This window comes from Janthinobacterium sp. TB1-E2 (assembly GCF_036885605.1).
Taxonomy (GTDB): Bacteria; Pseudomonadota; Gammaproteobacteria; order Burkholderiales; family Burkholderiaceae_D; genus Janthinobacterium; species Janthinobacterium aestuarii.
The window spans coordinates 6,058,947-6,116,617 of record NZ_CP142523.1 but is presented as its reverse complement, the minus strand read 5'-3'; the positions used below and the strand labels follow the sequence as shown (position 1 = coordinate 6,116,617).

General features: G+C 55.6%; 49 protein-coding genes, 1 tRNA gene and 1 pseudogene (2 of these 51 cut by a window edge). 26 read left to right on the top strand and 25 right to left on the bottom strand.

What is annotated here, in order from left to right; genetic code table 11:
- The 16 genes and pseudogenes from OPV09_RS27530 to OPV09_RS27455 all read left to right on the top strand — a co-directional run.
- Positions 1-900, top strand: the final stretch of a protein-coding gene (locus tag OPV09_RS27530; RefSeq protein WP_338679984.1) for an HDOD domain-containing protein. It extends 1,263 nt beyond the left edge of the window; only the last 900 of its 2,163 coding nucleotides appear in the window; the start codon falls outside the window, past its left edge; its stop codon occupies positions 898-900.
- A 5-nt stretch (positions 901-905) separates the two neighbouring features.
- Complete coding sequence (locus OPV09_RS27525; protein ID WP_338679983.1) at positions 906-3,110, top strand: EAL domain-containing response regulator; 2,205 nt, start codon at positions 906-908, stop codon at positions 3,108-3,110.
- 2 nt (positions 3,111-3,112) lie between these two features.
- Positions 3,113-4,702 (top strand): tetratricopeptide repeat protein, encoded by a 1,590-nt coding sequence (locus OPV09_RS27520; RefSeq protein WP_338679982.1) that lies wholly within the window; start codon positions 3,113-3,115, stop codon positions 4,700-4,702.
- Between the two features lie 181 nt (positions 4,703-4,883).
- Complete coding sequence (locus OPV09_RS27515) at positions 4,884-5,588, top strand: DUF4197 domain-containing protein (protein ID WP_072457214.1); 705 nt, start codon at positions 4,884-4,886, stop codon at positions 5,586-5,588.
- Positions 5,589-6,013: 425 nt separating this feature from the next.
- Complete coding sequence (locus tag OPV09_RS27510; protein ID WP_425324014.1) at positions 6,014-8,899, top strand: YjbH domain-containing protein; 2,886 nt, start codon at positions 6,014-6,016, stop codon at positions 8,897-8,899.
- A complete protein-coding gene (locus OPV09_RS27505; RefSeq protein WP_338679979.1) occupies positions 8,809-10,872 on the top strand; it encodes an SLBB domain-containing protein in 2,064 nt (687 codons plus the stop codon). Before OPV09_RS27510 ends, OPV09_RS27505 begins: the two co-directional genes overlap by 91 nt.
- A gap of 100 nt (positions 10,873-10,972) precedes the next feature.
- Positions 10,973-12,187 (top strand): GumC family protein, encoded by a 1,215-nt coding sequence (locus OPV09_RS27500; protein ID WP_175560569.1) that lies wholly within the window; start codon positions 10,973-10,975, stop codon positions 12,185-12,187.
- Positions 12,188-12,246: 59 nt separating this feature from the next.
- Complete coding sequence (gene rfbF, locus OPV09_RS27495; RefSeq protein ID WP_072457207.1) at positions 12,247-13,017, top strand: glucose-1-phosphate cytidylyltransferase; 771 nt, start codon at positions 12,247-12,249, stop codon at positions 13,015-13,017.
- Positions 13,017-14,084, top strand: coding sequence for a CDP-glucose 4,6-dehydratase (rfbG, locus tag OPV09_RS27490; RefSeq protein ID WP_072455201.1), 1,068 nt, complete (start codon positions 13,017-13,019; stop codon positions 14,082-14,084). The genes rfbF and rfbG overlap by 1 nt, the downstream gene beginning before the upstream one ends.
- Before the next feature lie 18 nt (positions 14,085-14,102).
- A complete protein-coding gene (gene rfbH / locus OPV09_RS27485) occupies positions 14,103-15,428 on the top strand; it encodes a lipopolysaccharide biosynthesis protein RfbH (protein ID WP_338679977.1) in 1,326 nt (441 codons plus the stop codon).
- Between the two features lie 513 nt (positions 15,429-15,941).
- Positions 15,942-17,003: a glycosyltransferase family 2 protein gene (locus tag OPV09_RS27480; protein ID WP_072457789.1), complete on the top strand. Its 1,062-nt coding sequence runs from the start codon at positions 15,942-15,944 to the stop codon at positions 17,001-17,003.
- Between the two features lie 280 nt (positions 17,004-17,283).
- Positions 17,284-18,564 carry an O-antigen polymerase gene (locus OPV09_RS27475; protein WP_338679976.1) on the top strand — a complete coding sequence of 427 codons (1,281 nt, stop codon included), beginning with the start codon at positions 17,284-17,286 and terminating at the stop codon, positions 18,562-18,564.
- Positions 18,561-19,769 (top strand): glycosyltransferase, encoded by a 1,209-nt coding sequence (locus OPV09_RS27470; RefSeq protein WP_081368417.1) that lies wholly within the window; start codon positions 18,561-18,563, stop codon positions 19,767-19,769. Before OPV09_RS27475 ends, OPV09_RS27470 begins: the two co-directional genes overlap by 4 nt.
- A 25-nt stretch (positions 19,770-19,794) precedes the next feature.
- Complete coding sequence (locus tag OPV09_RS27465) at positions 19,795-20,523, top strand: glycosyltransferase (protein WP_072457795.1); 729 nt, start codon at positions 19,795-19,797, stop codon at positions 20,521-20,523.
- A gap of 97 nt (positions 20,524-20,620) precedes the next feature.
- Positions 20,621-21,604 (top strand): glycosyltransferase, encoded by a 984-nt coding sequence (locus tag OPV09_RS27460; RefSeq protein ID WP_175560576.1) that lies wholly within the window; start codon positions 20,621-20,623, stop codon positions 21,602-21,604.
- A 177-nt stretch (positions 21,605-21,781) separates the two neighbouring features.
- Positions 21,782-22,722, top strand: a pseudogene (locus tag OPV09_RS27455) (IS1595 family transposase).
- A gap of 59 nt (positions 22,723-22,781) precedes the next feature.
- Here OPV09_RS27455 and rfbC read toward each other — a convergent pair.
- The 7 genes from rfbC to OPV09_RS27420 form a co-directional block, all read right to left on the bottom strand.
- The gene (rfbC, locus tag OPV09_RS27450; protein ID WP_139248403.1) at positions 22,782-23,327 is read right to left on the bottom strand and encodes a dTDP-4-dehydrorhamnose 3,5-epimerase; all 546 of its coding nucleotides are present in this window, start codon (positions 23,325-23,327) and stop codon (positions 22,782-22,784) included.
- A 9-nt stretch (positions 23,328-23,336) separates the two neighbouring features.
- Positions 23,337-24,230, bottom strand: coding sequence for a glucose-1-phosphate thymidylyltransferase RfbA (rfbA, locus tag OPV09_RS27445; RefSeq protein WP_072454890.1), 894 nt, complete (start codon positions 24,228-24,230; stop codon positions 23,337-23,339).
- Positions 24,230-25,309, bottom strand: coding sequence for a dTDP-glucose 4,6-dehydratase (gene rfbB, locus OPV09_RS27440; RefSeq protein ID WP_072454891.1), 1,080 nt, complete (start codon positions 25,307-25,309; stop codon positions 24,230-24,232). Before rfbB ends, rfbA begins: the two co-directional genes overlap by 1 nt.
- 54 nt (positions 25,310-25,363) lie before the next feature.
- Positions 25,364-26,827, bottom strand: a complete 1,464-nt coding sequence (gene wbaP / locus OPV09_RS27435; RefSeq protein WP_081368237.1) for an undecaprenyl-phosphate galactose phosphotransferase WbaP — start codon at positions 26,825-26,827, stop codon at positions 25,364-25,366.
- Between the two features lie 79 nt (positions 26,828-26,906).
- Complete coding sequence (locus tag OPV09_RS27430; RefSeq protein WP_072454892.1) at positions 26,907-28,325, bottom strand: mannose-1-phosphate guanylyltransferase/mannose-6-phosphate isomerase; 1,419 nt, start codon at positions 28,323-28,325, stop codon at positions 26,907-26,909.
- Positions 28,326-28,559: 234 nt separating this feature from the next.
- A complete protein-coding gene (locus OPV09_RS27425; RefSeq protein ID WP_338679973.1) occupies positions 28,560-28,919 on the bottom strand; it encodes a diacylglycerol kinase in 360 nt (119 codons plus the stop codon).
- Positions 28,920-29,220: 301 nt separating this feature from the next.
- Complete coding sequence (locus tag OPV09_RS27420) at positions 29,221-29,460, bottom strand: hypothetical protein (protein ID WP_139143361.1); 240 nt, start codon at positions 29,458-29,460, stop codon at positions 29,221-29,223.
- A 298-nt stretch (positions 29,461-29,758) separates the two neighbouring features.
- Here OPV09_RS27420 and OPV09_RS27415 point away from each other — a divergent pair.
- Together OPV09_RS27415 and OPV09_RS27410 are read left to right on the top strand one after the other, a co-directional pair.
- Positions 29,759-29,832: transfer RNA gene (locus OPV09_RS27415), tRNA-Gly, on the top strand.
- 298 nt (positions 29,833-30,130) lie between these two features.
- Positions 30,131-30,922, top strand: a complete 792-nt coding sequence (locus tag OPV09_RS27410; RefSeq protein ID WP_338679972.1) for a S1 family peptidase — start codon at positions 30,131-30,133, stop codon at positions 30,920-30,922.
- A 91-nt stretch (positions 30,923-31,013) separates the two neighbouring features.
- Here the strand turns inward: OPV09_RS27410 and OPV09_RS27405 are convergent, their stop codons facing one another.
- Genes OPV09_RS27405 through OPV09_RS27390 form a run of 4 tightly spaced genes read right to left on the bottom strand, consistent with a single transcriptional unit; the run spans position 31,014 to position 32,636 of the window.
- On the bottom strand, positions 31,014-32,003 hold the full coding sequence (locus OPV09_RS27405; RefSeq protein WP_338679971.1) for a tyrosine-type recombinase/integrase: 990 nt from the start codon (positions 32,001-32,003) through the stop codon (positions 31,014-31,016).
- A gap of 19 nt (positions 32,004-32,022) precedes the next feature.
- A complete protein-coding gene (locus tag OPV09_RS27400; RefSeq protein WP_128089133.1) occupies positions 32,023-32,268 on the bottom strand; it encodes a DUF4224 domain-containing protein in 246 nt (81 codons plus the stop codon).
- A gap of 9 nt (positions 32,269-32,277) precedes the next feature.
- Positions 32,278-32,490, bottom strand: a complete 213-nt coding sequence (locus OPV09_RS27395; RefSeq protein ID WP_338679968.1) for a hypothetical protein — start codon at positions 32,488-32,490, stop codon at positions 32,278-32,280.
- Positions 32,484-32,636: a hypothetical protein gene (locus tag OPV09_RS27390; protein WP_175445091.1), complete on the bottom strand. Its 153-nt coding sequence runs from the start codon at positions 32,634-32,636 to the stop codon at positions 32,484-32,486. Before OPV09_RS27390 ends, OPV09_RS27395 begins: the two co-directional genes overlap by 7 nt.
- A 94-nt stretch (positions 32,637-32,730) precedes the next feature.
- Between OPV09_RS27390 and OPV09_RS27385 the strand changes: the two genes are divergently transcribed.
- From OPV09_RS27385 to OPV09_RS27370, 4 genes are all read left to right on the top strand, one after another.
- Positions 32,731-34,449: a terminase large subunit domain-containing protein gene (locus OPV09_RS27385; protein WP_338679967.1), complete on the top strand. Its 1,719-nt coding sequence runs from the start codon at positions 32,731-32,733 to the stop codon at positions 34,447-34,449.
- A gap of 14 nt (positions 34,450-34,463) precedes the next feature.
- Positions 34,464-35,510, top strand: coding sequence for a phage portal protein (locus OPV09_RS27380; protein WP_338682392.1), 1,047 nt, complete (start codon positions 34,464-34,466; stop codon positions 35,508-35,510).
- Positions 35,507-35,722, top strand: a complete 216-nt coding sequence (locus tag OPV09_RS27375; RefSeq protein ID WP_128140258.1) for a hypothetical protein — start codon at positions 35,507-35,509, stop codon at positions 35,720-35,722. The genes OPV09_RS27380 and OPV09_RS27375 overlap by 4 nt, the downstream gene beginning before the upstream one ends.
- Positions 35,723-36,194: 472 nt before the next feature.
- Positions 36,195-36,581, top strand: a complete 387-nt coding sequence (locus OPV09_RS27370) for a hypothetical protein (protein WP_338679966.1) — start codon at positions 36,195-36,197, stop codon at positions 36,579-36,581.
- Positions 36,582-37,016: 435 nt separating this feature from the next.
- On the opposite strand, the gene OPV09_RS27365 is transcribed toward OPV09_RS27370, so the two are convergent.
- Complete coding sequence (locus tag OPV09_RS27365) at positions 37,017-39,413, bottom strand: S8 family peptidase (protein WP_338679965.1); 2,397 nt, start codon at positions 39,411-39,413, stop codon at positions 37,017-37,019.
- A gap of 19 nt (positions 39,414-39,432) precedes the next feature.
- Positions 39,433-40,407 (bottom strand): AAA family ATPase, encoded by a 975-nt coding sequence (locus OPV09_RS27360; RefSeq protein WP_338679964.1) that lies wholly within the window; start codon positions 40,405-40,407, stop codon positions 39,433-39,435.
- Positions 40,408-40,975: 568 nt separating this feature from the next.
- Between OPV09_RS27360 and trmB the strand changes: the two genes are divergently transcribed.
- Complete coding sequence (gene trmB, locus OPV09_RS27355; protein WP_338679963.1) at positions 40,976-41,656, top strand: tRNA (guanosine(46)-N7)-methyltransferase TrmB; 681 nt, start codon at positions 40,976-40,978, stop codon at positions 41,654-41,656.
- A 148-nt stretch (positions 41,657-41,804) separates the two neighbouring features.
- Complete coding sequence (galE, locus tag OPV09_RS27350; protein WP_338679962.1) at positions 41,805-42,824, top strand: UDP-glucose 4-epimerase GalE; 1,020 nt, start codon at positions 41,805-41,807, stop codon at positions 42,822-42,824.
- A gap of 16 nt (positions 42,825-42,840) precedes the next feature.
- Here galE and rfbD read toward each other — a convergent pair whose 3' ends face one another.
- The 12 genes from rfbD to OPV09_RS27290 all read right to left on the bottom strand — a co-directional run bounded on the left by rfbD (position 42,841) and on the right by OPV09_RS27290 (position 55,505).
- The gene (gene rfbD / locus OPV09_RS27345) at positions 42,841-43,713 is read right to left on the bottom strand and encodes a dTDP-4-dehydrorhamnose reductase (RefSeq protein ID WP_338679960.1); all 873 of its coding nucleotides are present in this window, start codon (positions 43,711-43,713) and stop codon (positions 42,841-42,843) included.
- A gap of 177 nt (positions 43,714-43,890) precedes the next feature.
- Entirely contained in the window at positions 43,891-45,177 is a 1,287-nt protein-coding gene (locus tag OPV09_RS27340) for a Glu/Leu/Phe/Val family dehydrogenase (RefSeq protein WP_034745922.1), read from the bottom strand.
- Positions 45,178-45,328: 151 nt separating this feature from the next.
- On the bottom strand, positions 45,329-46,309 hold the full coding sequence (locus tag OPV09_RS27335) for a LysR family transcriptional regulator (protein ID WP_338679958.1): 981 nt from the start codon (positions 46,307-46,309) through the stop codon (positions 45,329-45,331).
- Positions 46,310-46,353: 44 nt separating this feature from the next.
- A complete protein-coding gene (locus OPV09_RS27330; protein ID WP_319990536.1) occupies positions 46,354-46,836 on the bottom strand; it encodes a hypothetical protein in 483 nt (160 codons plus the stop codon).
- Entirely contained in the window at positions 46,836-48,659 is a 1,824-nt protein-coding gene (recQ, locus tag OPV09_RS27325) for a DNA helicase RecQ (RefSeq protein WP_034745931.1), read from the bottom strand. Before recQ ends, OPV09_RS27330 begins: the two co-directional genes overlap by 1 nt.
- A 6-nt stretch (positions 48,660-48,665) precedes the next feature.
- Positions 48,666-49,511, bottom strand: coding sequence for an undecaprenyl-diphosphate phosphatase (locus OPV09_RS27320; protein ID WP_070302901.1), 846 nt, complete (start codon positions 49,509-49,511; stop codon positions 48,666-48,668).
- Positions 49,512-49,679: 168 nt separating this feature from the next.
- A complete protein-coding gene (locus OPV09_RS27315; protein WP_338679956.1) occupies positions 49,680-50,828 on the bottom strand; it encodes an MFS transporter in 1,149 nt (382 codons plus the stop codon).
- A 32-nt stretch (positions 50,829-50,860) separates the two neighbouring features.
- The gene (locus OPV09_RS27310) at positions 50,861-51,631 is read right to left on the bottom strand and encodes a DeoR/GlpR family DNA-binding transcription regulator (RefSeq protein WP_338679955.1); all 771 of its coding nucleotides are present in this window, start codon (positions 51,629-51,631) and stop codon (positions 50,861-50,863) included.
- A gap of 90 nt (positions 51,632-51,721) precedes the next feature.
- Positions 51,722-51,994 carry a YkgJ family cysteine cluster protein gene (locus OPV09_RS27305; RefSeq protein ID WP_319990539.1) on the bottom strand — a complete coding sequence of 91 codons (273 nt, stop codon included), beginning with the start codon at positions 51,992-51,994 and terminating at the stop codon, positions 51,722-51,724.
- Between the two features lie 70 nt (positions 51,995-52,064).
- Positions 52,065-52,934: a head GIN domain-containing protein gene (locus OPV09_RS27300; RefSeq protein ID WP_338679954.1), complete on the bottom strand. Its 870-nt coding sequence runs from the start codon at positions 52,932-52,934 to the stop codon at positions 52,065-52,067.
- A 559-nt stretch (positions 52,935-53,493) separates the two neighbouring features.
- Entirely contained in the window at positions 53,494-54,630 is a 1,137-nt protein-coding gene (locus tag OPV09_RS27295; protein ID WP_338679952.1) for a DUF4238 domain-containing protein, read from the bottom strand.
- A 62-nt stretch (positions 54,631-54,692) separates the two neighbouring features.
- On the bottom strand, positions 54,693-55,505 hold the full coding sequence (locus OPV09_RS27290; RefSeq protein WP_338679951.1) for a hypothetical protein: 813 nt from the start codon (positions 55,503-55,505) through the stop codon (positions 54,693-54,695).
- A gap of 551 nt (positions 55,506-56,056) precedes the next feature.
- On the opposite strand from OPV09_RS27290, the gene OPV09_RS27280 reads away from it, so the two are divergent.
- Complete coding sequence (locus tag OPV09_RS27280) at positions 56,057-56,842, top strand: hypothetical protein (RefSeq protein ID WP_338679950.1); 786 nt, start codon at positions 56,057-56,059, stop codon at positions 56,840-56,842.
- Between the two features lie 47 nt (positions 56,843-56,889).
- Positions 56,890-57,671 carry the 5' portion of a hypothetical protein gene (locus OPV09_RS27275; RefSeq protein ID WP_338679949.1) on the top strand. 196 nt of this gene lie beyond the right edge of the window, so 782 of the gene's 978 nt are visible here — the first part of the coding sequence; its start codon is at positions 56,890-56,892; its stop codon lies off the right edge, out of view.

Below are 57,671 nucleotides of genomic sequence, written 5' to 3'. Positions count from 1 at the left end.
GTGCCGCTCGTGGCGGGCCAGCGCAGCCTCGGCGTGTTGGTTGGCGGCGTGGCAGCATGGCAGATTCCCGCTTGCCAGAAGCGCGAGGGTTTTTTGCGCGCGTATGCTAACCAGGCCGCCACGGCGCTGGAAACGGCCATCAGCGCGCGCGGCCTGGCGCGGCGCCAGCTCGATCACGTGGCCGAGGAATACCGCGCCGCGTCGCGCCGCGTCGTGCATGAAGTGAACAACCCGCTGTCCATCATCAAGAACTACCTGAGCGTGCTCGATCACAAGCTCGAGAAGCAGGAACCGGTGTCCGGCGAAATGGCGATCCTCAATGAGGAAATCGACCGGGTCGGCCAGTTGATCGGCGGCCTGGCCGATCTGCAGCCGGCAGCGGCCAGCGGCGTGACCGATTGCGCGCGCGTCGTCGACGATGTGCTGCGCCTGTTCCGCGCCACCGATTTCCTGCCGCCGAAGATCGAGGTGGTCACGCGCATGCAGGATGCGCCATGCGAGGTGGAAGCCGATGCCGACATGCTCAAGCAAATCCTGCTCAACCTGCTGAAGAACGCCGTCGAAGCCTTGCCCGATGGCGGGCGCATCGAAGTGGCGAACCGTGGCCACGTCAACCGCGACCGCCGCCTGTACCTGGAGCTGTGTGTCAGCGACAATGGCGCCGGCCTGGCGCCCGAAGTGCTGGCCAATCTGTTCTCGCCTGTGCGCAGCAGCAAGGAAGGCGCGCATCACGGCCTTGGCCTGTCCATCGTGCATGACCTGGTCACGCGCCTGCATGGCGTGATCGGCTGCCGCAGCAGCAAGTCCGGCACCTCGTTTGAAATTCTACTGCCCATTCCCTTGCCGGCGAGCGCCGCAGCCGCGCTGCCCGCGCCCGGCAATACCGCCTTGTCTTCGTAACGTCCATGAACTCCTCCGCCATTCCGTTTGACCTGGAAAACAGCCCACGCATCCTGCTGGTCGACGACGAGCCACGCCTGCTCGCCTCCCTCCACGAATTGCTGAAGGACCGCGGCTACCAGCTGCACACGGCTACCTGCGGCAGCGAGGCGCTGGCGCAGCTGTCGAAACTGCGCTTCGACCTGATCCTGCTTGACTTGCGCCTGCCCGACATGAGCGGCCATGAAATCATGGACCACATCAACCGGCGCGGCATCGAGGGCGACGTGATCGTCATGAGCGGCGACGTCGGCATCGAGGCGGCCATCGGCGCCCTGAAACGTGGCGCCTACGATTATCTGCGCAAGCCCTACAGCCGCGAGGAGCTGCTCAAGACGGTGGAGAACGCGCTGCAAAAGCGCAAGCTGGCGCTGGAGAACGAGCGCATCGCGCTGCAGCTGGAAAACTCGGAAAAGATGTACCGCTACCTGGTCGACAGCTCGCCCGACATCATCTATACCTTGAACCACGAAGGCCGCATCACCTTCATCAACGACAGGGTGCACCAGTTGCTGGGCTTTAGCCGCGAAGAGCTGATCGGCAGCCATTATTCGATTCTCGTACACGATGAAGACCAGGAGCGGGCGCGCTATGCCTTCAATGAGCGCCGCCTCGACGAGCGCGCCTCGCGCAATGTGGAACTGCGCCTGAAGTGCCATAGCGGCACTGGCAGCGACCGCACCTTCAACAACACCTTGATGACGATTCCGCTCAATTCGATCGGCATGCACAGCCACGATCACGAAGCGAAAAAGCAGGAATACTTCGGCACCTACGGCGTGGCGCGCGACATCACCGACCGCAAGCGCGCCGAGGAAGTCATCTCTTACCAGGCCTACCACGACATCCTGACGGACCTGCCGAACCGCATGCTGTTCAAGGACCGCCTGGGGCTGGCCGTGATCCAGGCGCGGCGCAAGCTGACGGAGCTGGCCGTGATGTTCATCGACCTCGATCGCTTCAAACTGGTCAACGATACCCTGGGCCACGTGAAGGGCGACGAATTGCTGCAGCAGGTGGCGCTGCGCCTGAAGGATTGTCTGCGCCGCGGCGATACGTTGGCGCGCCAGGGCGGCGATGAATTTACCATCGTGCTGCCGGAACTGCGCGACCGCCAGGATGCGCGCCTGATCGCCGACAAATTCCTCGAATGCCTGCACCAGCCCTTCGACCTCGATGGCAACCAGGTGCATATCTCGGCCTCGATCGGCATCGCCATCTATCCGGGCGACGGCGAGACCATCGACGAGCTGCTGCGCCATGCCGACATCGCCATGTACCAGGTCAAGGCGCTGGGCAAGAACGGCCACAGTTTTTATCACGAGTCCATGCTCGACGTGTCGCACCAGAAGATCGCGCTCGAGCAAAGCTTGCGCAAGGCGCTGGAGCTGAACCAGCTGGAGATGTATTACCAGCCGCAGGTGGACGTGATGACGGGCCGCATCGTCGGCGCCGAAGGCCTGATGCGCTGGAACCACCCGCAGCGGGGTTTGCTGACGGCAGGCGAATTCTTGCCGTTTGCCGAGGAAAACGGCTTGATGCTGCCGATCTCGGACTGGATGCTGGGCGCGCTGTGCCGCGACCTGGTGCAGTGGAACGCGGCCGGCGGCGACGCCGTGCGCCTGTCGCTCAATTTGTCGCCGCAATACCTGGACCGGGGCGACTTCTTCGAGAAGATGCGCGGCGCGCTGACGCGCTATGGCATCGCGCCGGAAAAGATCGAAGTGGAGATCACGGAAAACATCTGCATCCGCAACCCGCAGTATGCGATCGAGCAGTTGAACAAGCTGTGCCAGCTGGGCGTGTCGGTGGCCATCGATGATTTCGGCACCGGTTATTCTTCGCTGTCGTACCTGCACCGCTTCCCCATCCACACGATCAAGATCGACCAGTCGTTTGTGAAGGAAATCCACGACGAGCACGGACACTATCCTGTCATCCTGGCCATCATCTCGATCGCGCGCGGCCTGGGCCTGCACCTGATCGCCGAGGGCGTGGAGACGGAAGGGCAGGCGCGCTACCTGCAGGACAAGGGCTGCACCACGATGCAGGGCTACTTGTACCATCGGCCCATTTCGCTGGGCAGCTTCATCGGCGTGCTGCAGGAGCAGAACCGTCTGATCGCCGATGCGGCCCCCGCGTCGTCCCGGACGCTGACCATCGAGGCTTGACCGTGTCGCTTGCCGATCCCCGCTCCACGGCCGCTCATTACACGGCTGCTCATTACACTGCTGATTATCTGCGCCTGAAAGGTCTGGCCGAGAAGGGTAATGCGAACGCCCAGCACAGCCTGGGCTTCATGTATTTCAATGGCCAGGGCATCGAACAAAGCTATGCGCAGGCGCTGCACTGGTATGGCCTGGCTGCCGCGCAGGGGCTCGAGCATGCGCAATACAACCTGGGCGTGATGTGCCAGAAGGGCCAGGGCGTGCCACAGGATTTTGCGCAGGCGGCGCACTGGTACCAGCAGGCGGCCGAGCAAGGCTACGCGGCGGCGCAGTACAACCTGGGCTGGCTGTATGCCAAGGGCCAGGGACTCGCGCAAGATAGCGGGCAAGCCATGTTGTGGTTCAGCCGCGCGGCCGAGCAGGGCGACGCGGGCGCGCAGAATAATCTGGGCATGATGTATGACAATGGCAAGGGCGTGCCGCAGGACTTCGTGCAAGCCATCGCCTGGTACCGCAAGGCGGCCGAGCAGGGCTATGCGCGCGCGCAGTTCAACCTGGGCCTGCGCTACGACAATGGCCAGGGCGTGCGCCAGGACCGCCAGCAGGCGACGGCCTGGATGCGCAAGGCGGCCGAGCAGGGCTATGCGCCGGCCCAGTTCAACCTGGCGCTGCGCTATGAAAATGGCGACGTGCTGCCGCAAGACAGCCGGCAGGCGATCGCCTGGTACCGGCGCGCGGCCGAGCAGGGACACGCCAGTTCGCAGTTCAACCTGGGCCTGATCTACGACAATGGCCAGGGCGTGCCCTGCGATAAACAGGCGGCGCTGGAATGGTATGTCAAGGCGGCGGGACTGGGCCATGCGGCGGCACAGCACAACCTGGGCCTGCACCATGAACACGGCGCCCACGATTACGCGCAGGCGCAAGCGTTCTACCGTCAGGCGGCAGAGCAGGGTTTTCCCGCCGCCCAGTATCAGCTGGGGCTCTTGCATGAGCATGGTCAGGGCATGCCCGCCGATGCGCAGGAAGCCATCTTCTGGTACCGCAAGGCGGCCGACCAGGGGCATGTGCGGGCGCAGTTCGACCTGGGCCTGCGTTACGAACATGGCCAGGGCGTGCCGCAGGACCTGTCGCTGGCGCTGGAGTGGTACCGGCGCGCCGCGGATCAAGATTACGCGCCCGCACAATACATGCAGGGCGTCTTGCACGACCGCGACGATGGCCCTGCCCCCGACAGTCAGCAGGCCTGTGCCTGTTACTGCCGCGCCGCCGCGCAAGGCCACAGCCTGGCCCAGTTCGCGCTGGGGCTGCGCCATGACAATGGCCAGGACGTGCCGCAGGATTATGCCGCCGCCTGGGACTGGTATGCGCTGGCCGCACGCCAGGGCCATGCGCGGGCGCAGATGAATCTGGGCTTGATGGCGGCCAGCGGCCAGGGCGGCCCGCTCGATTTGCAGCAGGCGTATATCTGGCTGTCGATGGCCGTGGCGGCCGGCGTGGTGGGCGCTGAAAAATCCTTGCGCCAGACGGCGGCGCGCATGCGCGAGACGGATCTGGCGCGGGTGCGCGAACAGCTGGCGGCGATAGCAGGCTGAGCCTTGCCGCCCGCGTTAGCGTGCGCGGATACAACAGCAGGTGCTGTATAGTCCTTTCCCTTCGCCATCTGTGGCACTCCTTGTTTCCCCCAGACGCACAAAATTGCTGCGGTATTTGCAGTTTTGATGTGCTAAGGTTCCAGAAGAAGGTGGTCTGTATATTCTCTAGAAAAGGAAAACCATGCGCCTGAACCCTTTCCCTGGCCGTCCGGCCGCCATGCTGTTTGCGCTGGCGCTGCTGTCGTCCGGCGCAGGTGCCGCCGGCCCTCTCGATGCCCTCAGCAACCAGGATGCCAGCAATGGCTTGAAAGCGGCGCTGGAAGCCGGTTCCGCCGCCGCCGTATCGAAACTGGGTGTCGAGAATGGTTTCCTGAACAACGACAAGGTCAAAATCAAGCTGCCCGGCATCCTCGAGCAAGCCAAGCCCTTGCTGAAAATGACGGGCCGCGGCCAGCAGCTGGACGATCTGGTGGTGTCGATGAACCGTGCCGCCGAGTCGGCCGTGCCCATGGCCAAGCCCTTGCTGCTCGACGCGGTCAAGTCGATGAGCGTGAGCGATGCGAAAAATATCCTGTCCGGTGGCGATACTTCCGTCACGGATTTCTTCCGCCAGAAAACATCCGCTCCCCTGGCCGTCAAATTCCTGCCCATCGTGAAATCCGTCACCGACCGTTCCGGCCTGGCCAGCAAATACAACAGCACCATGAGCCAGATCGGCAAGACGGGCCTGGTGCCGCAGCAGCAATCGACGGTGGAAGGCTACGTCACGGATCGCGCGCTTGACGGCCTGTACCTGATGATCGGCGAGGAAGAAAAAGCCATCCGCAGCAATCCGCTCGCATATGGCAGCAAGATAATCGGCAAAGTATTTGGCAGTTTGAAGTGACGGTTCAAGCGTGATGCAGGGCTGCGGACAGCGTTTGTGCGGCATTGACAGGTGTGGCGCAGGGGAAACAAGTTAAGCATTTGCTACAAGAAAACAATGTTAAAATTCCGTGACATACATTCCTGAGGCATGGTTAAGCAACGATCAAACGCCCGGGAGTGCCCAGTTTTAGCGGCGAACTGATGCGTGGCATTGCAAAATGCCCGTCGGTTGGCCTTTTTTCGTTTTATTCACGTTTCCCCAAGCTCATTGATTTTCTGAATATATTGTCAGGAATTCCAGGTGCAGGATATTTTAGGTAGCCGGATTTGTTAAGCGTACTCAGAAAATCAATCAAATATACCTGGTGTGGCTGTCTGGTGCTTGGCGCCCCTTCGGTGATGGCCGCGACCCCGAATCATGGTGGTCAATCCGGCTATATCAATATGCCCAGCGCCGTGGTGGAAACGGACGGCACCTTCAGCGTCGGCTACAGCTACGACAGCCCGTATGGCCAGTTATGGGCCACGGCGAATATCCTGCCTTTCCTGCAAATGACGGGACGTTATGTGTCGATCACGGGCATTCCCGGTTTTACCAACGTGCCCGGCGAATATGGCAGCGGCTATGGCCGCTACAAGGATAAGGTCGTCGACGGTAAATTGCGCCTGTGGTCGGAAACGGAGTGGATGCCGTCCGTCGCCGTCGGCATGACGGATCTGTTCGGTACCGAGCTGGTCAAGGGGCAATATGTGGTTGCCACCAAGACTTTTGGCGCCAGCAAGAATATCGAAGCGAGTCTCGGCTATGCCCATAAGCGCCCGGACGGCGTGTTTGCCGGCGCGCGCTGGACGCCTGCCGCGCTGCCGCGCTGGTCGGTGGTGGCCGAATACGATACAACGAATTACTTGCGCGACTTCCGCGCCAGCGAAACGAATGCGGGCAAGCGCCGCAAGGGCGCTTCCGTGGGCCTGGAATACCGCTGGGGCTGGCTTGCCTTGCAAGCGGCCCGCAGCCGTGACCAGTTCAGCGTGAACGCCTTTATCAGCATTCCGTTTGGCGAACGCGAGTTCATTCCCAAGGTGTACGAGCCGCCGTATTTCGTGGACGACAAGAATCCGCCACCGCTGCCGAGCAAGGAAGAATGGCACCGCGATCCCGTATATGGCGCCGACCTGGTCAATGCTCTGGTAAAACAGGATTACAAGAATATCCGTGTCGAGCAAGAGGGCAATGTCCTGAGCCTGAGCCTGACCAACAGCCGTATTTCGAACATGGGCCGCGCCGTCGGCCGTGCCGCGCGCACGGCTGTCGCCTTCACGCCGAAGGGCGTAACGACCTTGCGCATCACGTATACCAAGCTGGACCAGCCAATCGCCACCTACGAATTCTTTGATTTGCCAAAACTGAACGACTATTTGGCAGGCAAGATCGACCGCAAGGCCTTCCTCGATGTCGTGCTGTTGCGCTATCCAGAGAAAAGCGATGTCATCCGGGATGACCAGCAAGGCTGGCTGCAGGAGTTCCTCGACAAGCCCGCTCCCGCCGTTGCCGCCGCGCCTGCACCAGCTCCAGTTCCCGCGCCGGCAATTGCCGCGGCTCCCGCGCCTGCCACCACGCCGGCTCCCGCCGTTTCCGCACTGGCTCCCGTCAAGGCTGCCAACGTCCTCAAGGACGATGGCAAGCTGGCCGTCGGTGTCGGCGTCGATGGCGACGTGGTGCAGATCAAGTCGCTGGACCGCGAGGCGAACCGTTTCAAGATCGCTCCCAAGGTTGGCTTCTTCTTCAATGACCCGAGCGGCGCCTTCCGCTATTCGATCTCGGCGGTAGCGAACTACGACCGCCGTCTGGGCGATGGGCTGTATCTGAATACTGCCGCCAGCCTGCAGTTGCTGGAAACGGTATCGGGGGTCAAGCAGCCATCGAACAGCAACTTGCCGCACGTGCGTACCGATGTGGCGGAATATTTGCGCGGCGGGCGTTTCTCGCTGAGCCGCGTGCTGCTGAATAAATACGACAATCCGGCCGAGCGCGTGTATACCCGCATGTCGGCCGGCCTGTATGAAGACATGTTCCGCGGTGTCGGCGGCCAGGTGCTGTACCTGCCGAAGGACAGCCGCTGGGCGGCCGACGTGGCCGTCGATGCCTTGCAACAGCGTGGATTCAAGGGCTTGCTCGATTCGCGCGACTACAAGACGGTGACGGCGATCGGCTCCCTGCATTACCGCTTGCCGCACGACATTACCGTGACGGCGCGCGCCGGCCGCTTCCTGGCCAAGGACACGGGCGTGCGCATGGAGTTCAAGCGCCGCTTCCAGTCCGGCATCGAAGTCGGCGCCTGGTACACGCATACGAACGGCAACGATATCACCAGCCCCGGCACGCCATCGAAGCCATACCAGGACCGTGGCATTTTTCTGTCCGTACCGTTGAACAGCATGTTGCCGATGGATACGCAATCGACGGCCGGCTTTGCCATCTCGCCATGGACGCGCGACGTGGGGCAGATGGTGGCCTCGCCGGGCGACCTGTACGACATGTTCGAGCGCCCGCGCGCCGACATGCTCAGCTACGATGGCCTGGGCAACTTTGCCGAGCGCCCGGACGAACAGCACCTGCCTGCCGTCAATCCGCCGGATCGTCCCTTTGTCAGCCCATGGCCGGCTTTCCGCGCGCGCCTGCAGCAATCCGCATCTGCTACGCCTAGCGCGCCTGAATGGCTCAAGGCGACGGCGGTGGTCGGCGGCGTGGTGGTGGCCTCCGCACTGGCCGACAAACCTGTCGACCGTTTCGTCAAGAAACATGAAGATTCCAAGGTCTACCGCAACTGGGACAAGCTGGGCAAGGCCATGCCGTATGCGCTGGTGGGCGCGGCTGGGGCGGCGTTTGCGTTTGGCGATGAGCGCTTGCAGAATGTCGGGCTCATTTCAATGCAGTCGGTGGCGGCCGCTACCGGTCTGGCAGTAGTGGGAAAATATGCGATTGGCCGTGCTCGTCCTGATGAGGAGCGGGGTGCGTGGACCAGTGTGGGCAGCGGGAAATCCCGGTCGGACTCATCGTTTCCGTCGGGACATGCGGCTATAGCATTTGCCGCCGTGACGCCATTTGCCAAGGAGTACGATGCGCCATGGCTGTACAGCGTGGCCGCCGTGGGTTCCGCCGGCCGCGTGTTTGGCCGCAAGCATTGGGTGTCCGACACGGTCGCCGGCGGCATTCTCGGTTACGCCATGGGTAGCTGGCTGTGGCACGCGCAGCGCGACCAGAGCAAATCGGGCCTGTCGATCAATCCCGGACCGAAAGAAATCAGCGTGACCTGGCAGGGCAAGTATTAAGCGCGCATGGCGCTCCCTTTACTCATACAACATCATTCATCCAGACAAAGACCAGCATGAAAAAGCAATTTCGTACTCCCCCGCCTTTCGTGAAACACGTGATTTTCTCGGCTTTCCTGCTTGGGGCCACTTCGGCCTATGCCGTAGAGCAGGAACTTGGCGCGACTGACATGCCTCGCACGGATATTTCCCGTGCACAGGCCAATGAAATGGGCGGCAGCAGCTTGCCCAGCATTCGCAGTGGTCGCGGTGAGCAACGGCAAGTCAAATCTTTGCCCGCCAACACTGCCACCAAACGCGGCGCTGCAGATGCCGACACGCCAGTCGGTGCTTTCGAAGAGTATGTCGATGGCGTGACGGGTAAAAAACTGAGCATCTTTGGCAAGGATCTGTTCAGCGATGTGCCGTCCACCTTTGCGCCGCTCGATGGTGTCCAGGTGAACCAGGAATACGCGATAGGCACGGGCGACGAGTTGCAGGTACGCGGCTGGGGCATGGTTGACATCGATGTCAGCGCCACGGTTGACCGCAGCGGTGCGATTTTCATTCCGCGCGTCGGCTCCATCAAGGTCAGCGGCGTGCAGTACAAGGATTTGCAGGGCTACCTGAAGAAAGCCATTGGCAAGATCTACACCAACTTCGACCTGACAGCGAGCATCGCGCAAACGCGTGCCGTGCAAGTGTATGTGGTTGGCCATGCGGTACGTCCTGGCACATATACCCTGAATTCCATGAGCACCCTGCTCAATGCCTTGTTTACCTCGGGCGGTCCGGACGCCACCGGCAGCATGCGCAATATCCAGCTCAAGCGCGGCAAGGATACCGTCAGCACCTTCGACCTGTATGACATGCTGGTCAAGGGCGACAAGAGCCGCGACGTCACCTTGCGTGACGGCGACGTGATCTATATTCCTGAAGTTGGCCCGCTGGTGGCTTTGACGGGAAGCGTGAAGCAACCGGCCATTTTCGAGTTGAAAGGCAATCCGACACTGGCCGATGTACTGAGCTGGGCCGGTGGTTTTGATTCGGCAGCAGAAACCAAGCAAATCATCGTCGAAAAGAATATCGACAATCAATATAAGACCGTGCTGGAACTGGTGGCTGACAAAGGTGTCTCCAGCAGCCAGTTGGCCGGGATTGCCGTCAAGCCGACCGATATCCTGCGCGTGTTTGCACCAGGCGCCGTACCCGTCCAGGCACAAATCCAGAATGAATACGTGCGCGTGGCTGGCGAAGCAAAGCAAAGCGGCATTTTCCTGTTGAAAAAAGGCGAAACCTTGCGTGAGCTGATCGCTCGTGTCGGCGGCGCCAATGAAAATGGTTACCTGTACGCAACCCAATTGAATCGCGAATCCGTACGTCGCGCCCAGCAACTTAAATTGAACCAAGTGGCCGACCGCTTCGAACGTGACCTGGAATCGAACGCCACCCAGCGCATGTCTGCCTCGGGGGACAAGGAAAATGCAGCGAAGACCGCCGCCGAAGTCGAGCAGCAGCGTCGCATTGTGCAAAAGCTGCGTACCGTCAAGGCGGAAGGACGCATCGTCCTCGATCTGCCAGGTGTCGACACGCAAGTGAAAAACCTGCCTGACCTGCCCCTGCAGGACGGCGACTCGATCCTGATCCCGCGCCGTCCGGGCACCGTGGATGTGCTGGGTTCCGTCTTCCAGCAAAACGCGTTTGTGTATCGTCCACAGCGCACGGTCAACGACTATGTGCAGCAAGCTGGGGGTATTACGGCCACGGCGGATAAATCGGAGATGTACGTGATTCGTGCCGATGGAACGGCGCAGAGCGGCCAAGGCACTGGCTGGTTCGGCGGACTCGGCGGCACAGCATTGAATCCTGGCGATACCGTGGTGGTGCCGGAGAAAATTGAACGTAGTACATTCATGCAGAGTTTGAAGGACTGGACGGCCATCTTTTATCAGTTTGGCTTGGGTGCAGCCGGTTTGAAGGTGTTGAAGGATTAATGGTATGACGGATATCGAGTTGGCTGTTATGCGTTATCCGCAAGTACAACGGTAATCGTCGACGTTTTAAATGTTATGGGTTACAACGCGAAAGAAAAAGATGTCTGAGGAAATGAAAAATAAAGAGCAGCACTCGTCGGTAAGTAATAACGGAATGGATTTCCTTGATATCTTGACGATGCTTGCTCGGCAGAAGAAAATTTTGTTCATGATGCCGCTTGTCGTCGGAAGTTTCGCAATTGCTGTCGCATTTCTTACTAAGCCAACTTTTTCATCCACAGCAGTTATTTTGCCGCCTCAGCAGCAAAGCTCCGGGATCGCGGCAATGTTGGGGCAACTTGGCGGCTTGGCCGGAGCGGCAGGTAGTATTAGTGGATTGAAAAATCCCAATGATTTGTACGTTGCAATGTTGAATAGTCGAACCATTGCGGATAATTTAATTTCTCATTTTGATCTAAGAAAGCGTTTTTCTGTAAAGACATCAGATGATGCCAGAAAAAAGCTAGATGAGTTGGTCAGTGTCAGCAGTGAAAAATCCGGGATTATTTCTGTACAGGTTGTAGACCGTGATCCGAAATTTGCTGCCGAACTAGCTAACGCCTTTGTAGGAGAATTGTCTTCACTCACAAAAAATTTAGCAGTTACAGATGCTGGGCAACGTCGTATTTTTTTTGAAAAACAGTTAATAGCTGCCAAGGATTCATTGGCGGATGCTGAGGTTGGACTGCGCAATACTCAAGAGAAAACAGGAATGTTGCAACTAGATGGTCAAGTGCAAGGCATCATCGGTAACGTTGCACAGTTAGAAGGAACGATTGCGGCCAAGGAAGTGCAATTGAATGCAATGCGTAGTTTTGCAACAAATAATAATCCTGATCTGCAGCGCCTGCAGGGAGAGATACAGGGATATAAAACGCAACTTGAAAAATTAAAATTTGGAAAAGTGAATAGCGATGGTGATTTAATGGTGCCAACAGGGAATATCCCTAAAATTGGCGTCGAATATGTACGTAGTTTGCGTAATGTCAAATATCAGGAAGCAATGTTTGAGTTGCTTTCAAAGCAATATGAATTGGCTAAAATTGAAGAGGCAAAAGATTCCTCTGTTATTCAAATCCTTGATGTTGCTGTTCCGGCGGAAAAGGAAGTAAAGCCGAAGAAATTAATGATTATACTTCTGGGTTTTATTTTTGGTGGCTTCCTAGGCTTGGCTTTTGCATATGTGCGCGGTGCTTATTTGTGCTCCATGAGAAATGACAATAATAAATATCGCTGGGATATTTTTAAAAATTCCTGGAAAAGACAAGATGTTTGATTGATGCAGTTGCCTTGAAAGTATTGGCGAGAATTTGATTTGATGATTAAGGAACGAAGATGAAGGCTGTAATTCTGGCTGGTGGACTGGGAACCCGTATTAGTGAGGAGACTTCTACAAAACCAAAACCAATGGTGGAAATCGGTGGCAAGCCAATTTTGTGGCACATCATGAAAAGTTATTCAAGCCACGGCATCAACGATTTTGTGATTTGCTGCGGCTACAAAGGCTATGTCATCAAGGAATATTTCGCCAATTATTTCCTGCACACGTCGGACGTGACGTTCGATATGGAGAATAATCAGATGGAAGTGCATGCGCGCAACGCTGAGCCCTGGAAGGTTACGCTGGTCGATACCGGCGACGAAACCATGACCGGCGGGCGCCTGAAGCGCGTTCAGCCCTACCTGGAAGGCGAAGAGGCGTTCTGCTTCACCTACGGCGATGGCGTGAGCGATGTTAATATTACCGAATCGATCGCCTTCCACAAAGCGCACGGCAAACTCGCCACCTTGACCGCGACCCAGCCGCCAGGCCGTTTTGGCGCGCTGAATCTGGATGGCAACAAGATCAACAGTTTCCAGGAAAAACCACAGGGCGATGGCGCCTGGATCAACGGCGGCTATTTCGTGCTGTCGCCGCAAGTCATCGACTATATTGCCGAGGACAGCACCGTGTGGGAAAAGCAGCCATTGGAGCGCCTCGCCCAAGAAGGCCAGCTCGATGCCTACTTCCATCACGGATTCTGGCAACCGATGGATACCTTGCGCGACAAGGTGCATCTGGAAGAGCTGTGGCAATCGGGCAAGGCGCCCTGGAAGGCGGTTTGATGAATCCCGCATTCTGGCAAGGGAAGCGCGTTTTCCTCACCGGCCATACCGGCTTCAAGGGTGGCTGGCTGAGCCTGTGGCTGCAACAGCTTGGCGCCGACGTGACCGGTTACGCGCTGGAAGCGCCCACCACGCCCAGCCTGTTTGAGGTCGCCAATGTCGCGCACGGCATGCAATCGATCATCGGCGACGTGCGCGATGGTGAAGCCGTCAAGCGCGCCATGGCGATCGCGCGCCCGGACATCGTGATTCACATGGCGGCACAGCCACTGGTGCGCTACTCGTACGTGAACCCGGTGGAAACGTATGCCACCAACGTCATGGGCGTGGTGAATGTGCTTGAAGCCGTGCGCGCCACGCCTGGCGTGCGCGCGGTGGTCAATGTCACCAGCGACAAGTGTTACGAAAACCGCGAGTGGCCCTGGGGCTACCGTGAAAACGAAGCGATGGGCGGCTACGATCCCTACAGCAACAGCAAGGGCTGCGCCGAACTCGTCACGGCTGGCTATCGCAGTTCCTTCTTCCATGCGGACAAATACGCCGAGCACGGCATTGCCCTGGGCAGCGGCCGCGCCGGCAACGTCATCGGTGGTGGCGACTGGGCGCTGGATCGATTGATTCCCGACATGCTGCGCGCCATTGGCGCCGGCGAGCCGGTGATGATCCGCAATCCTCACGCCATCCGTCCGTGGCAACACGTGCTCGAGCCGCTGAGCGGTTATCTGACGCTGGCGGAAAAACTGTACACGGAAGGCCCCGTGCATGCCGAGGGCTGGAACTTCGGCCCGCACGATACCGATGCCAAGCCCGTCGAATGGATCATCGAGCGCATGACGCAGGAGTGGGGCGCCGGCGCCTCCTGGTCGCTCGATGGCCAGGACCATCCACACGAAGCTACCTATCTGAAGCTCGATTGTTCCAAGGCGCGCGGCCAGCTGGGCTGGCATCCGCGTTGGGATATCGGCCAGACCATCGCCAACATCGTCGAATGGCATAAAGCCTGCGACCAGGGCGCCGACATGCGTGCAATGACGCTGGCGCAAATCACGACTTATCAAAATACTTAACAAATTGAAGGCTGTATCATGAGCGAACAACTGACCCAACAACAAATCCGCGAACAGATCGCTGCCCTGGTAGCGCAATACGGCGCACTGGCCAGCGTACCGAAACCATTCGAACCGGGCGTGACGGTGATTCCACCGGCCGGCAAAGTAGTCGGTGCGCCTGAAATGGGCCTGATGGTCGAAGCCTCGCTCGACGCCTGGCTAACCACCGGACGTTTCAATGACGAATTCGAACAGCGCCTGGCCAAGTTCATCGGCGTCGAATTCCTGATCACCGTCAATTCTGGCTCATCGGCCAACCTGGTGGCCTTCTCGGCGCTGACCTCGCCAAAACTGGGCGCGCGTGCCATTCAGCCAGGTGACGAAGTCATCGGTGTGGCGGCGGGCTTCCCGACCACCGTCAACCCGATCTTGCAGTTTGGCGCCGTGCCCGTCTTCGTCGACGTCGAGCTGGGCACCTATAACATCGATGCCTCGAAAATTGAAGCGGCCATCACGGACAAGACCAAGGCTATCATGCTGGCCCATACCCTGGGCAATCCGTTCAATCTGGAAGTCATCGTCGCGCTGTGCAAGAAATACAATCTGTGGCTGGTGGAAGATTGCTGCGACGCCCTGGGCGCCACCTACAACGGCCAGATGTGCGGCACCTTTGGCGATATCGGCACCATGAGTTTCTACCCTGCGCACCACATCACCATGGGCGAAGGCGGCGCGGTGTTTACCAACAATCCGGAACTGAAAGCGATTGCCGAATCGTTCCGCGACTGGGGCCGCGACTGCTATTGTGCGCCGGGCAAGGACAATACCTGCGGCCAGCGTTTCTGCTGCAAGCTCGGTACCCTGCCAGACGGCTACGACCACAAGTACACCTACAGCCACCTCGGTTACAACTTAAAAATCACGGACATGCAGGCCGCTTGTGGCCTGGCACAGATGGACCGCGCGGCCGGCTTCGTGCAGGCGCGCAAGGACAATTTCCACTACATGAAAAACGGCCTGCAAAGCTGTGCGGAATTCCTGATCTTACCGGAAGCGACGCCGAACTCGGACCCATCGTGGTTCGGTTTCCCCATCACCCTCCGTCCGGAAGCAAACGTCGACCGTGTCAGCCTGCTGACATTCCTGGACCAAAACAAGATCGGTACGCGTTTGTTGTTTGCCGGCAACTTGACGCGCCAACCGTACATGATCGGGCGTAACTACCGCGTCTCGGGCGAGCTGACGAATACCGACCGTATCATGCATGACACGTTGTGGATTGGCGTCTTCCCTGGCCTGACCAAGGAAATGATGGACTTCTCGATCAGCAAGATTGAAGAATTCTTTGGTGTGAATTTCTAATGCACAGATGGATGAAACCACGTCAAACCGCGATATTTCATTTTTATAAATTAATCTCGAGATATAAAAAATGAACGTACTCATTCTAAAAAAACATGATAAGTTTGGTTGATAGCTTAGCGAGAGTCGCTTTCATGCAATGATTCGGTAATTGCTAATAACGCTCAGATTACACACGGCAGCTCGACGGTCGACACAGCAATGGGCGGTAATCGCTGAGTAGGTGAAAACTGCTTGAAAAACAGTGCATTAGCTTGCCACCCATCATTTTTGTGGATTTGTTGAACGCTCACTGTTAGCAATCTAAGGCACGTAGTTTTCATCATGGAAGTTAACATCGAATGCGTTGATGCTGTTAATGGCGCCGATTGGTAGGGAAATGGTTATTATCGTTAGGCCGCCCAGGCTGAATGAATGCACTTCAGGCATTGTGCTTGCTATGAGCACCAGTATCTTGGATTATTTGAGATTTTCTTATAAATAGAAAAAATTCTTTAGAGTCGCGTAAAATTAATGAAAAATTATTTTTCTAACTGTGATAATTTTTCACAGCATGCCCATATAGAATCTGTTTTAAAAATTCAAAGTGCTGAAATTGAAAAAAATATTAGTCAAAAAGTTGATATTTCGATAGTAATAACCACATATAATCGGCCTCAATTGCTAAGAGAGGCAATTGAGAGTGCGATAAGCCAGAGTTCCAAGATTAAGTATGAAATTCTGATAGTAGATAATAATTTCCAAGAGGGAAAAACAGAATCTGAATTGGTGGTTGAAAGTTTTAAATCTGAAAGGTTGCGATATTTTCAAAATAAAGAAAATCTTGGAATGTTCGGCAATTGGAATAGAGGGATTTTATTGGCGCGCGGAAAGTTCGTCACTATATTGCATGACGATGATTTCTTGAAAAGTAATTATTTGGAATCGATGTTCGAATTGCTCAAGAAAAGCAATGGCAATAAATTGTTATCATGTAATATTGATATTGATGACCAACGCTTTGAAAGCGATAGTGGCAAAAAAAGCCGTTTTTTAAAAAGTGTTAAAAAATTAATTTTGAATAAAAAGAGGGTGACGGTAAAAGAAATTTCCATAAAAGATTATTTCTATCGAAACCGTCATATGGGAACTCTTGGAGTACTCTTTTCAAGAGAAAATGCAATAAAAATTGGCGGATTCGATGCTGCCGAATATCCATCTGCCGACTACTTCTTCTTCTCTAAATATGTGATGGAATTTGGCGCGCTGCATTTTTACAAAAACTTGGCAGTTTACCGGATATTCGAGAATGAAAGTATGAAAAATAACGTTATGCAACTATGGGTTGTGCAGGGTTACAAATTCAGGATTTTCCTAATCAATTCGCAGTTGACTAACTCTTCTTGGAAAAGAAGTTTGGCGAAGTTTTTAGCTGTAAATGAAGCATTTTATTTTAAAAAAGATTGGAATGGTACTTACGATGAATTTGCCCTCTTAAAAAGTATTGGTTTGGAAGGCGTTTTGTTGAATAAGTATGTAAACAAATTATTTAGAATATTTTTAAAAGTTCGTTTTTTTATAAGGCAGGATTTTTAATGAATTACTGCATTTCGCTTTTATCTTTTACGCTGTCCCCCCCCCTCGGAAACTTGATAAGTTTATATGGACAATGCAGGCGACAAGCTTAAGGAAATGCTGGTCGAGGCCGACTATAGTTCTGCTAAGTGCAAGCTGTTTTGGCGACGCCACTATTTTTTCGTGTTGTCTATTCCTTAAATAGCAATAAACGTTCACGTGGGAGTTTACCGTCCCTGTCTGTAATTTTACTTTTCTTATTCCTGGAAATGATAGTGTGTTAAATTTATTGAAAAGTAGAATGACCCTTGGCTTGCTGACCCTTATATGGGGCAGTGCTGCCTTAGTGGCATATATTTATGGTGAAAATTATCTCGTACTGATTTCTTTGGGAATTCTTGCCGGATTATTGTTGTTGCCGTGGATTGCCGATTACTTGTCGCCACAAATGGCATTCTCAATGCCATGGATTGTAATATTGTTGTTTTCCGGATTTAGTATAAGTGAAATACACCGACCAATCGGGTTTCTCGCTCATGCTGCCATTTTCTCATCCCTAGTAGTATATTTATTAGTTACCGGCATTGTCGGCGCCGTCGAACCAATAAAAATAAAAAAAATACAATTTGATCAGGAATTTTCCTCAGTCAAGAGCGGAACCATACTATTCGTCCTACTTGGCATTGCCGCCTTTAATGTGATCTATTCTGGTTATATTCCTTTAGTTAATATATTGATGGGGGCGTCTGCGGATTATTTGAGTTTTGGCGTGAAGAGTATTTATGGATTCTTTAATGCATTTGCAAATATGGTTGGATTGACATTTTTTTATTTATATCTTACATCAAAAAAACGTCGCTATTTATTTTTTTATGTTGCAGTAATCATAATATTTTTATTTCTGGTTTCGCGCCAAAATATTTTATCGCTTTTGGTTGAGTCGTTTGTTGTATATTCATTACTGAGAGCGCGCGTCAAAATGAGAAAAATCATATTGATGTTCACTATTTTGATGGTTTGTTTTGGTGCATTGGGTTCACTACGTTCTGGTGATATCAAGATATTGGCGAAGGTGACTCCTCAGTACATGTGGTTACCGGATTCTGTGGTTTGGGGTTATTCATATAGTTTTTTTAATGTGCTGAATCTGGATAATTTGACAAACGATCCCGCAGTACCATATCACGATGCGCAATCTTTGGATCCGTTGATGCCTTCGTTTCTCCGAACCAAACGGGAAGAGGATAGAAGCTTTTTAGAAGATGATAAGTTTACTGTATCCTCTTTCATATTTCCAATATACAAGGATGGTGGCCTTCCATTTACCTTGTTGCTGGTCGCCATTGTGGCCTTAGTAAACGGACTCGTATATCGTAGGTGTATCAGTAATCCGAGTATGCGCAACATTCTCATTTATGCGGTGCTATATTTTTGTGCATTGTTGTCTTTTTTTACCAATTTTTGGTTTTATTTACCAGTAATTGCGCAATTGCCCATGATTCTGGCGTTGACCTGGGGGCAAAATAAATCACAAGAAGAGGCTGATGCAGGCGCAGTACCAGTTGATCGAGTAATCATATGAAAATTTTATATTTGAGCGCGGTAGTTCCGGGCGCATCCGGTAGCGGTGGGAAACGCGCATGTTATAACCATTTTGTTGAGTTGCAAAAAATGGCGACGGCGGTACACGCTGTATTTGTAAGTGTTGACGATACGCAACTGGACGTAGCTATTTTAGATTCCGGGAAGACCAGTTGGAAATTATTCGCGCGTGAAACACCGAGAATTGGCGCCGGGCTGCGTGCAAAGTTGTCTGCACTATTCGATTTGTTCGTTGGACGGTGGCCACGTCAGTGCAAGGCGGCATATTCGCGGGAGGCAATTGCACATATTGCGGAATATATTTCGCAGAATCCGGTGGATGTCATTGTGGTAGAGCATATTTCCGGATTGGCGCTGCTGGACAAAAGAGTGTCCGGAATTCCTGTTGTCTATATATCCCATAACGTCGAAACCCATATTCTGCGCGATCAACTGATTTACTCTTCACAGAATTCAATTTATCGATTTCTTTTCTCTTTGGAACTTCAAAAAATGAAGGTGTTCGAAAAGAAAATCATACAGAAAGCTAATGGAGTAATCTGTATTTCATCGGTCGACGTCGATGAGACCGTAGACTTGGCCGATGGAGCGGCCGATAAGGTAGTACATTGGCAGGAATTGAATGCATTGAAGCCAATCAGATGGAAGTACACCGGAAAAAAACAGCTTCTTTTTGTCGGGTCGGCAAGTTATTTTCCCAATCGTGAGGCAATCGAGTGGCTGGTGAACACTTTAATGCCTGAGATATTCAAAATAGATCCGTCAATCGGTTTGTATTTATGCGGCTCCTCTGCTGCAGATGTTGATCTTCGCGTAGCAGCGCCGAACGTGCATTTTTTAGGGTTTGTTAGCGATGAGATGCTGGAAGAGTATCATCGGGAAAGTGACTTATTTGTTTCACCGATTCGTCTTGGTGGTGGTATTAAGATGAAAGTTCTGGATGTGCTTTCTTACGGTATGCCGATGGTGGCGAGCCGGGAATCAATGAGAGGTATCGATTTTATACAGCGATTCCCTACGATTGATTTCAATGATATTCCCGCGACTGCGCGCATGATCGTTGAATTATTGGTTTCTGAGCAGCGCTTAAACAACCTCTCCGCGACGATCGTTCAGCAACTGAAGGACGAAATTGCTAGCCGTGCAGAATTACTGGATGTCGTCAAGACTCTGACGGTTCACTAATGTGAGAGTTCAATGTGGTGTGTATATGCTGAATAATATTTCTGTATGTCTGGCAACGTATAATGGCGCCGATCATTTACGTGAGCAAATTGACAGCATAGTTGCGCAGTTGCTCCCAGGTGATGAGTTGTTGGTTGCAGACGATGCTTCTACAGACAAGACCTTATCAATCCTGCGTGCCTATGAACCTGTTTTATCGTTGGTGGCAACGGATCGGGCTGGAGGCGTGGTCGCTAACTTTTCGCGTTTGCTAATGGCTGCTTCGGGTGATATTGTGGTCTTTTCCGATCAGGACGATGTGTGGTTACCGGGGCGTTTGGAGTGTATTCGCCGGGAGTTATTGTGCGCTGATATGGTGCAACTGGATGGTGCTATCGTGGACGCAAATCTGCAGCCATCGGGTAATACTATTTCGTCGGTCATTGGTATTCGGAACGGCTTTTGGCGGAATCTTTGGCGCAATTCATTCGTTGGCTGCTGCCTGGCTTTTCGCCGACGCAAGTTTGTGGACGCTTGGCCTTTGCCGAAGACTATCCACATGCATGATTGGTATCTTGGGTTGATTGCAACATTGTTCGGCAAAGTTACCAGAGTGCCGGAGGTATATTTATTGTATCGTCGTCACGGAGCCAATGCCTCGACAACCGGTGAAAAATCAAAATTTTCGCTGATGCAGCAACTCGTCAACCGTGCCGGTATGCTGCTTGCAGTTTTTTCTTTCGCGCTACGGCGACTGTGCGCGCGTAGCCCCTAGCGCCTTTGTAGTGAAAATCTTGTGACGTCGCTGGCGACCGAATGACTCGCTCTGGCGACGGTCAAGCGATACGCTTATCAAATTATTTTGGAGTTGCGTGGAAGTGTCAAAAACCTTACCCGGATCGCACGATATATGCGCTGCCGTTAAAGATGTGCCATCAAGGCCCAAAGTATTGGTGTTGCTGGCGACGTATAACGGTGCGTTGTGGTTAGGCGAGCAGCTTGTGTCAATTCTGTCGCAGCAAGACGTCGACGTTCACGTTTTAGTTGGCGACGATGTATCCAAGGATGGTACGCTGCTTTTGCTTGAAGATAAATTTGCGGGACGCGTTTCTATCGAGTTGATGGGGTGGAGCGTGTCTAGCGGTTCTGCAGGAGCTAATTTCCGTCGGTTATATTTGGCTGCTGATGTCACGTCATTTGATTATGTGGCCTTGGCGGATCAGGACGATATTTGGTTGGGTGATAAATTGAGTAATGCGATCGCCTGCCTTGAACATTCCGGCTCAGTGGCCTATTCCAGCGCAGTAGAGGCATTCTGGGCCGATGGCCGTACCAAGATTCTTGGCCAGAACAAGACGATTCGTGCCGCAGATTTTCTTTTCGAAGGGGCGGGGCAAGGCTGTACGTTTGTCATCCGGTCCGCTATTTTCGTCCAAATTCAGCAGTTTTGTCGGCATCACCGGATCGATATTGAAGCCTTACATTATCATGATTGGTTGATCTACATATTGGTCAGAGCTTGGCAGCTGCCGTGGTACTTCGATGCACAAGTCGGGATGCGTTATCGCCAGCATGCCGGAAATGAGATCGGGTCGCGCGGCGGGTATTTCGCCGTGCAGAAGCGTGTGCAATTGATTCGGAGCGGTTGGTACCGACGCCAGGTCGACGCGGCAGCGACAATTTATCGACTGGCTGCTGGCAACGATACTAAAGCGCTGCGTCTAATTACTTTATTGAGTCACCAACAGGCAATCGGCCGGAGTTTCCGTTTGTCTTATCTATTGTTTCGTGGTGGAAGACGACGTTTAATCGACCGCCTCGTCTTGGTGGTCTCGGCTATGTGTGGCTGGCTGTGAGTGCAATGGCGAGGCCGCGTAGCGAAGGCCGCGCCATTGAGTAATGCATATCCATCCCTTTAATATGACTGATACGCTGAGGGACAGCGAAAATTTCTGGTATATGCCAGCGCGGTCACCGGCGCCTATACTGCGTTGAGTGGATGGCTAGGTGGTAGAGCGAAATGAACCAGTTTTATCGCGCAGTTTGCGCAGTTGAACCGACGCCAGCGGCAAGCAGGTATTGTCCTGCTGCGCGGCAACTCTCCACACGACGCGACCGTCGCGCTGCTGGAAAGTGTGGCCCAGCCTCGATTGGCCTCTCCCGCCTGCCACTCGGCACACTTGCACCGGCACGGCCATGCACACGGTTTGCAGCGCTACCGCTGCATTCCCTGCGGCCGGACCTTCAATGCGCTCACCGGCACGCCGGTGGCGCGCCTGCGCCAAAGGCGCTGTGGCTCGATTATGCCGACTGCCTGCTCGACTCATCCTCGGTGCGCCAGGCTGCTAGCCAATTGGGTGTGCATCGCAACACCACGTTTCGCTGGCGTCACCGGTTTTTATCGCTGGCAAAGACCGACCGGCGGCATGGCCTGCATGGCATCGCCGAAGCCGACGAGTTATATCTGCTGGAATCGGAAAAGGGATCGCGGCAGACGACGCGTCCGGCGCGCCGCCGTGGCGGCCATGCCCGCCAGCGCGGCATTTCCAATGAGCAGGTCTGCATCCTGGTGGCGCGCGACCGCACGGGCCAGACCCTCGACTTCGTCACTGGCAAAGGGGCGCTGACGAAGGCGCAGCTGCAGCACTGTTTGTTACCCGTCATCGACAAGGACGTGCTGCTGGTCACCGATGGCCATGCCGCCTACCGGGCTTTTGCCAGGGAGGCTGACATCAGCCACCAGGCCGTCAACTTGCGCGCAGGCATCCGTGTGCAGGGCGCCGCCCACGTGCAGAACGTCAATGCGTATCACAGCCGTTTGCGGGAATGGCTACGGTCGTTTCACGGCGTAGCGACGCGCTATCTGCCAAATTATCTGGGGTGGCGCTGGATACTCGACGCCGGGCGCATCCGTTCACCGGAAACGTTATTGAAAGCAACACTGGGAGCATTCCCACATCTGACGGTGACATAGCCTTAAAATACGGCTCATGAAATAGTTTTGTTCCAGTGTGGCAGATTGGCCGGTAACGGTCAGGCAAAAACGTCGGCATTGGCCAGCAAGGTACCGACTTTATCTTTGCCGGACAGCAGCGGTTCGCCATCGAGTGGCCACTCAATGCCGATGGCCGGATCGTTCCACAGGAGGCTGCGTTCGAACTCTGGTGCCCAGTAGTCGGTTGTCTTGTAGAGGAACTCGGCGCTGTCGCTGGTGACCACGAAGCCGTGCGCAAAGCCTTCCGGTATCCACAGCTGGCGTTTGTTGGCCGCAGATAAGGTCACGCCTACCCAATGGCCAAACGTCGGAGAGCTCTTGCGCAGGTCAACGGCAACGTCGAAGACTTCGCCGGCCGTCACACGCACCAGCTTGCCTTGCGGCTGCTGGATTTGGTAGTGTAAGCCGCGCAACACGCCCTTGGCCGATTTGGAGTGATTGTCCTGCACGAAATCGCGTGTGACACCGGTCAGTTCGGCAAAGCGCTTCTGGTTGAAGCTTTCGTAGAAAAAGCCGCGATCATCGCCAAACACGGTGGGTTCGAGGATCAGGACATCAGGTATGGCGGTGGTTTGAATTTTCATTTTCAGGCTTTAGTATATTTTCTCTTCGAGCAAGCGCAGCAGGTATTGGCCGTAAGCGTTCTTTTTCAAGGGTTGCGCCAATGCCTCGAGCTTGGCCGCGTCGATGTAACCGCGACGGTAGGCGATTTCTTCTGGGCAGGCAACTTTCAAGCCCTGGCGGTTCTCGATTGTGGCGATGAATTGGCCCGCTTCCAATAGAGATTCATGTGTGCCCGTATCAAGCCAGGCCATGCCGCGCCCCATCAGTTCGACGTTCAATTGCCCGCGTTCCAGATAGGTGCGGTTGACATCCGTGATTTCCAGCTCGCCACGTGCTGACGGGGCAATGCCGGCAGCGATATCGCACACCTGGCTGTCGTAGAAATACAGGCCGGTGACGGCGTAGTTCGATTTTGGCTTGAGCGGCTTTTCCTCGATGCTGATGGCGCGACGTTGCGCGTCGAAATCGACGACGCCATAACGTTCCGGATCGTGCACGTGATAGGCGAATACGGTCGAGCCGCTCGTGCGTGCCGAGGCTTCGCGCAACTGCGTTTCAAAGTCATGGCCGTAATAGATGTTGTCGCCCAGAATTAGGGCCGACGGTGCATCGCCGACAAATTCTTTGCCGATGATGAACGCCTGTGCCAAGCCGTCCGGAGTCGGCTGCACGGCGTAGCTGAGCTTGATGCCCCACTGGCTGCCGTCACCCAGTAACTCGTGGAAGCGCGGTGTATCTTGTGGCGTGGAAATGATCAGGATGTCGCGTATGCCGGCCAGCATCAGCGTGGTCAGCGGATAGTAGATCATCGGCTTGTCATACACGGGCAGCAGCTGCTTCGATACGGCCATGGTGACGGGATACAGGCGCGTGCCGGAACCGCCAGCGAGAATAATGCCCTTGCGTTCGATGGTGGTTCCCATTATTTTTGCTCCTGGGCCGTCTCGCGTGCCGCGTAGTTTTTCTCGACCCACTTCAGGTAATCGCCCGACTGCACATCGCGTACCCAGGCCTGGTTGTCCAGGTACCACTGAACCGTCTTGCGGATGCCGGTGGCGAAGGTTTCGGCCGGCTTCCAGCCCAGTTCGCGCTCGATCTTGCGTGCGTCGATAGCATAGCGGCGGTCATGGCCCGGGCGATCCTGCACATAGGTGATTTGTTCGCGATAGCTGCCGGATGCCTTGGGATCGAGCGTATCGAGGATGTCGCACAAGGTATGGACGACTTCCAGGTTGGCCATTTCATTCCAGCCGCCGACGTTGTAGACCTCGCCCAGGCGTCCTGCTTCCAGGACGCGGCGGATCGCCGAGCAATGGTCGCCCACGTACAGCCAGTCGCGCACCTGCATGCCATCGCCATAGATAGGCAAGGCTTTGCCGGCACGGGCATTGCTGATGATGAGCGGAATCAGCTTTTCCGGGAAATGGAAGGAGCCATAGTTGTTCGAGCAGTTGGTGGTGAGCACCGGCATGCCATACGTATGGAAATACGCGCGCACCAGATGATCGGACGCCGCTTTCGATGCCGAATAGGGGCTGTTTGGTGCATACGGCGTTGTTTCCGTGAATGGTGGGTCACCCGGTCCCAGGGTGCCGTAAACCTCGTCGGTCGAGACGTGCAGGAAGCGGAAACCGTCCTTGGCTTCGCCTGTCAGACCAGACCAGTAAGCGCGTGCCGCTTCGAGTAGGCTGAAAGTGCCATTGACATTGGTTGAAATGAATTCGCCGGGGCTATGGATCGAGCGATCGACATGGCTCTCAGCGGCAAAATGCACGATGGCGCGGGGCTGGTGTTCGGCCAGCAGGCGGGAGATGTGGGCGGTATCGCAAATATCGCCGCGTACGAAGATATGCCGCGGGTCTTGCTCCAGACTGGCCAGATTGCTGAGATTGCCAGCATAGGTCAGTTTGTCAAAATTGACCACGGGCTCATCGTTGAGCGCCAGCCAGTCGCGTACAAAATTGGAACCGATGAAGCCGGCGCCGCCAGTAACTAAGATCATATTGTTATCCTTTTCTTGCTGTGTAAATTATCAAATTTTACACTGTATATTTTGTTAATACGCGCCATCCTTCTTGAAGATGACTTTGACTGTTTTCAGCAGAATGACGATGTCGTTGAACAGAGACCAGTTCTTGACGTACCAGGCATCGAGATAAACGCGCGTATCATAGCTCACGTCGTTCCTGCCGCTTACTTGCCATAGGCCTGTGACCCCGGGTTTCGCCTCAAGATAATAGTCGATCTGGTTGCCGTAGCGCTCCAGTTCCGCATCGACAACCGGGCGCGGACCGACCAGGCTCATTTCGCCCTTCAGTACGTTCCACAGTTGCGGCAGTTCATCAAGGCTGGTGCGGCGCAGGAAGTGGCCGATCGAGGTGATGCGCGGGTCGTTTTTTAGTTTGAAATCACGGTCCCACTCGGCACGGGCTTCAGGATCGCGTTCCAGTAATTCCTTCAGCAAAACGTCGGCATTCACGGCCATGGTGCGGAACTTGTAGCAAAGAAAATGCTTGCCATTCTGACCTACGCGTTTGTGGCCGTAGAAGATGGGACGGCCCGATGCCATGACCTTGGCTGCGATCCACAGCAAGACGGGGGCGCCGATGATCAGTACGCCGACCGAGGCTATCAGATCAAAGCAGCGTTTAATCAGCTGCAAGCCTGGCCGCGCCAGGTTATTGCGCATGGTCAGCAGCAGCACTTCATGTGCAAAGAAATGGTTCACTTCCATGCCGTACAGGGGAAGTCCACGGACGGCAGGTACTACTTGCATATTGGCAACGCAACGGCTGACCTGCTGGATCATGCCCTGATAAGCGTCGATGCCGCCTTGCTCCAGGGCGACAACCGTATGTGGGTCGCCCAGCAGTTTAAGCGTTTGTTCCGGTTTTTCGCCCAGCTGAATGCAGGGCACAATTTGCTTGCTGCGGTTGACATAACGATGTTCGAGGCGGCCTTGACCTTCGGGGATCAGGAACGCAATCAGGCGGTAGCCCATTAACGCTTCCTCATCGAAAGCGCGTGCTGTTTGCAAGGCGTTGTCACCCCATCCGATGATGACCATGGGCCGTATCCAGCCGCCAGCTTTCATCAGCAGGTATTTGATCATGCCACGCAGCAGCAAGACACAGCATGGCACCAGCAGCCAGGTAGCCAGCAGTGCCTCGCGTGAGGAGTCGCGCTTGTCGAGGAAGACCAGGGCAGCATCGATCAAGCCCATGACCATGACGATCTTCAGGAGTTCCTTGATTTCATTCGAGTACGGACGGCGCTTGGCATGATGCCCCTTCAGCTTGAAGATAGCCACAGTGACCAGAGATAGCAGGCTGTAACTGAGCAGGCGCGAGCTATCCAGCCCGAAGCTGTTCAAGTCGGTGGCATCGAGGATCCATTTGCCAGCAAACCAGAATGCCATGAACATGGCAAGTGCATCGGCAAAGGTGAGAAAATATTTTTCTGCCCTATTGCTGCAATACCATTTCACTTCTTGTACAAAGATGCCTTCGATTGGTTTCATGATGACTTGCTAAACCTTATAAACTTCAGTGTGAATTTTTTTGCGATGCCGACTGCGTGGTGATGACGTATCTGATGAGTCAAGCGCGGCCGTAGCGGTCTTCAAAGCGGACAATATCGTCTTCCCCAAGGTAGCTGCCTGATTGAATTTCAATCAATTCCAGCGGTAGCTTGCCTGGGTTGGCCAGAGAATGGACAACGCCGAGGGGGATGTAGGTGGACTGGTTTTCGGTCAGCAAATATTCCTTGTCGCCATTGGTGATCTGGGCAGTGCCCGATACCACGATCCAGTGCTCGGCGCGGTGGTGATGCATTTGCAATGACAGCTTGGCGCCAGGCTTGACCGTAATCCGCTTGACCTGGAAGCGGTCGCCATTGCCGATGGAATCATAGGAACCCCACGGACGGAAGACTTCACGGTGCATGGTGGCTTCGGGGCGTTCCCTGGCGATCAGTTGCGCGACCATGGATTTCGTTTGTTGTGCCTGATCCGCATCCATGACCAGCACGGCATCGGCTGTTTCGACGATCACGGTATTGCGCATACCGATGGCGGTGACCAGGCGGCTACCGCTGTGCACCAGGCAATCGTTGCAATCCTGGATCAGTACATCGCCGTGGGTGCTATTCTGGCTGGCATCCTTTTCCGCCACATCGAGTACGGCTTTCCATGAGCCGATATCATTCCAGCCCGCATCGAGGGCGATGGTCGAGGCATGGCTGGTGCGCTCCATGACGGCGTAGTCGACGGCGATATCGGGACTGGCAGCGTAGGCATCCTTGTCCAGGCGAATGAAGTCAAGGTCGCTCTTCGCGGCGGCAATGGCAGCGCGGCAAGCGGCCAGTACGGCAGGTTGGAAACGCTCAAGCTCTTCCAGGTAACGGCTGGCGCGGAACAGGAACATGCCGCTGTTCCAGAAGTAATCGCCGCTGGCAATATATTGTTCTGCAAGCGCCAGGGCCGGCTTTTCGACGAATTCAAGTACGCGCTGGATCTGCCCGGTTGCCATGCCTTCGGCGCGGATATAGCCGTATCCTGTTTCTGGTCCCGTTGGCGTGATGCCAAAAGTCAGCAAATTACCTGCTTCAGCAGCCGTGCGTGCCAGCGCGATCGCGCGATGGAAAGCCGGGGTATCCAGTATGACGTGATCCGATGGCAGCACCAGCAAGAGTGGATCTTCGCCGTTCTCCATCGCATGCAAGGCGGCTGAGGCGATCGCCGGCGCCGTATTGCGGCGCATGGGTTCAAGTAACATGCGGCTATTTTCCAGGCCGATTTCACGCACTTGTTCTGCGACAATGAAACGCGAGGATTCGTTGCATACCAGTAGTGCTGGCGACACAGTATCAATGCCTGCCAGGCGCTGCAGCGTTTGTTGCAGCATGCTGCCTTGAGTGGACAAGCGCAGAAACTGCTTTGGGAACGCCTCCCGTGAAAGCGGCCATAAACGTGTGCCGGAACCGCCGCAAAGAATCACTGGTACGAGGGAGATAGTCATTTATGCATCATTGTAAATTGGATAGAGCTGAGTCATTCATCATTTGACATGTATTAAAACTTGCTTGGTTGCCGCGCTCGGATACGGTGGCATACGTACTGGCAAAAAATTAATATTGTCGATGGGGCAATATTTTAATAAATTACAAGAATCTTTGTACTCTCTTTCGACGCTATAGAATCAACGACACGCACTTTAGCGCGTCCAGTATTGTAGTTTGCTGCCCCTGTATTCTTATTGGTACGCAACGTTTTCAAGCAAAAAAGCAACAAATACGCACACGGCCGTCAAACTGAGGAGCAATACTGCTCCCGCTGCACAGTCCTTGGCAATCTTGATGCTCGGATGCAGCGACGGATGCAAGTGATCGATCAGGTGCTCCAGCGCGGTGTTAAACAATTCCGCAGCCAGAATCAGGCCACAATTGAGCAATAGCAGAGCCCACCACAGCAAGGAAGGTTTGTACCAGCAGAGCACGATGAGTACCATCAAGGCAGCCAGGCATTGCAGGCGAAAGCTCGATTCCAGGCGGAAGGCGGCGCTTATTCCTTGCAGAGCAAATCCCATGCGCTTGAAGAAAGATTGGTTCTTCATGGCAACTGTAGCGATGGCGTGGGATATGTCAATGGCATGAAAGCGGATCTCTTAAGAAATGGATGAGGATCGCAGGCGTGATCATACGATATGTCATCATTCGTACACAGCAGAAAGACTGCTGCCAATCTTTTTGATGTTGGATAAAAAGTAAAAAAGCCCGTTTTCAAATGAAAAGGGCTTTTATTGCAATAGCTAAGATATTTGAGTATGTCAACTATTGCGGTACCAGGCCTTCATCTTTCGGCTTGAGATCAAGCTGCAGAATGGACCTACCTGTCGCTGCCTGGGCAGCCAGGTATTAATGGTGGGTTGGGGTCGTGTGCGCGGTAGTCGAATCCGAGCTGGCGGCACCGGCCACAACGGCAACTGCTGCGCCGATTGCGATCATGGTGCTGACGCTCAGGCCGGCAACGGTGGTGCCGGCAGCTGCGCCAGCTGCTGGTGCAGCTGCTGCTGGTGCAGGAGCTGGGGCCGATTGAGCCATGGCTTGTGCGGAAGCGAAGCACAGGATTGCCGAAGCGATCAGAATTTTCTTCATGGGATATCCTTTTAGGTTGAACAGCGGGAATGCCAAACTGTCACGCGATTGTAGCAACATTTCTCCTGCTAGTCTGCGCCACACAGTTCACGGTAACAATAATTTATTCTATTTTAGCTGTATACCAAGTTATTCACGGTGTCTGATAAACCGCGATGTTGTTCTCTATCAACAAACCGCTATCGTGCCGATGTGGTTGCCTATGCGTTTTGTCACATGTCGCGAGAATTCCTGACGAGTTCGAACGAGCCGCACAAGTTTGCCAACTCCTTGCCATCGCGCGTAAAATGCAGGCTTCGCGGGTGTAGCTCAATGGTAGAGCAGAAGCTTCCCAAGCTTACGACGAGGGTTCGATTCCCTTCACCCGCTCCAATGAAAAACGGCGGAAAACTTGTTTCCGCTGCTCCTCAAGGCCTCCGCCGCTCCACAAAGCTATCATTCGCAACCTTTGAGGTAACGATGTCTCAGGGACAGTTGCCGTCTATCATCTTCTTTTTTCCGACATCGAGTAGCAGTTCTGGGGTGACAATACGTGACTTTTCCCTGCAGGCAATTTGCTATCCTCTTGAGTTCCTGTTGTCAAAAGCGAACAAATGATAGCGAGGGGCCATATGCCGAGGAATCGGACAAACAGCACGATCTGGATCTTAAGGAAGATATGAGCAATATAATGAAGAAGGCACTCGTAATAGTATGTTTGATGACGCTGGCAAGTTGTGCTGCGCGTAGTCATGGCCCATCTCTTCCTGATAACGCGTCCCTGGTTTTTCCCTCGGATTTGATGTCGGAGAAATCTCCTTTTGTTGAGATTGAGGTTGTTACTGATGGCGCAACATCATCGGGCGGTGGGGTGTGGTTAGGTGATGGTCAGGTTCTTACTGCGGCGCATATTTTTCTAGGAGTAAAGTCACCAGCTGATCCAATATTTGTGACTGTCCACGGCCAAAAAGTGAAGGCTGACGTTGTTTTCCACGGCCAGCCGCCCCACAACGATCTGCTATTGCTGAAAATTGATCAGACATCGTTCCCTGCCTCGCTGACAAAGGTTGTCCCGCCTAAGATTTGTGCAGACGTAGAGCCGGTTGGCGCGCAACTTTATATCCCTTCCCGCGACTCGGTTTATCAAACTTACGCCTCCCCAGCAGGCACGGTTATGTATAAGGGGAAAACTTGGTCCAATTCGACAACGGCGCTTCTTAGTCATGGCATATCTGGTAGCCCCGTTTATCAGGGAAAATCTGGCTGTCTTGCAGGTATCGTAAGTCGAATGGACATTCAGGCAAGCGGGACCGGCTCCCCTCAAAAACAACAGGCATGCATGAAAGCTACCCTTCAAGGAGAGGATGCTCATCTAGGTGTGACATGCACTGTTGATGCCAAAACAATCTTTATGACTGCGGATGATATTCAAGAATTTTTAAAAGAAGCCAGAACATATCTGCAGAGTCGAAGTGCCGGATAAACAGGTATCGTTCTTTCGATAATTTTGATGCGAATTCAAGGTTGAGGGAACGCTGAGAATAGTTTTATTCTTAGTTAGTCAACCTTGAATTCTACTTCGTGGGTGCCACAATCTTTCCTCGTCGCAAGTAGTGCCGTTGGGTTGTCTTCACGCTGTCGTGTCCCAAAAGATCGCTGGCCGCCTGGTCGCCGCGGTCATCCGAAGTATCATCAGCAGCCTTCGCGCGCAGGTCGTAGAACCAAAATGCCATGATGTCCTGAGCCAGCTCCGGTACATGCTTGGCCGCCCGTTTTTTTGCCGCGTCAAAGTGCGTGCGAAGCGCTGGCGCGGTTAGGCGTTTGCCGTGAATATTGGTCAGCAGCGCACCCGTCACGATCTTGTGCGTTGCTTTGCGCATTCGGATGCGTTCCATTAGCTTGGCCAGCTCTCCGGTGATGGTGATGCGCAGCGGCTGCTTGGTTTTCTCTTGCGTAATGACTAGGTGCCCTTCAATGATGTCTTGTTCAGTCATGCGCAATGCATCCGCTGGACGCTGGCCAGTCAGGTAAGCCAAGTCCATCGCATCCCGTAGCGGCGCGCTGCCGTGCATGCGTACAGCAGAGAACACTGCATCCGTAATGTAGACGGTACGCTTTGCCAGTGAGTGGCCTTGGATGCCCTCGCAAGGGTTCGGCAGGTCAGTGTAGCCCCAGCCGCGCGCATGGTTCCACATGGTGGAGAAAACCCGTTTGCAACGGTTAGCTGTGGTCGGCTTGTCGGCGTGGTCATCTAAGAACTGCCGAATGTGCATCGGCTTGATCTGCTCAAGCGGGGCCTCGGAAAAGGCTGCCAGCAGGTGCTTGATGTCTGACCGGTACATGCGCGCTGAACTGGCGGCGAGTTTTGGGACCGCCTCGACCAGGTAGCGTGTTTCCACATCGGAGAACGTCGCGTTGGCAATATGCTCTACCACGAGGTTCAGCTCAGCATATTTTTTTAGGGCCAGGATGAAGTCTGGCCCAAGTGGAATTTCCTTACGCGGTTTGTCCTTGGTGTACATGTAGTAGTACACCTTTCCGCTGCGCTGGATACGCGGATGCATGCACGGCGGCATGTTCAAATTACGTGTGTTTCGTCGGCCCATTTTTATTGATCCTTGGCATTACCCATGTTTTTTCCCGTGGCGCTTCCTTGCGCCCCTCAACTGCAGCGACCGCGACAACCGGCCGCCCGATGGCATTGACCCAAAAGGGGAGCCCCATCTTCCGCAGTGCCTCAATTTGCTTCGTTTTCATCTTCCGGCCGGTCAGGGCGCAAATATCGTCCATCGACAGGAAGGTGGCATTCGTCGCGATGCGGTCCGCCATACCGTGTCCCTAACTCAATGCGGGCGAGATTGCGGCCAGCGGCACGGCGCGGAACATGCCCGCCCACTGGTGATCCAGCTCGACCCACGCATGCAACTCGCCATTGCCCACGTCGCGGCGCAGGTCGTTGACGGTGCCGACCTGGTAGCCTTCATCGGTATCGAATGTCACGCGGTCGCCCAGGGCGATTTGCCGCGGTGAATCGGTCAGGGTGTTCAGCATTGCGGTGCTCCTTTCAGTTTGGCGGTAACGCCGCACACGCCGTAGCGGTCGATGGCGGCATCGATCACGTCGCCGCTGGATGCGGCAACCTCAAAAAATTCAAAGCGTTCGGTTTGCGTGCGAACGATCACGGCAAAGGTGCTCATGTGCCATCCCCTTCAAGGGGTGGGGAGTCAGAGACGATCAGCCGGGGATAGGGGCAGGCGTTGACGGCCGCCCAGGCGGCAATCACGGCTGTTTTTGCCTCGTCGGGCAGGTTGGCCACGGGCGCCGCTGGCGGCGTGGCCGGGGCAGGGCGGTCGGGGTGCGTACAGTTATTTACACGAGTCCGAGTGGGACAAGGCGCAAGCCATCGAGCACGTCGAAGCGTCGGCCGAGTTGCGCCTGGTGAAACTGATCGAAAAAGAGGTCAAGAGCGGTAGCGATTACAAGGAAATTGACTTGCTGGCGCGCACCATCGTGCAGATGGCGCGCGTGCGCCGCTATGAGCAGCCGGGCGGCAATGAGGTCGACCTCAATCCCAAGCTGGCGAACCGCAATGCGGGTCCGAAGAAGAAGCCGACGCGCAACGATTTCAGCGAAGAACAGAAAATCCAGCTGCTGGGCGCCTTCCAGGATTCGCTCTTCGACTATCAAAAGGTCTGGTATCGCAACGGCGACCAGCGCACGCGCGCCATCCTCAAAAGCCGCCAGATCGGCGCCACCTGGTACTTTGCCCGCGAGGCGCTGGCCGACGCCATGGAAACAGGCCGCAACCAGATTTTCCTGTCGGCGTCGAAGTCGCAGGCCCACGTCTTCAAGCAATACATCGTGCAATTCGCGCGCGAGGCGGCCGGCATCGAGCTGACGGGCGATCCTATCGTGCTGCCGAACGGCGCGCATCTGTACTTCCTGGGCACCAATGCGCGCACGGCGCAGGGCTACCACGGCAATTTCTACTTCGATGAATTCTTCTGGACACAGAATTTCCAGGAACTCAACAAGGTGGCCTCGGGCATGGCCATCCACAAGAAATGGCGCAAAACCTATTTCTCAACGCCATCCTCGACCACGCACCAGGCCTATTCATTCTGGACGGGCGAACTGTTCAACAAGCGCCGCGCCAAGGCGGATCAGGTGAACATCGATGTGAGCCATGGCCGCCTCTCGTCGGGTTTTACGGGCGAGGACAAAATTTGGCGCCAGATCGTCACCATCCTGGACGCCGAGCGCGGCGGCTGCAACCTGTTCGACATCGACGAGCTGCGCAACTTCGAATACAGCCCCGACCAGTTCGACAACCTGCTGATGTGCAACTTTATCGACGACTCGGCCTCGGTCTTCCCGCTGGCCGAGCTGCAGCGCTGCATGGTCGATTCCTGGGTGGAGTGGGACGACTACAAACCGTTGCTGGGCCTGCGCCCGTTCGGCAACCGGCCCGTGTGGATCGGCTACGACCCGGCCTTGAACGGCGACAGCGCCGGCTGCGTGGTGCTGGCGCCGCCGATGACGGCAGGCGGCAAGTTCCGCATTCTGGAGCGCCACCAGTGGCGTGGCCAGAGCTTCGAGGATCACGCCGACGCCATCCGCCAGATGACCGGCCGCTACAACGTCGAGTACATCGGCATCGACACGACTGGCATGGGCATCGGCGTGCTACCGATCGTGCGCGGCTTCTTCCCGGCTGTCACGGCGCTGAACTACTCGCCCGAAGTTAAAACCCGCATGGTGCTGAAAGCCAAAAACATCATCAGCAAGGGCCGGCTGGAGTTCGACGCCGGCTGGACCGATATCGCGCAATCCTTCATGGCCATCCACAAGACCCTCACCCCCAGCGGGCGGCACGTGACCTATGTCGCCGGCCGCAGCGATGAAACCGGCCACGCCGATCTGGCGTGGGCCTGCATGCACGCCCTCGATCACGAGCCATTCGAAGGCACCACCGACAACCACCACTCTTTCATGGAGATTTATTCTTGAACAAAGCACGACACATGCGCGCGCGCGGCCGGCAGGCCCAGGGCGCACCATCAACAGCGGCCACGGCGCCGGCCGCCGCCGGCATCGAGGCGTTTTCCTTCGGCGACCCCACGCCCGTGCTCGAGCACGCCGACATTCTCGACTGCTTCGAATGCTGGAAGAACGGCCACTGGTATGAGCCGCCCGTCAACCTGGCCGGCCTGGCCAAGTCCTTCAATGCTGGCGTGCACCACAGCAGCGCGATTCACTTCAAGGCCAACGTGCTGGCGTCCACCCTGATTCCCAGCAAGTACCTGTCGCGTGACGCCTTCAAGCGCATGGCCCTGGACTTCCTGACGTTCGGCAATGCTTATCTGGAAGACCGGCCCAGCCGCAGCGGCAAGGCGCTAAGCTATCAGCATGCCCTGGCCAAGTACATGCGGCGCGGTGTCGATCTGGATACCTATTATTTTGTGAACGGCTATCAGGCCGTGCACCAGTTCGACAAGGGCCGCGTCTTCCACCTGATGGAACCGGACGTGAATCAGGAGCTGTACGGCGTTCCGCAGTACTTGAGCGCCCTGCAATCGGCCTGGCTCAACGAGGCGGCCACGCTGTTCCGCCGCAAGTACTACAAGAACGGTTCGCACGCCGGTTTCGTCTTCTACATGACCGACGCGGCAGCGAATACCCAAGACGTCGATAACCTTCGCCAGGCCATGCGCGACAGCAAGGGGCCGGGCAACTTCCGCAACCTGTTCATGTACGCGCCGAACGGCAAGAAGGACGGCATCCAGATTCTGCCGGTGTCGGATGTGGCCGCCAAGGACGAGTTTTTCAACATCAAGAGCGTCACGCGCGACGACCAGCTGGCCGCGCACCGCGTGCCGCCGCAGCTCATGGGCATCCTACCGAACAATGCCGGCGGCTTCGGCGCCGTGGAACCGGCCGCGGGCGTCTTCGCGCCCAACGAGCTGGTGCCGCTGCAGGCGCAGTTCATGGCGATCAACGAGTGGGCCGGCGTAGAAGTGGTGCGCTTCGCCCCGTATGACCTGGCCAAGGGCGGGGAGGGCGCGGCATGAGCGACCATATCGACAACACGGACAAGATCATCTTTGCCGAGGTGGCGCGCGGCCTGGCCGCTGTGCGGCGCCGGCCGGGCCTCGCGGCGCATGGCTGCTGCCACTACTGCGACGAGGCGCTGGCGCCCGCGCTGCTGTTCTGCAACGTGGACTGCCGCGACGATTACGAGAAGGAGCTGGCGGCCAAGACCCGTGCCGGTCGCACAGGATGACCGACACGCCGCGCTAGCTGGCAGGGCAGGGGCGCGACAGCCCAGCCGCGCCAGAGCGCCCCAGCCACCGCACAAGCCGCCCATGAGGCGGCTTTTTCACGTCCCGCCGAATGATGTTGCTCCAGAGGCAAGAAAAAGTCCCATTTCGGCCCGGCGCGCGCAGTTGTCCCCCCTCCACACCTGCCCGCTATATAGGGGTCTTTTGACTCAAATTTGCGCCATGGCCGAAGGCGCATGAGGACTGGCGCGGCGGGGCGAAGAGGGGGCATGCGATTTGACGCATTTTGACGCAGTTTGAATAGCTGCTGGAAGGCATGGCAGCATCTCCGTGTATGTTAATGTGTTTTTGGCAATGCTCCTAAATGTTCCTGCTTCTTAGATTGATCCTATATCGGGTTTGACGCGATCCTGTTTTGGGGTTATAGTTCTTTCCTGGATTTTTCATTCAACGTTACACAAAAGACAGGACCATATGCCAAACCGTAAACCCTCAGAAGTCGCATTGATGATAATTGTCTTGCTCGTTCGCTCTGGCGAAAAGCGAGGAAGAATTAGTAAGAAGACACTTCAGTTGGTCTCTAAGAGATCTGTGATCAGAGCATCTTTTGTTGTCAAACTGCAGAGCATAATGGATGACTATGGGTATATTTTCACTGAGATTGACGGCGGGGGATATGGCATCATGCCTAGCCAATCTTTACGGGCTGCCAAAGCAATTACTGTAAAGAATCATTGTAACGATGAGGTCTTACGACGTCAGATTCATAAGGGCACTGGTTTGAAGGATGAGCAGAAAAACAGCTTAATGATCGAAATTATGGGAGGCGGTGGAGAACATGATGACGATGCGGACGAATAGTAGCTTCAACCGTGCCTTTTAGTTGCAATCCGAATAATGCTTGATGAAAGTATTTTCATTTTCAGATATGAGGTCGCACTTGTGGCCATGCGAAAATTACCTGAAATTGCCTCAGCCGGGTGGCTGCCGCTGTGAGCGCGAGAGTAAGCGAAAGCTGTTTTTTTGAGCCAAGTTTTAATTAGCGAAATTCCTATTCAAACACCAGCCTTTGTTTTAGTTTTATGGGAGCGAAAGGAAAAAAATGCCCGAGAGCTTGTGCTCTAGGGCATTTTTTACTTATTGATAGGCGACATAAATGGAACTCGTCAAAGCAGCCTCATTCGTTGAGTTCTGGTATCACCTAAGGTAGTTTCTTATAAATGGTCGATTGTCGTGTGCTCGTAGATTTATTGTCTAAATGGTATATTTTATTGCATTTAATGCACGACCTACTCTCTATGCTCGTGCGCGCTCGCGCTCTTGAATCTGAACTCGATTTTGTATTTGCGTGTAAAGCTGAGGTTCGATATTTTCTCTATCAGTTATTGTAATGGCAAGAGCATATGCTTCTTCCTCTAGTGACATTTGCGCCCCCCAATCTGGTCGATCTTGTCGTGTAACAACTACAAACCATTTCACGTTTGGAGAAAGCTGTTTGAAGCTCCATATTGATGCTTGTACGGTACCCTTACTGCGAGCCTGTGACGTTATTTCACGATTGGTTACTGCATCATCATTGCGAACTTTAGTCTCGTCTTGTAGATCGTGATTAAATGATCGCTCAACGTCAGCAAGTGATTTTCCCTTAACTAACTTGAAAAATATTTTAGTAGCGACGTAGTCTAGCCTAGTTGTTCGAACCGCAGGAGAATGTGCTAGTGATACACGTAACTCGCGCTTTGCCCGCTGTGAGCGCAAAAAGTGTTCGGGAAGCGGTAGTTCAAAGAACTGATGAGTATTGTTTTTAATGGTGTTTTCGGAATGTAAAACAACTGCCGACTCGGATGACCTGAACAGTGCATCTGTATCAATTGCACCATAGCCCATCACATCTCGCTGCAAATCACTTTTGTTCTCTTCTTTGTGGCTGTCAATATGATTTTTTGTAAAAATTCCAACACTCTCGTTAGGAATCGATGCTTGATTGACAAGCATGGCTCTAAGTAAATTTGCGGACGCTGTCGGATATTCATTTAACAAGCGTGCAGCTAGATGCGTGATATAGGGCGCAGCGAAGCTAGTTCCAGAAATCTCTTTAAATAGAGTTCTACCAATAAATTCATGATTCAAACACAAGACACCCATGCCACGCGCCTCGGCTTGCCACTGTTTTCCCTCGGTGCGCATTGGAGAGGCAATATTGCCGCCAGTAGCCACTAAGTCTGGCTTTATTGCGCCCTTGACTGAAGGGCCATGACGTGTGAAAGGTGACGGCTGGCGTTCGCCGGCTGGCGTCAGGGCGTGAATTTCAGGGTATTTTTGCTCATTTTCATGGGCATTATGTCTGGCCAAACTTCCCACAGTGATTGCATTTAATGCAGGTGCCGGGTCAATGATGATTGATTCTGGGCAGCTTAAGTAGCTAGGATATTCCTCTCGCCAACTCTCTTTTGGAATGGGCGGCTCTTCGCACCCATTGAAATTTCCCGCAGAGACAATGAAGAGTACATCGTACTCTCGGGCCAGTTTGTCAAGAATGTAGGCAATTCCTTTGACATGAAAGCCATCGTAGGGAGAGTTGGTGTTTCCGATTGAAAGATTGAATATACGACAACCTTGTTCGCCAGCAAAGTATGCGACTGCTTTTTCTAAGGTGCTTTCTATAGTCTTTTCATCGTATTTTGTCTCACCCGTATCCTTGTCACGCGACAGGATCTTACCGCTATAAAGCCAGAATTCAGGTTTCCAATAATTACTAGCCGCTGCGGCTTCCAGATCACCATAGAGCGCGATGCCAGCCACAGCGGTGCCGTGACCAGCATCATCTTCTGCCTCTTCGCCAGTAACAAAGCTGGTATTTTCTGCAATTGCGGATCGTAGCAATGGATGATTTGTGTTGATACCACTATCCAAAATACAAACTCTTGCACTATTTTCTGCCGGTGCTGAAATTTCGCCTGGAAGTTTGGCTATGTCAAAGTTCATCTGCGAATAATTGATCCCTGATTTTGGCAGCAAATCGACGTAGCGTATGTCAGTATGCTCAAGTAACAGGTCAGCCTGCGCCAGTGTTACCTCTACACGATACATTATTAAACTGTCTAGACTGACTTGATCAATTTGTCGAATATGATTTGCCCTTAGCCAAGCTGTGAAATCTTGGATGAGTTTTTGCCTGAGCGGATGACGGCTTGACTGTACTGGCCATAACTCAATATCGAGACGGAAAGTATCATTTTTTGGCAGGCCATAAAATTTTACAGCCCAGCTTTCGCGGTCAGATCTTGTCCAATTATCTACATTCTCTAGGGCAGTTAGAATTTGTTTGTATGTAATATTGGCATCATTTTTGCCAAGACGCGATAGGTGATCTGAGAACTTAGCTAGTCCAGCTTCATTTGCAAAAACAATACAGATATTGTTGCCTTCTTGACTTATAAACTCGACACCATGTTTTATAAGATTTTTTATGTCAAGCATGCCGGTATATTCCAGCTTCAGAATGAATCTATCTTCCACCGAGGAAACCTGTTTCTTGGCTTGAGCGAACGCATTGCCTAGCGCCTGGTTTAATTTCTGGCCATGGCCAGCAAGATCTCCCCGCTTAAATGTCGGAATATTGTAATCTCTTGTACGGCGATCATTTTCGAGCTTCTCTTTTGTTATTTTGATATGCTTGTACTGCTCTGCCATACAAAAGCTCCTCAGTTATTTATCGTCGTATTTCTTTCCCAAGTGCGCTTTTAAGGTCATTTAGAGAGAGGAATTCTTGGCCCTTAAGGATCATCCTCTTGGCAGCTCTTCGAACTACTCTTTCGATATCAGCTCCACTAAGGCCGTCGAAAAGCTCCACGATCTCTGGCCCGTCAATTTCAAATTGACGTCGCACCCCACGTAGTTTAGATGATAATAGCTTAATGATCATATCTTTGGAAGGCTTAGAAAACTCGATAATGTCTTCGAAGCGCCTCCAAATTGCGCTGTCGAGAATTTGTTCATGATTGGTAGCTGCAATAATTAGGCTTTTTCCTTGATATGCATCAATCATTTGGAGTACGGCATTGACTACTCTGCGCAATTCTCCGTGCTCGCCACTGTCTGCTCTTTCCTTGCCGAGTGCGTCAAATTCGTCGAACAACGCAACCATAGGATACTCACTAATATAGTCGAATACTTTTCGTAAGTTCGCTGCAGTCTCGCCCAGGAAGGATGAAACCAGCGCGTCAAGCCGAACTACGGCTAGTGGCATATCCAATTCACACGCGATAACTTCAGCGGTAAGTGTTTTACCGCAACCAGGCGGGCCAAAAAAAAGGACACGGTTGGCAGGCCGCATTCCATATGAACGAAGGATGTCTTCGCGCCTGTGTTCACCCAATAGTTCTTCCACAGCATCCAATCCTGCAGAAGGAAGAATCAGTTCATCTAGTGACCTTTGAGGGTGCCTGATATCAAGCAGAGGGAGTCCTCGTTCCTTGTCTGTCGGCACAGAAGGTGTGAGACGTGAAACTTTCCCACGTCGATCTGCCGTCGAGGAATAAAGAATTTTCTCTAAGTCATTTGCGAGTAGGTGATGTTGCTTAAGTCGCTCCTCTTCGATGATTGACTCAGAGGCTAAGCGAAATGCATCTTTATCTCCAGCGGTTCCCGCCTTCAACAGTTGTCGTAATATTTTTCCGCTAGCCATATTAGCCTCGGTACTCCATGCAATCGGTACTATTTTTTAGGATTGGTTTGATTTTACTCTACATTCAATAACCATTTTGGCAATCATCGTAGATAAAAAAAGGCTGTCATTTTGTTGTCATTCCTGCGCTAAAACAGCCCAAAAATACTCCAAAAAATGACAGCCTTCTTGTTGCCAATTACTTGATCTTGAGAAATTCAGCGTCGGAGACTGCTCCATCCGAAACCGTAAGTTTCGGATTCGATGTTCGGTATGCGTCCGCGACCATGACTTGAGTATATCGCATCGTACGGGTCGTCAAGCGGGAATGATTTTACTCCACAAACGAAAAATCGGGCGCATGGATGCAGGCCTGCGGCACTGCTATAATGTCACCTTTGCGGAGCAAAAACGGGCCGTAAGCCCGCATGGTTGTTGAGTTCCTTGTCGAGCTTCCCAAGCTTACGACGAGGGTTCGATTCCCTTCACCCGCTCCATTTTCCGCTGGCGCCTGGTTTTGTGCGGCGCGGCCACTATTTTCCTCATTCCCATGTCTTCTGATACCCCAGCAAACGGCCCGGCACGGCCGATGATGTACGATCCGACCGAACACCGCATCCGCAGTTTCGTGACCCGCGCAGGACGGCTGTCTGTCGCGCAGGCGCGCGCGCTCGAGACCTTGGGGCCGAAGTTCCTGCTGCCTTTCGCCAAGGAGTCCATGGATTTCGAGCAGGTGTTTGGCCGCAAGGCGCCCGTGATTCTGGAAATCGGCTTTGGCATGGGTGCGACGACGGCGCATATCGCCAAGGCCATGCCGGAGAAGGATTTCATCGGCGTCGAAGTGCATACACCCGGTGTTGGCAGCCTGTTGAAGCTGATCGGCGAAGAGTCGCTGACGAATCTGCGCTTGCTGCAGCACGATGCCGTGGAAGTGCTGACGCACATGATTTCTGCCAATTCGCTGGCCGGTATCCACGTGTTCTTCCCCGATCCATGGCACAAGGCGCGCCACAACAAACGCCGCCTGATCCAGTCGCCGTTCGTCAAGCAATTGACCGATCGTCTGGCGCCGGGCGGCTATCTGCATTGCGCCACCGACTGGGAAGATTACGCGGTGCAAATGCTGGAAGTGCTGGGCGCCGAGTCGCAGTTGCGCAATAGCGCAGAGGGATACGCGCCCCAACCCGCATATCGTCCACTGACCAAGTTTGAAAACCGCGGCTTGAAGCTGGGCCATGGCGTGTGGGACCTGGTGTTCATCAAGAAATAACCTGGCGGTTTGCCCACCTGTGCCGTTGGCACGAGAAAAAGCCTGCCGCGGCGACGCCGCAGGCTTTTTTATGTACGCGCTATCGTGCGCTGGCTAGGCAAGGTGGGCGAATTACGGTAGTCTTATCTTTTTTGCATTGATTGATATTATGTCCAAGAAAATACTCGTGACCGGCGCATCCGGTTTCATCGGTTCGCATACCTGTGTCGAATTGCTGGCTGCCGGTTTCGAGGTAGTCGCGGTGGATAATCTGTGCAACAGCGCGCGCGAAGCGATGGCGCGTGTGGAGCGCATTGCCGGCAAAAGCGTGCCCTTCTACGAGGCGGACGTGCGCGACCGCACGGCCATGGCCGCCGTCCTGCGCGAGCACACCATCGATGCCGTGATCCATTTCGCAGGCTTGAAAGCCGTGGGCGAATCCGTGGCGCAGCCACTGATGTATATGGATAACAATGTATCGGGCACCGTGGCGCTGCTGGAAGTGCTGGCGGCGGCGAACGTGAAGCGTTTTGTGTTCAGTTCGTCGGCCACCGTGTATGGCGATCCGGAAGCCTTGCCGATCCTGGAATCGTCGCGTCTGTCCGTGACCAATCCGTACGGCCGCTCCAAGCTGATGGTCGAGCAGATACTGGCCGATCTCGTGCATGCCGATGCGCAGTGGCAAGTCGGCGTGCTGCGCTACTTTAACCCCGTTGGCGCGCATGTCAGCGGCTTGATCGGCGAAGATCCGGCCGGCATCCCGAACAACCTGATGCCTTTCATCGCCCAGGTGGCCGTGGGCCGCCGCGAGCGCCTGGCTGTGTTCGGCAACGACTACGATACGCCGGACGGCACGGGCGTGCGCGACTACATCCACGTGGTCGACCTGGCGCTGGGCCACGTGGCCGCTTTGAATCGCCTGTTTTCCACCGAGGGCGGCTTTACCGTCAACCTGGGCACGGGCCACGGCTACAGCGTGCTTGACACCGTACGCGCGTTCGAAGCCGCCAGCGGCCGCAAAGTCCCCTACGACATCGTGCCGCGCCGTCCCGGCGACATCGCCAGCTGCTACGCCTCGGCCGACAAGGCAAAGCAATTGCTGGGCTGGCAAGCGCAGAAAAACATCGACGACATGTGCCGCGACCACTGGCGCTGGCAGCACCAGAACCCGCAAGGCTACCTTGCCTGAGAGAAGAGAGATTTACTTAGTTTTGGCATAGCAGTAATGCATCTTGCCAGTTTGGTAATCCGCAGAAAGTCTCCATCAGTTTCTGCGACGACAGTACCGAATTGGCAGGTCGCTGCGCCGGGACCGGGTACTCGGATGCCAATATCGGTGTCAGCTGCGGCTTTTTTGTGACCGATGCATGGGCCATGATCGCTTCGGCAAAGCCAAACCACGTGGTTTTTCCTTTAGCCGTCAAATGGTAGAGCCCGGAGTGCCCGTCCCACCACGCTTGCTGGTCGGCGGCGGCCAAGCTTTGCGCTACGATGTGCGCGGTGGTATCGGCGATGGTACGGCTCCATGTCGGAGCGCCGAATTGATCTGACACGATGTTCAGCGCGTCACGCTCCTGGGCCAGGCGGCGCATGGTGAGCAGGAAGTTTTTGCCATGCGTGCTGTACACCCAGCTCGTGCGTAGAATAAGGTGGGTTACGCCCGTGGCTTGAATGGCCTGTTCGCCCGCCAGCTTGCTGCTGCCGTAAACATTCACTGGACAGGTAGGATCAGTTTCCAGATAGGCACTGTCCTTGTTGCCATCGAACACGTAATCGGTACTGTAATGTATCAGTGTGGCGCCAAGCTTTTTGGCTTCCTCTGCCATGACGCCGGGAGCCTCGCCATTGATGCGCAGTGCGAGTTCCGGTTCGCGTTCCGCTTGATCGACCGCGGTATAGGCGGCAGGGTTGACGATCAGCGTAGGCTTCACACGGCGAATGACGTCCCGCACCTGTTGCAGATTGCTCAAATCCATTTGACTACGGTCCAATGCGATGACCTCGCCCAAGCCTTGCAGGCTGCGTTCGAGCTCATAGCCTACCTGTCCAGTTCTTCCGGAGATTAAAATACGACCCATGAGTGTTCCTGTTTATATTGGTGTCAATAGTATGCCTGAAGGTGGCTGGATTAAGTGAAAGCGTCCGTCAGTTTTTCAGTGCCTTGTCTGGTAAAAGTTGACATGCGCCACCCATAAAAAACCCCGCTGCACATCACTGTGCAGCGGGGTTTTTTTTGTAGTCTTCCTAGCCGGATATTATGGGTAGAGGCCGCGCACTTCGCGAGCCTGCAGCACGCGCGTGCACGCCAGGATGAAGGTGGCGGTACGCATCGACACTTTCTTCTCTTGCGACACTTGCCATACCGAGTCGAACGCTTCGCGCATGATGCGGGTCAGGCGGCTGTTGATTTCTTCTTCCGTCCAGAAGAAGCTCGAGAAGTTCTGCGCCCACTCGAAGTAGCTGACGGTTACGCCGCCGGCGTTGGCCAGCACGTCCGGTACGATCAGCACGCCGCGGTCGGTCAGGATGTCGTCCGCTGCCGGCAGGGTCGGGCCGTTGGCGCCTTCCAGGATGATCTTGGCGCGGATGACTTGTGCGCGTTCAGCCGTGATCTGCTGTTCCAGCGCGGCCGGGATCAGGATGTCGCAATCGATGCCCCAGAAATCTTCGCGTGGCACGAATGCCTCGGCGCCCGGGAAGCCTTCTACGCTGCCCACTTCGGCTACGTGTGCCAGCAATTGCGGGATATTCAAGCCGCCGGAGTGCACGACGGTCGTTTTGTGGTCTTGTACCGCGACCACTTTCGAGCCGGCTTCAGCGAACATGCGTGCAGCGACGCCGCCCACGTTGCCGAAACCTTGCACGATGACTTTCGCGCCTTCGAGCGACATGCCGACCTTGGCGGCCGCATCGCAACCGACGACGAACACGCCGCGGCCCGTCGCATCGCGACGACCCAGGCTGCCGCCCAGCGAGATTGGCTTGCCCGTTACCACGCCGGTCGACATATTGCCGCCGATCATGGCGTAGCTGTCCATCATCCACGCCATGACTTGTTCATTCGTGTTGACGTCCGGCGCCGGGATATCCTTGTTCGGTCCGATGATCATGCTGATCTCGCTCGTGTAGCGGCGGGTCAGGCGTTGCAGTTCGTTGCGCGACAGGGTCTTCGGATCGACACGGATACCGCCCTTGGCACCGCCGTATGGCACGTTGACCGCTGCATTCTTGACCGTCATCCAGGCCGACAGGGCCATCACTTCCGACAGGGTCACGTCCTGGTGGAAGCGCACGCCGCCTTTGCCCGGGCCGCGCGACAGATTGTGCTGCACGCGGTAGCCTTCGTAGTGGGCAATGGTGCCGTCATCGCGCTCGATAGGCACGTCGACCGTCAGGATGCGCTTTGGACGCTTCAGCGTTTCCACCCAGCGCGACAGGTTGCCCAGGTATGGCGTAACGCGGTCGATCTGCTCGAGGTAGACGCCCCATGGGCCAAGGTCTTCAGGATTGAGGTAGGAAGGAAGTGCGTGCTTGCTGGTCATGCTTGATAAGCTCCTGGACAATACGAATACGTTAGAGGCACAGCCGAGATGCAGCTGCGCGCAGCGGAACCGCATCGTAGGCGATAGCCTCATGCCCCGGCCAATGCTTTGTGCGCATCCGGTTATGCATTTATTGCATAGTTAGAGGAGATCAGGAGGGAATTGTGGTGACAGCTGCGCGCCGGCGTTTTTTCCCGCCGCGCGCCTTGCCATCTTGCGCCTGCACCAGGTACTGCCACAGGCTTTCGACGATTTGCTTGCCGGGACGCAGGCTGGACGGGCGTTCGCGATACAAGCGGATTTCCAGTTCGATTTCCCAGCCGGGCGCGCCGCCGTCGGCGCGTGCCAGGTGCTTGTATTTGACGTCGCGCATGACGGCCGATTCGGGCAGGAAGGCGATGCCGCGGCCTTCCAGGGCCATCATTTTGAGGCCTTCGGCCATGTCCGTTTCATAGCAGGTTTCCAGGAACAGGGGCGCCTTGGCGTCGGCCAGCAGCAATTCCACCATGCGTCCCAGGTAGGCATTGCTGGTGTAGGAAAGGAAGGGCAGCGGCTCCTTGGCGCTGCCTGGCAGGACGAAGTCCGGCACCTTGTCCTGGCCGCAGCGCGCATACGCGCGCAGGGTTTCGCGGCCCATCACCAGCATGTCGTAGCGGCCCGGGTCCAGCTGCACCGGTTGGCGCGGATGGTGGTAGCACAGCAGCAGGTCGCAGCCGCCATCGACCAGCTGCAGCACGGCGTCGTGCACGTTCAGGGCCATCAGGCGGCTGTTGATCGGCGCAAAACCCTCTTCCAGCGCCGTCAGCCACTTCGGCATGAAGGTCAGCGACAGGGTATGCGGCACGGCGAAATCGACGCTCGTTTGCGTGGCCGCCCGCTTGCCGCGCAACAGGGCGCGCACGCCGTTGATCTGCCCCAGCATTTCCAGCGCCTGCTCGTAGAACACGGCGCCGGCCGGCGTCAAGCGCGTCGGGTAGGAGGTGCGGTCGACCAGGTCGATGCCGAGCCAGTTTTCCAGCGACTGGATGCGCCGTGAGAATGCCGGCTGGGTGACATGGCGCAGGGCCGCGGAACGGCTGAAATTATGCGTTTCAGCGAGCGAGATGAAGTCTTCCAGCCATTTGGTTTCCATCGCGGGACCGTTCCGTTATCAAGGGCACAGGCAAAGTAAAGTGGTCAAGGCGTCTCGGGCGATGCCGCTGGCTGGTACAGCGCGGCGGGCAGGCCAAAGAAGGACGGCGGACCCAGGGTCGTGCCATCGAGCGAGCCGCCCGCGTTCAAGCCCTTGTTGATGGCCGCCAGCAAGGAGCTGCGGTTGGCCAGATTTTGCAGCAGCGCGCGCGGGCCGTTGTGAAAGGTATGCTGGGCGATATCGGCGGCGACGACAAAAATCGGCTCGCGGCGCAAGAGGAACTCCACCCATTCGCCGTCCTCGTCCTGCGCGCAGAACGTATTGGGCAGGGTCATGTTTTCGGCGCCGGGAAGGTGTGACGCCAGCACCAGTCCAAAAGCTTCCGGCACCACGTCGGCCAGGCGGCGCACGGTGAGGTCGTCCTGCACCAGGGCGCGTACTTGCGCTTCCACCGCATCTTCGGCGTCAGGCTGGGCGCCCAGGATTTTCACGGCCTGATAGATCAGGTCCGGCGAGAGTGCTTCCATCAAATCATCTCCAGAATCATGGCGACGATTTCGTCGCCGTACGAGGCCAGTTTTTTCTCGCCCACGCCGCTCACGCCGCGCATCTGTTCCAGCGAAGTGGGCTTGGCCTTGGCGATTTCGCGCAAGGTGGCGTCGACGAAAATCACATAGGCGGGCACGTTGTGCGTGCGCGCCGTCTCCACGCGCCACCAGCGCAGCTTGTCGAAGATCGCCTGCTCGCTTGCCGATAGATCCGTCTCGACATAGCCCTTCGCCACGCTGGTGCTGCGCTTGCTGGTTTTCACCGGTTTCTGGTACTGGCGCAGCTGTACTTTCTGGCCGCCCTTGAGCACGGGGCGCGAGGCGTCCGTCAGTTTCAGCGAGCTGTATTGTTCATGGTCGACCGAGACGAGACCCAGCGCGATGGCCTGGCGCAGGATCGATTTCCATTCCGCTTCGCCCAGGTCCGAGCCGATGCCAAACACCGACAAGGAATCGTGGTGCCAGGTCTTGATGCGTTCCGATTCCACGCCGCGTAGCACGTCGATCACGTGGCCGCCGGCGAAACGCTGGTCGACGCGGTAGATGGCCGACAGCAGTTTTTGCACGGGCACCGTGCCGTCGAACGATACGGGCGGCACCAAACAGGTGTCGCAATTGCCGCACGGCGAAGCCGGTTCGCCGAAGTATTCGAGCAATCGCATGCGCCGGCAGCTGAGCGTTTCGCACAGGCCCAGCATGGCGTCGAGTTTGACGCCCAGCACGCGCTTGAAGGTGTCGTCCGCTTCGGACTCGTCGATCATGCGCCGCTGCAGCACCACGTCCTGCAAGCCGTACGCCATCCAGGCGTTGGCGGCCATGCCGTCGCGGCCCGCGCGTCCCGTTTCCTGGTAATAGCCCTCGATGCTTTTCGGCAGATCCAGGTGGGCCACGAAGCGCACGTCGGGCTTGTCGATGCCCATGCCGAAGGCGATGGTGGCGACCATGACGATGTTTTCTTCGCGCAGGAAGCGCGCCTGGTTGGCGCTGCGCTTGGCGTACTCCATGCCAGCGTGATACGGCAGGGCGCGGATGCCGCTCTGGTTCAGAAATTCCGCCGTCTCTTCGACTTTTTTGCGCGACAGGCAGTACACGATGCCGCAGTCGCCCGCGTGTTCCGTGTTGATGAAGTCGAGCAGCTGCTTGCGGCCATTCGCCTTTTCCACGATCTGGTAGCGGATGTTCGGGCGGTCGAAGGACGAGACGAACTGGCGCGCGTCTTCCAGCTGCAAACGCAAGGCGATTTCGGCACGTGTCTGCGGGTCGGCCGTGGCGGTGAGCGCGATGCGCGGCACGTCCGGGAACTGCTCGTGCAGCACCGACAGCTTGATGTATTCGGGACGGAAGTCGTGGCCCCACTGGGCCACACAATGCGCCTCGTCGATGGCGAACAGGGATATCTTCGACGCCTGGAACAGGTCCAGGCAACGCTGCGTCATCAGGCGCTCGGGCGCCACGTAGACGACATCGATGCCGCCCGTGCGCACCAGGCGCTCGATGCGGCTCGCTTCTTCGTAGGTTTGCGTGGAATTGAGGAAGGCGGCGCGCACGCCGACTTCGGCCAAAGCGTCCACCTGGTCCTGCATCAGCGCGATCAGCGGCGAGACGACGACGCCGACGCCATCGCGCAGCAGCGCGGGAATCTGATAGCACAGCGACTTGCCGCCGCCCGTGGGCATCAGTACCAGCGCGTCGCCGCCATGGCTGACGTGGTCGACGATGTCGGCTTGCTGGCCTCGGAAGGCCGGGTAGCCGAAAACGGTTTGCAGCAGGTGCAGCGCGCGCTGGTTAAGATCTTGATTCATAGTGCCTTATTCTGCCCAAACAACCCAGCCGTAGTGGGCGCTGGCCAACACCAGCAAGCCGAACACAATGCGGTACCAGGCGAAAAACGTGAAGTCGTGCGAGCTGATATAGCGCAGCAGCCAGCGCACGCACAGGAAGGCGGAGATGAAGGCGGACACGGTGCCCAGGCCGAACAGGGGCACGTCGGTGGCCGACAGGATATCGCGCGCCTTGTACAGCGAGTAGAAGGTGGCCGCCAGCAGGGTGGGGATGGCCAGGAAGAACGAGAATTCCGTGGCCGTCTTGCGCGACAGGCCCAGCAGCATGCCGCCAATGATGGTCGAGCCGGATCGGCTGGTGCCGGGAATCAGCGCGAACGCTTGCGCGCAGCCCACTTTCAAGGCGTCGAACGGCGTCATTTCATCGACCGAGTTGACGCGCACGGTGACGGGATTGGTGCGCGCGCGGCGCTCCACCAGCAAAATCACGATGCCGCCGATGATGAAGGCCATGGCCACCGGTACTGGTTTGAACAGCGCATGCTTGATCATCTTGCCAATCGCCAGACCGATGACGGCCAGCGGCAGGAAGGCGATGGCCACGTTCAGCACGAACTTGCGCGACTTCGCTTCGCTGCCAAAGGTGGTCAGCACGCTGCCGATGCGCTGGCGGTATTCCCAGCACACGGCCAGGATGGCGCCGGCCTGGATGGCGATCTCGAAGACATCCATGACTTCTTTCGATACATCCTTGGTAAAGTCGAGCAGGCTGCCGGCCAGGATCAGATGACCGGTGGACGAAATCGGCAAGAATTCGGTAAAACCTTCGACCAGCCCCATGATGATGGCTTTTAACGCAAGAATGAGATCCATAGATGTATAAAAGGGTATAAGTACGGGTATAAGTGACAGGATGGGGTGAGTGTGCGGCGCCCGCAATGTGCGCGGGGTCGAAGCTTACCATGCCGCAGGCCCGGCTAGCCGATTTGGGCGCTGGCGGACAGCGGTTTTTTGCCGCTGCCAGCCAGGCAAGGGAAGGGTTCAGGAAGCCTGTTTTGCCGGCGCCACCAGGCGCGCGCTGGCCGCCACCAGCAGCAGGGCGGCGCCCAGCATGGCGAAGGCGATATTCAGGCTGGTAGCGTGCGCCACGAAGCCGATCACGGCCGGACCGGCCAGGATGCCCGCATAGCCGATGGTGGTGATGGCCGCCACCGCCAGGCTGGCCGGCATGGCATGTTGCTGGCCCGCCGCCGTAAACAGGATGGGCACGATGTTTGCCGCACCGAGGCCGATCAGCACGAACCCAAGCATGGCCAGGCTGGCATGCGGCGCCAGCACGGCCAGGAAGAAGCCTGCCGCCGCGCACAAGCCGCCAAAAGTAAGCACCCGCTTGCCGCCAAAGCGGCTGACCACCTTGTCGCCCGTGAAGCGGCCCACCGTCATGGCGATGGCGAAGGCGGCATAGCCGAGGCCACCCTTGGCTTCTTCCACGCCGCGCGTGGTGGTGAGGAACAGGGCGCTCCAGTCGAGAATCGCGCCTTCGGCCAGAAAGACGATAAAGCACAGCAAGCCGATGAAAATGACGGCGCCATGCGGCATGACGAACAGCGGCGTCTTTTCGCCGGTTGCGGACGCCGTCGGCAGCAGATGGCCTTGCGCCGCGCCCAGCACACCGCACAGCAGCAGCATCACCACGACGCAGGACCAGGCCGGCGTCAGGCCCAGCCACAGCAGCAGGGCCATGCAGGCCGCGCCGGCGAAGCCGCCCACGCTGAACAGCGCATGAAAGCCCGACATCATGGCGCCGCCGTTGGCCTTTTCGATGATCACGGCCTGGATGTTGATGGCCACGTCAAACGTGCCCATGGCCGCGCCGAACACCAGCAGCACCAGGCCCAGCTGCAACGGCGTGGCGGCCAGCGACAGGCCGGGCAGCACGGCGGTCAGCAGCAGGCCGGCGCAGACGATGACCTTGCGGCAGCCGAAGCGTGCCGTGAGCATGCCCGTAAACGGCATCGCGCACAGCGAACCGGCGCCCAGACACAGCAGCAAAATGCCCAGGGTGGCTTCATCGAGGCCCAGGCGCGACTTGGCGTAGGGAACCAGCGGGGCCCAGGCCGCCATGCCGAGGCCGGCGGCAAAGAAAACCAGGCGCGTGGCGCGTTGTTGCAGGGTTCCTGTGAGATGCATGGGGGAGCTTTTCAAGAGTCGGGTGGATAAAATCAGGCGCGGGCGCGCAAGATCTGCACGCCCAGCCGTTCAAAGGCGGCCACGTGGGCCGCATCGGCATCGGCTTCCAGTACCAGGTGCTGCAGCAAGCCCGTGGCCAGCACGCCGAATGGCGCGGCCGTGCCCAGCTTGTCGCTGGTGACGGCGACGACTACCGCCTTGCTGGCACCGGCGATGCTGCGCTTGAGCTCGGCCTCGTCGTAGTTGAACGCCGTCACGCCCGCGTCCGCATCGGCGCCGCAGGCACCGAGGAAACACAGGTCGGGATGCATGCGCTCGACCGTGCGCAAGGCTTGCGGCCCCAGGCTGGCGCCCGCGCGGCGGTCGACCCGGCCGCCAGCCATGATCAGCTCGATTTCCGGACGTTCCATCAGCGCCATGGCGATCGCTGGCGCGTTGGTGATGACAGTGAGCGCCAACGGCGGCAAGGCGCTGGCGATGGCCAGGTTGGTCGAACCCGCGTCGAGAAACAGCACCTGCCCCGCGCGCACGAGGGACACGGCCGCCTGCGCCAGACGCGCCTTGCGCTCGGGCGCTTCCTGCTTGCGCTGCGTCAAAGTGCCGCCGTCGGGCGCCAGCGGCAGGGCGCCGCCATACACGCGCTGGCACAGGCCGGCCGCCGCCATCTCGCGCAGGTCGCGGCGTATCGTATCTTCGGAAACATCGAGCTGGCGCGCCAGGTCCAGCGCCAGCACGCGGCCATCGGCGTGCAATTGTTGCTGAATCAGCGCGTGGCGTTGTTTGAGGAGCAGGGTGGCGGACATGGTGAACTTGTAAACGTGCAGGAATGTGCATGAATATACGCAAACGTGCAGATGTGGTCAACCGTTATCTGCCAGCCGCCGCCGCGCCGTTCAGGGCGCCGTCAGCCGTTCCAGCTCGGCCAGCCAGCTAATCGCGTGTTCGCGGCTGCTGCCGCACATGTCCTCGGATGGCTGCAAGCCGCCGCAAAACGCGGGACGTTCCGGCCGGCCAAAGATCTTGCAACGGTTGTCGTCAGCCAGCTGTACGCAGCGCACGCCTGCGGGTTTTCCATCCGGCATGCCAGGAATCGGGCTGGTGATGGACGGTGCGGTGCAGCAGGCGCCGCACGAAGGACGGCATGCCAGGGTGGCGGAGGATGACATGGGATTTCAGGCGAACGGGTGAGGAGCCGACAGTATAGCAAGCCGGCTCCCATGCGTCGCCAAGGCGCGTTCAGCGTACGATGCTGACGCGCTTGCCCGACAACGTGCGGCGGGCCGGATCGCCATGCACGGTGATACGGCCGGAACCGCTGGCGCGGGCGTTGACTTCATTCTGGACGGTGACATCGACGTCGCCGGAACCGTTGCTCGCCAGATAGGCAACGTCGCTGCGCAGGGCGGCCAGGTTGATATCGCCCGAACCATTCACGTTGGCGTCGAGGCGCTGCACGGCGCCGCTGGCGCTGATGCTGCCCGAGCCGTTGACGGCCACGTTGACGCGCTCGCCGCGCACATTGCCCAGCTGGATGGTGCCCGAACCGTTCTGCACCGCGTCCGTGTTGCCGCTGGCGAGGGCCGCCGCGTTGATGCTGCCGGAACCATTGTTGGCCACGTCGAAGCGTCCCACCGTGCCCGACAGTTCGCTCTTCATCGAACCGCGTTGTTCCAGGCTGAAATCGTCGCCATTGAAACCGCTGGCCACCAGGCGGCCCGAGCCGGAAATGGTGATCTTCTTCAATTGCGGCGTCGTGTAGATGACGTGGATGCCATTGCTACTACGAATGTTCGTATCGCTCCAGATGCGCAGGGTATTGCCGCTCACTTCGCTATGGATGCGCGGCTGCAGATTGCTGTCCGCTTCGATCACCAGCGATGCAGCTGGCCCGACGCGCACGTCGATCTTGATATCGATGCGTTTCATGCTGTCGATGTCGAGCGTGCTGATGTTGCTGACCTGGCGCACGTCGCGGCTCACTTGCTCGTTGCCCTGGATGGCATTGCCACCCGTGTCGACATGGCGCACTTCGCCATCGTTGGGGTTGATGACGATGGCGCAACCGCCAAGGGCAACGGCACAGCACAGGGTCAGCAAGGTACGCATAGTGTTTCCTTTATGATTGTTTTAGTTCGGGAACAGAAAAAGCCGGCTGCCGCGCCGCGGCTGCCGTGCTGTCGATGACAAGGTAGCAAATCGGACACGCTTGCTGAGTGGAAATGCGATGAACTGCGCAAAATGGGGACTGAAACGCATTCTGCTTCACCCGGCGCCGCAGGCCCGGCGTCGGCACGGAGCGTACAATGCCTGTATTCGACGTGCCCGGCGGTGCCTTGTTACGTCGGAATAGAAACTTGAATCAGCCCTCTTGGAAATCAAGGACTTAAAATTCCCACAGTGTCAAATCTGAGGTGCGCCCTTCTTGAATGATATCGTGAGTCAAGGTTGTTTTGCCAAGTAGCTTTAATATATTCTTGAATAGATCTCTGTACACTTTTTTGCTTGAGGGGAGGCGCCGATTTGTATCCGTGCCTTGTTGCCTTTCATTACTTCGTTTTGTAAAATTCAGACAGATGGCCGCGTGTAGGTCGATAATTTGCGACACATTTGGCCAAGCAGGCCAATTCGATGAAGGAAGAGTGAAGTGCGATGTCATTATTCCTAGTTAAGACACGAGCAAATCCTGCTCAGCCTTCGTTTGTTGCGCATGCCAGTTTTTCCATTGCTTCGCTTCGGACTCGAAAGCTTCGGCGCTGACGTGGCGGCGCCGAAGCTCAGGCAAACGATTATCTTGATCCCTGGAGAATATAAATCTATGCGCATTTTCAGCTGTGAATCGCTGAAAGTAATTTGCAAGCTCAAGTGATAAGACTGTGCCTCTGTCCGGAGGACGATGACCGATCCTTGTGTACAGCAAATGGCGGGGACCAAGAGGCATGTAAATCTCTGTACCAACACTTCCCCAACCACCCAGAAAATCATAGCTCTTTGCCGAGTTGTAATTTAGTTTCACCACAGGGTCGTCGCTAGTAAGCCAACTCATTCCCTCTGGGCATTTTAAAATTGTCCATCTGTGCGTGAATAGTACCTGCAGCGTTTTTGTCAGTAGATGTCTCAAGCTAAATAGCCATAAGCCACGACCAGCAATCATTTCTACGCCGATATGGCCATGCTCAACGCCGGGCAACAATTCTATAGTCGTCCTGATGGGGAAATATTCTGCATGAGGGGACGAGGAAGTCTCAACTGCCACACCGCTCTGCTTCGCTTCCGAGAACTTATTCACGGTTTCTGTGAGTATTTCTTCGATTGTGGTTTGAAGGTTTGTTTCCCAACGCTTCATTGATTCGTGCAGTGTAGCTGGCGTGCGCACGTCTTGGGCTGCGACGAAGCGAATAATTTGGCGCCAATCTTGAGGACTTAGGCGCTCATCAGCAATTGCTTTTTCGATTGATGCTTGCGCTGGAGTCTCAAACTCTTCATTCAGCCAGCGTTCGATCTCGTCGGTGTCTCGGCCGGCGGCGATTCGGGTGTATAAATTTTGATGTTTAGCGATCCCTCTCGCGGAGGCTGGCTTCCATAACGGCATTCTCTCGTCCGGTACAAGCAAGCGACTCGTCCAAATTTTGCCGTCTAAGCCAGCCCACCGCTTCAAGTAGCTTTGAGGAACGTAGTGGTTCTCATGTGTAAATTGCGCTGTCATTGAACTCGCCGCGATTCCTAGTTTACGAATTATATCGACTTGTGTGGCTCTATTGGCACTTGACTTCAATGTGCTGCATTTTTCGTTCAGCGACATCATGCATCTATCCATGGACGCTGCTATATGGGCACACAAGTAACAGCGCAGCCTGGGCTGGGTTGTTACTGCTGCGATGCTTGGCGTTCTCTTTGACGTACCCCTTTCACATACGCCGCATCCACCAGACTCTCGTCGTCCAGGTCCAACGCACAGTTCACCAAAGAAGCCAGCGTATTGTCGGTGAGTATGAGTCCACTTGGCAGCGGCCCGATGGGACGACCACTTTTTTCTTTGATGGCGACAAAAAAGGTTTTAAAGAAATCAGCTCTGGAGGGACGTAAGGCTGATGTGGCAACGTCTGTCAGCCGATCTGAGGCTTCCTGGATCGCACTCTTGGCATCGGACGACAGTTCAAGCATCACGTCGCTGAGTGTCGGCCAGTATTTAAGGGAAAACTGCGCCGGAAGCTGTTCAAAACGTTCTTGAACGCGGTTGACGAACTCGCTGTTGTTTTTACCAGCTCCCTTGATCAAGTCGCAGACATGAAAATAGGTGTCGTCGCGGAATCCCGACGTGTTGTGAAGCTGGTCGCGCTGTGTCAGGAGGTGCGCAACCTCAGTCGCCAAGCGTCCGATCTGTTGGTTGATATGGTTGAGTTCTCCACGTGCCTTGCGTGCTTCGGCGATGTCCTCCAGGCTCCAAAATGCGCCTGTGGTGAGAACGACTTCCAGAAAAGCCTGTAAAGCGCCAGGATAGTGACAAAGCTTGCGATGCAGTTCTTCATACGCTTTCGTCAACTCCAAACCACGCGCAAGCAGCCTATCTGCGACAGCATTCTCGCTGCGGAGGATGCCGAGCTTGACGTTACTCAGCTTCTGATTGATGAGGATCTGTTCACATATTTTTCTTGCATTCTTGGTCTGTGGGGTGGTCATCGGTTACCTTTGATTGGGATCATATCCATAGTCTAGTGAACAGCTGAAGTTCTGTCGGTACTTGAACGAGTGATTATTCGTGAGCGTTCAAGTACGTGAAGATCTACCATCTGGTCATCGGCGGCATCGCGCTGCCCAATCCCGCCAGCGTCGCCCTGCACGAAACGTTGGGATTTCAGTAAGTGGCGAGGTTCAAAGAGGTTGGATTCAAGTCTGGACGTTGGGTCGATGTAGAGCATTGGCAGCTAATATTTTCAGCACCGATGAAAGATGAAGCTTCCTGACTGGATGGCATTTTCCTTGTAGGAAGTCGTACTATAGGACTGTAAATCGAAGGTGTAGAGCCGGTCGACTGCGAGGTTATAATACTGCCTAACATCATTCCATAAGCGCTCGAAGAGGCTGCAGTCGAGGCTCTTGAACAATTCAGCAGGTCCAGGCGGCAGAAGCCCGAATAACCGCTAGAGAGCTTCCTACGCTACCAAATCTATTGAGAGCTTGATATGCGAGTCAATCATTTTACCCGTCCCACTATAGCAGCGGCAGTCGCCATGCTCGACGGCTCTCTTAGTCAGGCAAAATTCGACCAAATGGTCTTCAAGTTGGGCCTGGAGAATAGCATTCCGTTTGATACCAGCCTGAGCGTGTCAAAGAAGGTGGCGCTACTTGCGCGCGAGGTCGCGAGAGCGGGTGCAACAATTATTCCCACAATCGACGGTCGAGTGACCTTGGCTGAGGCCGTTGTCCGGGAAGCAGTTGCCCTTACTTCGTCCAGCCGTTATTCGCAGCAGGAACAGCAAGACCGTCTGCTGCGCGCATTGGCTCTGGACGGCTTTGTGATTCAGTGGAATCAAGACTCAAGTATGGGAGAGGTCCCCTTCCTTCGATCGGCACTCCCGGCCGAGATTGACCTTCCTGCGGCCGATGATGAGGTACATCAGCTTCTGAATCACTTTGACTTTACGGTTAGCAAGGGACACCTCGACCAAGCCATTGAGGCACACACGCGCGGTGACTGGGCTGCCGCGAACAGCCAGACTCGTACCTTCATGGAGAGCCTGTTCGACGGGATAGCCAGCCACATTAACGAAGCCCAAGCTGCAACCACGACCAGTTCCGAGAACAGACGTGCAATGCTGGCAAACAATGGGTTCCTGTCGGTTCAGCGTAACGAGTGGACTTTAGATGGCAAGAATTATATCAATGGGCTGTTCAAGATGCTGCATACGGAAGGGTCGCACCCAGGCCTATCCGATGACGATAGGAGCACTTTCCGTCTGCATTTGGCATTGGTAACAGCGCGCACCTTTCTCCGCAGGCTTAAGAACCAAGGATAATTTCAAGGATGCCCAGAGTACAGATCCCTTAATACAAGGACGGATGGATGATCGATTTGCTGCCGATATTGATGAGTGCGACAACCACAATGCAGCTGCGCATGAAGAATTGGTTTGCTGCTTATCCCGCCGGGATGCCGTGGACGATCGTATCGGACTACTGTCTTGGTGATGAGGGTAAAAAAAACGATGTCTTCTCGTTTGTGGTCATCGCCAATCACGACAAGACAGAGAACATCAGTGAATATATTTCGGGAGTCGCACCCCGGGACATCAAGAACATCAGACAAGTACCTCTCGGGTTGATGCAGTATTTAACTTCCCCACAGCCCGTGACGTTTAGCGTGTCGTTTGTTATCAACCGAGATTCAGCACTCTTACGTGACTACCTGCGCGTCGAAGACATGGCAAGCTTTATTCCTGATGCTTGCGAACTTGTGAGAGCTTTGCGTACGAACTCGCCGGCTAGTTCCTCGGTAAACCCTGGTTACTTTGACGAGGTGCTGAGGCGGCTAGGCATTTTTGAGAAGGACTTGGGTCGAAAGCAGATGAACGAGAAGCTGTCGCGCCAGATTCATCTCGCATCGGGATTCGCTGCTACGCTGTTCTATTTGGTTACGAATGCGACCGGAGCGGGCTATCTACGGTGGATTTCGGACCGTGACAAGCTCATTGAGCACAATGATACGATCGTCTACGATCTTGCTTACCTCTATTTCATTCTTATGTCTTCTAGCCGGACGGGACTCATCCGCAATGACCAGGGTAATTTGATACTTGACCTGCCCAAGACCCTTTTCGAGCTACCCGAGAAGACTGGTCAGCATAG

What these genes read in the sequence shown, in the direction of transcription:
- OPV09_RS27525 (WP_338679983.1), top strand. Translation starts at nt 906, where the DNA reads ATGAACTCCTCCGCCATTCCGTTTGACCTGGAAAACAGCCCACGCATC.
- OPV09_RS27515 (WP_072457214.1), top strand. Translation starts at nt 4,884, where the DNA reads ATGCGCCTGAACCCTTTCCCTGGCCGTCCGGCCGCCATGCTGTTTGCG.
- OPV09_RS27510 (WP_425324014.1), top strand. Translation starts at nt 6,014, where the DNA reads ATGCCCAGCGCCGTGGTGGAAACGGACGGCACCTTCAGCGTCGGCTAC.
- OPV09_RS27500 (WP_175560569.1), top strand. Translation starts at nt 10,973, where the DNA reads ATGTCTGAGGAAATGAAAAATAAAGAGCAGCACTCGTCGGTAAGTAAT.
- rfbF (WP_072457207.1), top strand. Translation starts at nt 12,247, where the DNA reads ATGAAGGCTGTAATTCTGGCTGGTGGACTGGGAACCCGTATTAGTGAG.
- rfbG (WP_072455201.1), top strand. Translation starts at nt 13,017, where the DNA reads ATGAATCCCGCATTCTGGCAAGGGAAGCGCGTTTTCCTCACCGGCCAT.
- rfbH (WP_338679977.1), top strand. Translation starts at nt 14,103, where the DNA reads ATGAGCGAACAACTGACCCAACAACAAATCCGCGAACAGATCGCTGCC.
- OPV09_RS27480 (WP_072457789.1), top strand. Translation starts at nt 15,942, where the DNA reads ATGAAAAATTATTTTTCTAACTGTGATAATTTTTCACAGCATGCCCAT.
- OPV09_RS27475 (WP_338679976.1), top strand. Translation starts at nt 17,284, where the DNA reads ATGACCCTTGGCTTGCTGACCCTTATATGGGGCAGTGCTGCCTTAGTG.
- OPV09_RS27470 (WP_081368417.1), top strand. Translation starts at nt 18,561, where the DNA reads ATGAAAATTTTATATTTGAGCGCGGTAGTTCCGGGCGCATCCGGTAGC.
- OPV09_RS27465 (WP_072457795.1), top strand. Translation starts at nt 19,795, where the DNA reads ATGCTGAATAATATTTCTGTATGTCTGGCAACGTATAATGGCGCCGAT.
- rfbC (WP_139248403.1), bottom strand. Translation starts at nt 23,327, where the DNA reads ATGAAAATTCAAACCACCGCCATACCTGATGTCCTGATCCTCGAACCC.
- rfbA (WP_072454890.1), bottom strand. Translation starts at nt 24,230, where the DNA reads ATGGGAACCACCATCGAACGCAAGGGCATTATTCTCGCTGGCGGTTCC.
- rfbB (WP_072454891.1), bottom strand. Translation starts at nt 25,309, where the DNA reads ATGATCTTAGTTACTGGCGGCGCCGGCTTCATCGGTTCCAATTTTGTA.
- wbaP (WP_081368237.1), bottom strand. Translation starts at nt 26,827, where the DNA reads ATGAAACCAATCGAAGGCATCTTTGTACAAGAAGTGAAATGGTATTGC.
- OPV09_RS27430 (WP_072454892.1), bottom strand. Translation starts at nt 28,325, where the DNA reads ATGACTATCTCCCTCGTACCAGTGATTCTTTGCGGCGGTTCCGGCACA.
- OPV09_RS27425 (WP_338679973.1), bottom strand. Translation starts at nt 28,919, where the DNA reads ATGAAGAACCAATCTTTCTTCAAGCGCATGGGATTTGCTCTGCAAGGA.
- OPV09_RS27420 (WP_139143361.1), bottom strand. Translation starts at nt 29,460, where the DNA reads ATGAAGAAAATTCTGATCGCTTCGGCAATCCTGTGCTTCGCTTCCGCA.
- OPV09_RS27410 (WP_338679972.1), top strand. Translation starts at nt 30,131, where the DNA reads ATGAAGAAGGCACTCGTAATAGTATGTTTGATGACGCTGGCAAGTTGT.
- OPV09_RS27405 (WP_338679971.1), bottom strand. Translation starts at nt 32,003, where the DNA reads ATGCATCCGCGTATCCAGCGCAGCGGAAAGGTGTACTACTACATGTAC.
- OPV09_RS27400 (WP_128089133.1), bottom strand. Translation starts at nt 32,268, where the DNA reads ATGGCGGACCGCATCGCGACGAATGCCACCTTCCTGTCGATGGACGAT.
- OPV09_RS27395 (WP_338679968.1), bottom strand. Translation starts at nt 32,490, where the DNA reads ATGCTGAACACCCTGACCGATTCACCGCGGCAAATCGCCCTGGGCGAC.
- OPV09_RS27390 (WP_175445091.1), bottom strand. Translation starts at nt 32,636, where the DNA reads ATGAGCACCTTTGCCGTGATCGTTCGCACGCAAACCGAACGCTTTGAA.
- OPV09_RS27380 (WP_338682392.1), top strand. Translation starts at nt 34,464, where the DNA reads ATGCGCGCGCGCGGCCGGCAGGCCCAGGGCGCACCATCAACAGCGGCC.
- OPV09_RS27375 (WP_128140258.1), top strand. Translation starts at nt 35,507, where the DNA reads ATGAGCGACCATATCGACAACACGGACAAGATCATCTTTGCCGAGGTG.
- OPV09_RS27370 (WP_338679966.1), top strand. Translation starts at nt 36,195, where the DNA reads ATGCCAAACCGTAAACCCTCAGAAGTCGCATTGATGATAATTGTCTTG.
- OPV09_RS27365 (WP_338679965.1), bottom strand. Translation starts at nt 39,413, where the DNA reads ATGGCAGAGCAGTACAAGCATATCAAAATAACAAAAGAGAAGCTCGAA.
- OPV09_RS27360 (WP_338679964.1), bottom strand. Translation starts at nt 40,407, where the DNA reads ATGGCTAGCGGAAAAATATTACGACAACTGTTGAAGGCGGGAACCGCT.
- trmB (WP_338679963.1), top strand. Translation starts at nt 40,976, where the DNA reads ATGATGTACGATCCGACCGAACACCGCATCCGCAGTTTCGTGACCCGC.
- galE (WP_338679962.1), top strand. Translation starts at nt 41,805, where the DNA reads ATGTCCAAGAAAATACTCGTGACCGGCGCATCCGGTTTCATCGGTTCG.
- rfbD (WP_338679960.1), bottom strand. Translation starts at nt 43,713, where the DNA reads ATGGGTCGTATTTTAATCTCCGGAAGAACTGGACAGGTAGGCTATGAG.
- OPV09_RS27340 (WP_034745922.1), bottom strand. Translation starts at nt 45,177, where the DNA reads ATGACCAGCAAGCACGCACTTCCTTCCTACCTCAATCCTGAAGACCTT.
- OPV09_RS27335 (WP_338679958.1), bottom strand. Translation starts at nt 46,309, where the DNA reads ATGGAAACCAAATGGCTGGAAGACTTCATCTCGCTCGCTGAAACGCAT.
- OPV09_RS27330 (WP_319990536.1), bottom strand. Translation starts at nt 46,836, where the DNA reads ATGGAAGCACTCTCGCCGGACCTGATCTATCAGGCCGTGAAAATCCTG.
- recQ (WP_034745931.1), bottom strand. Translation starts at nt 48,659, where the DNA reads ATGAATCAAGATCTTAACCAGCGCGCGCTGCACCTGCTGCAAACCGTT.
- OPV09_RS27320 (WP_070302901.1), bottom strand. Translation starts at nt 49,511, where the DNA reads ATGGATCTCATTCTTGCGTTAAAAGCCATCATCATGGGGCTGGTCGAA.
- OPV09_RS27315 (WP_338679956.1), bottom strand. Translation starts at nt 50,828, where the DNA reads ATGCATCTCACAGGAACCCTGCAACAACGCGCCACGCGCCTGGTTTTC.
- OPV09_RS27310 (WP_338679955.1), bottom strand. Translation starts at nt 51,631, where the DNA reads ATGTCCGCCACCCTGCTCCTCAAACAACGCCACGCGCTGATTCAGCAA.
- OPV09_RS27305 (WP_319990539.1), bottom strand. Translation starts at nt 51,994, where the DNA reads ATGTCATCCTCCGCCACCCTGGCATGCCGTCCTTCGTGCGGCGCCTGC.
- OPV09_RS27300 (WP_338679954.1), bottom strand. Translation starts at nt 52,934, where the DNA reads ATGCGTACCTTGCTGACCCTGTGCTGTGCCGTTGCCCTTGGCGGTTGC.
- OPV09_RS27295 (WP_338679952.1), bottom strand. Translation starts at nt 54,630, where the DNA reads ATGATGTCGCTGAACGAAAAATGCAGCACATTGAAGTCAAGTGCCAAT.
- OPV09_RS27290 (WP_338679951.1), bottom strand. Translation starts at nt 55,505, where the DNA reads ATGACCACCCCACAGACCAAGAATGCAAGAAAAATATGTGAACAGATC.
- OPV09_RS27280 (WP_338679950.1), top strand. Translation starts at nt 56,057, where the DNA reads ATGCTCGACGGCTCTCTTAGTCAGGCAAAATTCGACCAAATGGTCTTC.